General features: G+C 43.2%; 55 protein-coding genes (1 of these 55 running past the window's edge). 9 read left to right on the forward strand and 46 right to left on the reverse strand.

Annotated elements, in window-relative coordinates:
• Positions 1 to 7: 7 nt before the first annotated feature.
• From AC6CHU_RS16725 to yhfZ, 9 genes are all read right to left on the reverse strand, one after another.
• Positions 8 to 1,744 carry a methyl-accepting chemotaxis protein gene (locus AC6CHU_RS16725; protein WP_159863178.1) on the reverse strand — a complete coding sequence of 579 codons (1,737 nt, stop codon included), beginning with the start codon at positions 1,742 to 1,744 and terminating at the stop codon, positions 8 to 10.
• 121 nt (positions 1,745 to 1,865) lie between these two features.
• The gene (locus tag AC6CHU_RS16730; protein WP_159863179.1) at positions 1,866 to 3,059 is read right to left on the reverse strand and encodes a phosphopentomutase; all 1,194 of its coding nucleotides are present in this window, start codon (positions 3,057 to 3,059) and stop codon (positions 1,866 to 1,868) included.
• Between the two features lie 2 nt (positions 3,060 to 3,061).
• Positions 3,062 to 4,222, reverse strand: coding sequence for a YhfX family PLP-dependent enzyme (locus AC6CHU_RS16735; protein ID WP_159863180.1), 1,161 nt, complete (start codon positions 4,220 to 4,222; stop codon positions 3,062 to 3,064).
• 27 nt (positions 4,223 to 4,249) lie between these two features.
• Entirely contained in the window at positions 4,250 to 5,392 is a 1,143-nt protein-coding gene (locus AC6CHU_RS16740; RefSeq protein WP_159863181.1) for an aminotransferase class V-fold PLP-dependent enzyme, read from the reverse strand.
• Positions 5,392 to 6,309 carry a phosphotriesterase family protein gene (locus AC6CHU_RS16745; protein ID WP_159863182.1) on the reverse strand — a complete coding sequence of 306 codons (918 nt, stop codon included), beginning with the start codon at positions 6,307 to 6,309 and terminating at the stop codon, positions 5,392 to 5,394. The genes AC6CHU_RS16740 and AC6CHU_RS16745 overlap by 1 nt, the downstream gene beginning before the upstream one ends.
• Before the next feature lie 26 nt (positions 6,310 to 6,335).
• Positions 6,336 to 7,628: a YhfT family protein gene (locus AC6CHU_RS16750; protein WP_159863183.1), complete on the reverse strand. Its 1,293-nt coding sequence runs from the start codon at positions 7,626 to 7,628 to the stop codon at positions 6,336 to 6,338.
• Positions 7,629 to 7,655: 27 nt separating this feature from the next.
• Positions 7,656 to 8,015 (reverse strand): DUF2620 domain-containing protein, encoded by a 360-nt coding sequence (locus AC6CHU_RS16755; protein ID WP_159863184.1) that lies wholly within the window; start codon positions 8,013 to 8,015, stop codon positions 7,656 to 7,658.
• A 1-nt stretch (position 8,016) separates the two neighbouring features.
• Positions 8,017 to 8,391, reverse strand: a complete 375-nt coding sequence (locus tag AC6CHU_RS16760; RefSeq protein ID WP_159863185.1) for a PRD domain-containing protein — start codon at positions 8,389 to 8,391, stop codon at positions 8,017 to 8,019.
• Positions 8,392 to 8,458: 67 nt separating this feature from the next.
• Entirely contained in the window at positions 8,459 to 9,391 is a 933-nt protein-coding gene (gene yhfZ, locus AC6CHU_RS16765; RefSeq protein WP_159863186.1) for a GntR family transcriptional regulator YhfZ, read from the reverse strand.
• A 228-nt stretch (positions 9,392 to 9,619) separates the two neighbouring features.
• On the opposite strand from yhfZ, the gene AC6CHU_RS16770 reads away from it, so the two are divergent.
• Both AC6CHU_RS16770 and AC6CHU_RS16775 read left to right on the forward strand, forming a co-directional pair.
• On the forward strand, positions 9,620 to 10,198 hold the full coding sequence (locus tag AC6CHU_RS16770; RefSeq protein ID WP_159863187.1) for a transposase: 579 nt from the start codon (positions 9,620 to 9,622) through the stop codon (positions 10,196 to 10,198).
• A gap of 167 nt (positions 10,199 to 10,365) precedes the next feature.
• Entirely contained in the window at positions 10,366 to 11,889 is a 1,524-nt protein-coding gene (locus AC6CHU_RS16775) for an alpha/beta hydrolase (RefSeq protein ID WP_159863256.1), read from the forward strand.
• Positions 11,890 to 12,011: 122 nt separating this feature from the next.
• Here AC6CHU_RS16775 and AC6CHU_RS16780 read toward each other — a convergent pair whose 3' ends face one another.
• The 13 genes from AC6CHU_RS16780 to AC6CHU_RS16840 all read right to left on the reverse strand — a co-directional run bounded on the left by AC6CHU_RS16780 (position 12,012) and on the right by AC6CHU_RS16840 (position 27,501).
• Entirely contained in the window at positions 12,012 to 12,920 is a 909-nt protein-coding gene (locus AC6CHU_RS16780; protein WP_159863188.1) for an alpha/beta hydrolase, read from the reverse strand.
• Between the two features lie 67 nt (positions 12,921 to 12,987).
• Entirely contained in the window at positions 12,988 to 14,253 is a 1,266-nt protein-coding gene (locus AC6CHU_RS16785; RefSeq protein ID WP_159863189.1) for an MmgE/PrpD family protein, read from the reverse strand.
• 26 nt (positions 14,254 to 14,279) lie between these two features.
• Positions 14,280 to 15,209, reverse strand: a complete 930-nt coding sequence (locus AC6CHU_RS16790) for an ABC transporter substrate-binding protein (RefSeq protein WP_236566167.1) — start codon at positions 15,207 to 15,209, stop codon at positions 14,280 to 14,282.
• A 26-nt stretch (positions 15,210 to 15,235) separates the two neighbouring features.
• Complete coding sequence (locus AC6CHU_RS16795) at positions 15,236 to 15,973, reverse strand: ABC transporter permease (protein WP_159863191.1); 738 nt, start codon at positions 15,971 to 15,973, stop codon at positions 15,236 to 15,238.
• Positions 15,974 to 15,985: 12 nt separating this feature from the next.
• Positions 15,986 to 16,984 carry an ABC transporter ATP-binding protein gene (locus AC6CHU_RS16800; RefSeq protein WP_159863192.1) on the reverse strand — a complete coding sequence of 333 codons (999 nt, stop codon included), beginning with the start codon at positions 16,982 to 16,984 and terminating at the stop codon, positions 15,986 to 15,988.
• A 43-nt stretch (positions 16,985 to 17,027) separates the two neighbouring features.
• Positions 17,028 to 17,681 (reverse strand): ABC transporter permease, encoded by a 654-nt coding sequence (locus AC6CHU_RS16805; protein WP_498122433.1) that lies wholly within the window; start codon positions 17,679 to 17,681, stop codon positions 17,028 to 17,030.
• A 186-nt stretch (positions 17,682 to 17,867) separates the two neighbouring features.
• The gene (locus AC6CHU_RS16810) at positions 17,868 to 19,235 is read right to left on the reverse strand and encodes a sigma-54-dependent transcriptional regulator (protein ID WP_159863193.1); all 1,368 of its coding nucleotides are present in this window, start codon (positions 19,233 to 19,235) and stop codon (positions 17,868 to 17,870) included.
• Positions 19,236 to 19,245: 10 nt separating this feature from the next.
• Positions 19,246 to 21,339, reverse strand: a complete 2,094-nt coding sequence (locus tag AC6CHU_RS16815) for a PAS domain-containing sensor histidine kinase (RefSeq protein WP_159863194.1) — start codon at positions 21,337 to 21,339, stop codon at positions 19,246 to 19,248.
• Positions 21,340 to 21,485: 146 nt separating this feature from the next.
• Positions 21,486 to 22,328: a nitrilase-related carbon-nitrogen hydrolase gene (locus tag AC6CHU_RS16820; RefSeq protein ID WP_159863195.1), complete on the reverse strand. Its 843-nt coding sequence runs from the start codon at positions 22,326 to 22,328 to the stop codon at positions 21,486 to 21,488.
• Positions 22,329 to 22,367: 39 nt separating this feature from the next.
• Entirely contained in the window at positions 22,368 to 23,732 is a 1,365-nt protein-coding gene (locus AC6CHU_RS16825) for a (Fe-S)-binding protein (protein ID WP_498122436.1), read from the reverse strand.
• Between the two features lie 13 nt (positions 23,733 to 23,745).
• Positions 23,746 to 25,149, reverse strand: a complete 1,404-nt coding sequence (locus AC6CHU_RS16830; protein ID WP_159863258.1) for an FAD-binding oxidoreductase — start codon at positions 25,147 to 25,149, stop codon at positions 23,746 to 23,748.
• A 14-nt stretch (positions 25,150 to 25,163) separates the two neighbouring features.
• Positions 25,164 to 26,045 carry a DUF6282 family protein gene (locus AC6CHU_RS16835; protein ID WP_159863197.1) on the reverse strand — a complete coding sequence of 294 codons (882 nt, stop codon included), beginning with the start codon at positions 26,043 to 26,045 and terminating at the stop codon, positions 25,164 to 25,166.
• Between the two features lie 268 nt (positions 26,046 to 26,313).
• On the reverse strand, positions 26,314 to 27,501 hold the full coding sequence (locus tag AC6CHU_RS16840) for an MFS transporter (protein ID WP_498122438.1): 1,188 nt from the start codon (positions 27,499 to 27,501) through the stop codon (positions 26,314 to 26,316).
• Between the two features lie 282 nt (positions 27,502 to 27,783).
• Between AC6CHU_RS16840 and AC6CHU_RS16845 the strand changes: the two genes are divergently transcribed.
• Both AC6CHU_RS16845 and AC6CHU_RS16850 read left to right on the forward strand, forming a co-directional pair.
• Positions 27,784 to 29,403, forward strand: a complete 1,620-nt coding sequence (locus AC6CHU_RS16845; protein WP_251283414.1) for an SWIM zinc finger family protein — start codon at positions 27,784 to 27,786, stop codon at positions 29,401 to 29,403.
• The gene (locus AC6CHU_RS16850; protein WP_498122440.1) at positions 29,396 to 32,215 is read left to right on the forward strand and encodes a DEAD/DEAH box helicase; all 2,820 of its coding nucleotides are present in this window, start codon (positions 29,396 to 29,398) and stop codon (positions 32,213 to 32,215) included. The genes AC6CHU_RS16845 and AC6CHU_RS16850 overlap by 8 nt, the downstream gene beginning before the upstream one ends.
• A gap of 7 nt (positions 32,216 to 32,222) precedes the next feature.
• Here the strand turns inward: AC6CHU_RS16850 and AC6CHU_RS16855 are convergent, their stop codons facing one another.
• Entirely contained in the window at positions 32,223 to 32,609 is a 387-nt protein-coding gene (locus tag AC6CHU_RS16855; protein ID WP_498122442.1) for a hypothetical protein, read from the reverse strand.
• A 202-nt stretch (positions 32,610 to 32,811) separates the two neighbouring features.
• Between AC6CHU_RS16855 and AC6CHU_RS16860 the strand changes: the two genes are divergently transcribed.
• Complete coding sequence (locus AC6CHU_RS16860) at positions 32,812 to 33,210, forward strand: helix-turn-helix domain-containing protein (protein WP_498122444.1); 399 nt, start codon at positions 32,812 to 32,814, stop codon at positions 33,208 to 33,210.
• Positions 33,211 to 33,655: 445 nt separating this feature from the next.
• Here the strand turns inward: AC6CHU_RS16860 and AC6CHU_RS16865 are convergent, their stop codons facing one another.
• Entirely contained in the window at positions 33,656 to 33,847 is a 192-nt protein-coding gene (locus tag AC6CHU_RS16865; protein WP_236566173.1) for a hypothetical protein, read from the reverse strand.
• Between the two features lie 5 nt (positions 33,848 to 33,852).
• Positions 33,853 to 34,221 (reverse strand): single-stranded DNA-binding protein, encoded by a 369-nt coding sequence (ssb, locus tag AC6CHU_RS16870; RefSeq protein WP_159863204.1) that lies wholly within the window; start codon positions 34,219 to 34,221, stop codon positions 33,853 to 33,855.
• Positions 34,222 to 34,488: 267 nt separating this feature from the next.
• Here ssb and AC6CHU_RS16875 point away from each other — a divergent pair, with 267 nt between their 5' ends.
• Positions 34,489 to 34,947: a YwpF-like family protein gene (locus AC6CHU_RS16875; protein WP_159863205.1), complete on the forward strand. Its 459-nt coding sequence runs from the start codon at positions 34,489 to 34,491 to the stop codon at positions 34,945 to 34,947.
• 22 nt (positions 34,948 to 34,969) lie between these two features.
• On the opposite strand, the gene AC6CHU_RS16880 is transcribed toward AC6CHU_RS16875, so the two are convergent.
• The 7 genes from AC6CHU_RS16880 to spoIIID form a co-directional block, all read right to left on the reverse strand.
• Positions 34,970 to 35,254: a hypothetical protein gene (locus AC6CHU_RS16880; RefSeq protein WP_251283417.1), complete on the reverse strand. Its 285-nt coding sequence runs from the start codon at positions 35,252 to 35,254 to the stop codon at positions 34,970 to 34,972.
• Positions 35,255 to 35,389: 135 nt separating this feature from the next.
• Entirely contained in the window at positions 35,390 to 35,818 is a 429-nt protein-coding gene (fabZ, locus tag AC6CHU_RS16885) for a 3-hydroxyacyl-ACP dehydratase FabZ (RefSeq protein ID WP_159863207.1), read from the reverse strand.
• 123 nt (positions 35,819 to 35,941) lie between these two features.
• Complete coding sequence (locus tag AC6CHU_RS16890; RefSeq protein ID WP_159863208.1) at positions 35,942 to 36,211, reverse strand: DNA-directed RNA polymerase subunit beta; 270 nt, start codon at positions 36,209 to 36,211, stop codon at positions 35,942 to 35,944.
• Positions 36,212 to 36,229: 18 nt separating this feature from the next.
• Positions 36,230 to 37,057, reverse strand: coding sequence for a flagellar hook-basal body protein (locus AC6CHU_RS16895; protein ID WP_498122447.1), 828 nt, complete (start codon positions 37,055 to 37,057; stop codon positions 36,230 to 36,232).
• Positions 37,058 to 37,091: 34 nt separating this feature from the next.
• Positions 37,092 to 37,931, reverse strand: coding sequence for a flagellar hook-basal body protein (locus AC6CHU_RS16900; protein WP_251283419.1), 840 nt, complete (start codon positions 37,929 to 37,931; stop codon positions 37,092 to 37,094).
• A 193-nt stretch (positions 37,932 to 38,124) separates the two neighbouring features.
• Positions 38,125 to 39,126, reverse strand: coding sequence for a rod shape-determining protein (locus AC6CHU_RS16905; protein WP_285869202.1), 1,002 nt, complete (start codon positions 39,124 to 39,126; stop codon positions 38,125 to 38,127).
• Between the two features lie 514 nt (positions 39,127 to 39,640).
• Positions 39,641 to 39,913: a sporulation transcriptional regulator SpoIIID gene (gene spoIIID / locus AC6CHU_RS16910; RefSeq protein WP_009332173.1), complete on the reverse strand. Its 273-nt coding sequence runs from the start codon at positions 39,911 to 39,913 to the stop codon at positions 39,641 to 39,643.
• A 690-nt stretch (positions 39,914 to 40,603) separates the two neighbouring features.
• Here spoIIID and AC6CHU_RS16915 point away from each other — a divergent pair.
• Entirely contained in the window at positions 40,604 to 41,242 is a 639-nt protein-coding gene (locus AC6CHU_RS16915) for a LysM peptidoglycan-binding domain-containing protein (RefSeq protein ID WP_498122450.1), read from the forward strand.
• A gap of 92 nt (positions 41,243 to 41,334) precedes the next feature.
• Here AC6CHU_RS16915 and AC6CHU_RS16920 read toward each other — a convergent pair whose 3' ends face one another.
• The 7 genes from AC6CHU_RS16920 to spoIIQ form a co-directional block, all read right to left on the reverse strand.
• Complete coding sequence (locus AC6CHU_RS16920; protein ID WP_498122452.1) at positions 41,335 to 42,000, reverse strand: 3'-5' exonuclease; 666 nt, start codon at positions 41,998 to 42,000, stop codon at positions 41,335 to 41,337.
• Between the two features lie 17 nt (positions 42,001 to 42,017).
• Entirely contained in the window at positions 42,018 to 43,925 is a 1,908-nt protein-coding gene (locus AC6CHU_RS16925; protein WP_498122454.1) for a DUF294 nucleotidyltransferase-like domain-containing protein, read from the reverse strand.
• Complete coding sequence (locus tag AC6CHU_RS16930; protein WP_498122456.1) at positions 43,906 to 45,576, reverse strand: sodium:solute symporter family protein; 1,671 nt, start codon at positions 45,574 to 45,576, stop codon at positions 43,906 to 43,908. Before AC6CHU_RS16930 ends, AC6CHU_RS16925 begins: the two co-directional genes overlap by 20 nt.
• Positions 45,577 to 45,668: 92 nt before the next feature.
• The gene (locus AC6CHU_RS16935; RefSeq protein WP_035328377.1) at positions 45,669 to 45,971 is read right to left on the reverse strand and encodes a DUF4212 domain-containing protein; all 303 of its coding nucleotides are present in this window, start codon (positions 45,969 to 45,971) and stop codon (positions 45,669 to 45,671) included.
• 147 nt (positions 45,972 to 46,118) lie between these two features.
• Positions 46,119 to 46,301: a hypothetical protein gene (locus AC6CHU_RS16940; protein ID WP_159863215.1), complete on the reverse strand. Its 183-nt coding sequence runs from the start codon at positions 46,299 to 46,301 to the stop codon at positions 46,119 to 46,121.
• A gap of 295 nt (positions 46,302 to 46,596) precedes the next feature.
• Positions 46,597 to 47,202, reverse strand: coding sequence for a pyroglutamyl-peptidase I (locus AC6CHU_RS16945; protein WP_498122458.1), 606 nt, complete (start codon positions 47,200 to 47,202; stop codon positions 46,597 to 46,599).
• 143 nt (positions 47,203 to 47,345) lie between these two features.
• On the reverse strand, positions 47,346 to 48,275 hold the full coding sequence (spoIIQ, locus tag AC6CHU_RS16950) for a stage II sporulation protein SpoIIQ (RefSeq protein ID WP_159863217.1): 930 nt from the start codon (positions 48,273 to 48,275) through the stop codon (positions 47,346 to 47,348).
• A gap of 142 nt (positions 48,276 to 48,417) precedes the next feature.
• On the opposite strand from spoIIQ, the gene AC6CHU_RS16955 reads away from it, so the two are divergent.
• Positions 48,418 to 48,837, forward strand: a complete 420-nt coding sequence (locus AC6CHU_RS16955) for a VanZ family protein (RefSeq protein ID WP_159863218.1) — start codon at positions 48,418 to 48,420, stop codon at positions 48,835 to 48,837.
• 33 nt (positions 48,838 to 48,870) lie between these two features.
• Here the strand turns inward: AC6CHU_RS16955 and spoIID are convergent, their stop codons facing one another.
• The gene (gene spoIID, locus AC6CHU_RS16960) at positions 48,871 to 49,902 is read right to left on the reverse strand and encodes a stage II sporulation protein D (protein WP_159863219.1); all 1,032 of its coding nucleotides are present in this window, start codon (positions 49,900 to 49,902) and stop codon (positions 48,871 to 48,873) included.
• Positions 49,903 to 50,007: 105 nt separating this feature from the next.
• Positions 50,008 to 50,865: a LysR family transcriptional regulator gene (locus tag AC6CHU_RS16965; RefSeq protein ID WP_498122460.1), complete on the reverse strand. Its 858-nt coding sequence runs from the start codon at positions 50,863 to 50,865 to the stop codon at positions 50,008 to 50,010.
• Positions 50,866 to 50,988: 123 nt separating this feature from the next.
• On the opposite strand from AC6CHU_RS16965, the gene tcuA reads away from it, so the two are divergent.
• Entirely contained in the window at positions 50,989 to 52,488 is a 1,500-nt protein-coding gene (gene tcuA, locus AC6CHU_RS16970) for an FAD-dependent tricarballylate dehydrogenase TcuA (protein ID WP_498122462.1), read from the forward strand.
• A 74-nt stretch (positions 52,489 to 52,562) separates the two neighbouring features.
• On the opposite strand, the gene AC6CHU_RS16975 is transcribed toward tcuA, so the two are convergent.
• The 5 genes from AC6CHU_RS16975 to AC6CHU_RS16995 form a co-directional block, all read right to left on the reverse strand.
• Positions 52,563 to 53,930 carry an SLC13 family permease gene (locus tag AC6CHU_RS16975; RefSeq protein WP_498122464.1) on the reverse strand — a complete coding sequence of 456 codons (1,368 nt, stop codon included), beginning with the start codon at positions 53,928 to 53,930 and terminating at the stop codon, positions 52,563 to 52,565.
• A gap of 66 nt (positions 53,931 to 53,996) precedes the next feature.
• Positions 53,997 to 55,502 carry a tripartite tricarboxylate transporter permease gene (locus tag AC6CHU_RS16980; protein ID WP_498122466.1) on the reverse strand — a complete coding sequence of 502 codons (1,506 nt, stop codon included), beginning with the start codon at positions 55,500 to 55,502 and terminating at the stop codon, positions 53,997 to 53,999.
• A 22-nt stretch (positions 55,503 to 55,524) separates the two neighbouring features.
• A complete protein-coding gene (locus AC6CHU_RS16985; RefSeq protein ID WP_498122468.1) occupies positions 55,525 to 55,974 on the reverse strand; it encodes a tripartite tricarboxylate transporter TctB family protein in 450 nt (149 codons plus the stop codon).
• Positions 55,975 to 55,986: 12 nt separating this feature from the next.
• Positions 55,987 to 56,964 carry a tripartite tricarboxylate transporter substrate binding protein gene (locus AC6CHU_RS16990; RefSeq protein WP_498122470.1) on the reverse strand — a complete coding sequence of 326 codons (978 nt, stop codon included), beginning with the start codon at positions 56,962 to 56,964 and terminating at the stop codon, positions 55,987 to 55,989.
• Positions 56,965 to 57,161: 197 nt separating this feature from the next.
• Positions 57,162 to 57,671, reverse strand: the 3' portion of a protein-coding gene (locus AC6CHU_RS16995; RefSeq protein ID WP_498122472.1) for a response regulator. Its footprint extends 177 nt past the window's final position; the window shows 510 of its 687 coding nt (coding positions 178-687); its start codon lies off the right edge, out of view; it ends in the stop codon at positions 57,162 to 57,164.

Below are 57,671 nucleotides of genomic sequence, written 5' to 3' on the forward strand. Positions count from 1 at the left end.
CTGCATTTTATATTTTAAACTTCTCCACCGACTTTTCCAGCTGTTTCGAAAGACTGCTCAGCTGAAGGGTCAGTTCTGAAATCTTACCTACTGCATCCTCCTGCTGGTCTGTTGAGGCTGCGACCTCGCGGGAAATTTGTGCTGTGTCTTTTGACAGACCCGCAAATTCATCAATAGAAGCAGAAATCTCTTCTGAACCTGCAGAGAGCTCTTCTGTTACTGCAGAAACCTCCTGAATTTCCCCGGTCACGCCTTCGACTGCATGCAGGATCTGATTGAATTTCTCTCCGGCACTATTGACAAGATCTGCGCCTTCTTCCACTTTACCTGAGCTCGCATGCATATTCCCGACTGCCTGTTCAATAGATAATCTGAAGTGATTCAGCTTTTCGGCAATTTGTTCAGCTGATGCTTTTGAGCCTTCTGCCAGCTTTTTCACTTCCTGGGATACAACCGCGAAGCCTTTGCCATGTTCGCCTGCCCGTGCAGCTTCAATAGCTGCATTTAATGCAAGCAGATTGGTTTGCTCCGCGATGCCTGATATCAGGTTCACGATACTCTCAATTTCAGTAGCCTGTGTACCGAGCTCTTCTATAAATAGAGAGGAATCGTTTACCGTTTTTTTGATCTCGTTGATCTGCCGGATGATAGACTGAATTTCATCAAAACCTTCTTTTACCTGCTGTGCAACTGTATTGGATTGTTCGCTCACATCTGTCGAAGCTTCTGCAATGCGCTGTATGCCTACAGCCATTTCTTCAATTGCCTTGGCTGATTCCTCGCTTCGGATCAGCTGTGTATCAGTAGCTCCGGCCACTTCCTGGATTCCTCTGACAATCAGGCTGCTGGCCTGGCTGATTTCTTCCACCTTATTTTCTATTTTACCCGAAGAAACCAGGAGTGCTTCTGAGGATGATTTGATGTCTTCAACCATCACTTTTGTATGGTAGGTCATTTTTTTGAAAGACTCTGTCACGAGCCTAATTTCGTCATTTCCTTTTACTTTAATTGAACTTGCCTTCTCTTCCGCTCCGCGAAGATCGCCATCAGCCATTAATTGCGCGGCTGAACTGATGCTTTGCAGCGGGAGCAGTCTTTTTCTGACGAACCAGGCCAAAATGGTGACCACTCCAAGGATTAACAGTATATTTATTACCAGATTCATCGGCAGCACTTCCAGGAGTACTTGGTCTGTAATGCTGCTAACATTCTCTGCATTGATATCCACACCCAATATCCCGATTATTTTTCCATCCGCTTTAATGGGTACGAACGCGGAAAGGTAGTCTCCATAATCAGGATCGTGAACGATTGGTGAGCTTGAAGCTTTTCCATCCAGGACAGGAGCAATATCTTCGTATGTTGTAGCCGTTGTCGGTGTTTTAATGTCTGCAGCAATATCGGAGTCATTCGGCAGACCATCCACCATAATAAAGAGTTCTTTCTTCCCGGAGTCAGCCATTAAAGTATAGACGTAAAATGCGCCTGTTTTCTCGCGGAAATCATTCAGCTGTTCCCTGAGGTCCCAATAGGTTTCCGACTGATTGGGATTCTTTAAAAACTCCTTATATTTTTCGGTTTCCATCTTTGAGACAATATTGTCTGCAATGCTTAGGCTAAAGTTTTCAATAGAGGACTCTACTGAACTTTTTGTGCTTAAATAGAGCATAGAAATGTTTCCGAGTAAAACAATTGCCATTCCAAGAGCCATGACCAGTGCAATTCTATTGCTGAGCTTTTTCATAAATTTCACTCCATCAGTAAATATTTCATATATGAATTATAACTTTTAACCCGGTTAAATAGCACTAGAAAAATCGAAAATACAAAAAAATACTGAAACCATTCTGGCTCCAGCATCTCACTTAATCTATTATCATCTTTAAAAAACTTTCGCCTTCCTCAGTCGCAGGCAATCCGAAAAACTCGCTGAATGTTGCCCCAACGTCAGCCATCGAGTTTCTTTTTCCGATGTTAACCGGTTTTACCCGCTTACCGGCAGCAAGGATCGGGACGTATTCCCTCGTATGGTTGGAATGGCCGATGGTCGGGTCGTTGCCATGATCGGCCATGATTAGAATCAAATCGTCTGTTTCCATTCTGGGCAGGAATTTTGCGAGCCACTGATCGGTTGTGTTAAGCAGACGCGCATACCAATCTGTATCCTGGGCATGTCCTGCCAGATCTGTTTCCTGTATATTGACCAAAAACGCAGCATCCTCTTTTTCTTTTACATACGAATTCTCTAAAGCCTGCAGGACTTTTTCTGTATCAACAATGGGATTTGCCGGCCCTTCGCCATGCAGAACATCCGCCGTTTTGCCAATCCGGTGAACTTTAAGGCCATGGCGGGCAGCGATCATCGGAAATTGTCCGTCTATATTTACACCGTATCCCATATGATAGACTTCATAGCCTTTACCGTATACCTTTGCCTTCGGGGCATCTACTCCCCACTGGCCTGGATTTTTCTCCTGTACAACTGACAGGATATGTTCAATGGTCGTATAGGGTCCTCCAAACGCAATGACCCGGCTGGTGTCTAAATTCCTGCGGACAATTTTTCCGACTTCCTTTAATTTCTTGAAGGGCATTTTATTAAAATCTGCCGTTAAATTGATGATATTTCCGAGCGAGGACTCAAGGTTATCCCCGATGACACAGGCACCATCCACTAAAAGCACCGGCCGGTCACTCCATGGATATTCAACCCGATAGCCTGCTACCATCAATGCCTTGGCGAGATCAGAATGAATATCCTTCATTAATCTTTTATTCGAGCGCTTCGGGCAGCTCCCGGCAATTTCCTGATGCCCGAGATAGGTGTCTGCCCCGTAATGGGCTAAGGCAGAAAAGCCGTAAGCATTGGCAGGAGCTGCAGTCCCATCTGCAAGTGCCCCCAGTCCAAGCCTATATAGCGTGGGTATTTCTAAAAAATCAGCCGACTCCCGGATATGCTTATAGGTATTGGCCCTGCAGTCAGAAGGATTGAACTCTCCGCAATCCTCCATTGCGCCAATGCCAAAGCTGTCAATCACCAGCAGAATTGCTTTTGCCATCCTTACCACTTCCTCTCAAAGTGAACCAGCTCCGGCTTTCCGCTTTGAATTCCTTTTACCAGGGCAATATGGGCCCTGGTGACGAACACCTGGGTCCGGAAAGAGAAAACAGCAGTATCTCCTTCAGAGACTTTAAAACCGTTCGGTCTCTCAATTGCACCATAGTAGTCAATCGCTTCAGGATCAGGCTCGATTGCTTTTACATGCTGCTTCAATATATCTTTTTCATTGCTGCCGACGAGGCACCCGGTTAAGTGGGAACGCCCGTAATAGCCCCCGCCAATGACATAATAATGATCCTGATCCTGGTGGGACACTTCCGTTACATATACAATGGCAGGTTTCTCGGGCAGATCCCGGTAAGCATGCAGCGGGGTCGTTCCGGTAAGGGCATGTCCCGGTTCCCCATGTGTTACCCCCTGTTCTGCCAGGAACGGAATGGTTTCACAGCTGGTCGCACTTGGACCGTTTACCTGTTTTACAGTGATGCCCTTTTTCTCTAGAATGTCTTTTGCTTTTAAAAGGGTTGTAAGGTTTGGAGTCGGTTCCATGCTTTTCTTATCTTTAGACAGCTGAAAGTTCGGGAAGGTTGTAACGCCTGCTATGTTAATCCCGGAAAGGCCAGCCAGTACGGTAAGCTCTTCATCCAGCTTTTCCAATCGAAAGCCGCCCTGCTGTCCGGGATAAATCATATCACCTTCTGCATACACCCTAAGAAGTACATCCTGAACCACGCCTGATTTTAAAGCCGCATCAGAAAGCTGTCTGGCACGTGCAAGGGAAAATAGGGTAATGACTTCAGGATTCCATGATAAAGCTTCTTTCCATTGATTTTTCCCCGGCTGAACCAGGTGGCCGACATTTCCGATTTCAACTCCGCCTTCTGCCAATGTTTTAGCTTCGTCAAATTCAACAGCAACCGCCTTTTCGATGCCGTGCTCCGCAATAAACTTCCCTATAAACGGAAGCCTTCCCAGCTGTTTGCTCATGAAATAGAGCGTAAAATCATGATACTTTGCTGTATCAGCCAGAGCCTCTGCATTCTCTCCAAGGATATCAAGGTCAATCACGTACGTATTCGGGGGTATAAGCCCGCTTTGATGCAAGGTAACTCCTGATTGAATCAGCTTAGGATTTCTGCGCTTTGTTACATCTAAAAACATGAAAGTCTCCCCCTTTATATACGGGTATCAACGATGCTGCACTTCTTTTGCAAGAGGTATCACTTTTTCCAGAATGCCGATAATTGTTCCTGCTCCTGATTTCATTGGATTGATGCGCAGTCCATATTCCTTCAGCTCAGGCTGCGCTTCCAAAAAGCTTCCGGAAACGCGGTATATCATCGGAATGATTTCATATTTTGATTCTGCCCCAACCGGATGGGTGGCCGCCCCATGCTCGTCACTGATGCTGATCACATGTTGAGCGATCGGATCCTCCAGCTCTACAATAACGTTTTTGGATTGGGCATTCGTCATGTAGGCGGAGCGAATGCCCTTTACAGCCCCTTCATTCAGATGGCGGCAGAGCTCTTCCACCTGCTCGTTCTGAATAGCCAGTGACACAGGTGCGAAGGTCATCATTCTTAAAAGCTCCATAGCCTCGTAGCCCTGAACCTGGCCGCCGCCCGAGTAGTTATAGTGATGCACCCGTTCGAGGGCGTCTTTCTTGCCGGCAATGACCGCGATTCCTTCCGGCCCAAGAAGCTTAAAGCCAGAAAAGGTGGAGTAGTCTGCTCCTAATTCCACACCAATTCCCTTTGTCTTCAGTGCACAATAATTATCGTCTACGACGATTGGAAGATCCGGGCGTTCTTCCTTCACCATTTTAATGACTTCAGCTAGTTCATAATGATCTGTCGGCTGCTGGCGGGCATGCTGAATATAGAAAACTTTAGGATTTTGGTGATTTCTGATGGCCGTTCTGATTTCCTCAATATGGTTGTAATTAGCCTGGACTGTTTTAATGCCTAAGATCCTTAATGTTTCTTTCGTCGTCGTATACACAGGTGCCGTGTGAATGAACATTTCATCCCCAGGAGACAGGAGCATGCTGAGAATAGTGCGGATCGCACCTGTTCCGGCTCCCCTCACAAGGGCACAGTCTTCTGTTCCAAAGAAATCTGCCAGTACTCTTTCCACGAGATACGTCTGTTCCGGCCGCTTATATTGGGGTGAGACACCGAGGTCTCCCATCGAAAGAAATTGCCTGCCCTTGAAATAGCGGCTCATTCTGTCGACTAGCTTAAATTGCTTTTCCTGAGCTTCCTGTATCGATAAGCTTGGCAAAACTGAATCTGCGTACTTTAATTGGGCTCGGTTGTATGTGGACATTATGATCGCTCCCTTATTGAAAAAGCTCTGGATGGATTAACCGTCAGGAACCGATGAAGAATGCTTTCCGGAACGCCCGATTCTTTCAATTTTGGAATAAACGTCTCAAGCACAAGACCGTAGCCCGGGCCTCCGTTCTTCTTCCAATGCGATTTACGGGTTAAATCGGCTGAAAGCAGAATTTGATTTTCATAGCCGCGTTTTATGAAATCCAGGAGAAAAGCAGCTCTTTCTTCATCAGGACGGTAATTATTTTTTCCGATCGTATCAAACGCAATATAAGCTCCTGTTTCCAAAACAGCGAGAACCTCGTCTTTATTCGGGTTGAGATCCTGATGGCCGATGATGATCTGACCAGCTGGAAGTCCATGCTTCGTCAGCAGCTCCACCTGTTCGTAGCCAAGTGTTCCGAGCGTTGTATGTGTGGTTACCGGAAGGCCGGTTTCGACACCAGCCATCGCGGCACCAATTAAGAGCTCGTGTTCGATTGGCTTCATTTCATTTTTGCTTGTGCCCACTTCCCCGATGACACCGGGAAGTATGCCTGTATCTCCGATTCCTTCCGTTGCTTCTTTGATAAAATGCTGCGCAAACTGCTCTGCTTTCCAGCCGTCGGCATAGTGAGGGATATATGGGTCTTTATAAAAGCCAGTACATGTAATAAGGTGAACTCCTGTTGCCTCGCTTAGCCTTTTTAGCACGGGAGCGTTTCGGCCCATGCCGTCATTTGTCACTTCCACCATCGACCTTCCGCCAAAACGATAGAAATCCTCCAATTCCTCACGCATGCCCTGTTCATCATCCAAAATAGTATCGGGATCTTTTTTCACTCGCGAAAGATCAATGGAGAGATGCTCGTGAGCCGAGCAAATCCCCAATTCTTCCGGAGCAATTTTTCCAAGTACGGTTTGTATCATGGCAGTCCGCTCCGTTTCTAATTTTTTTACTGAGGTATGTTCATGATTCCAAGTGCAACCAGGATATTGGCAATGATTCCGACTGCAATGGCACCCACAGGGCCGACTGCAATGCGGACAATTGGGCGTCCGGCCGCTTCATTCAGCAAATAGAAGCCGGCAATGAAGAAGAAGCCGAACCCCGGAGCAATCGCGTTGGCAGCATTCGCTCCGCCAATTAATAGCGCTACTTCCAAAAGCTTGGTCATCGCACTGCGTATATTTTCTCCGGAATTACGGACACCGGGATATTTATCAAGGAATCTCGCAATGGAGCTTAATAGCATTACTTCTATGAAAATAATAATGACACCGCCGATTAAGGCTACCCAGACATTCGGGGAGAAAAATCCGACGACGAAAATGAGTGTGAATCCGACTGGGCTGTATACACCTGTTGCGATTGCTGTACTGGCGACAAGCGGGATAAAGCCTAGCGCACGGGCAGCCGCGGCAATTCCGGCATCAGTTGCTTTGCCTTCCGCTAATAGATTTAAAGAAATCGGATCTCCGGCCATGATCCATAGATTGGTAGCAGCTGCAATGAGACCGCCAATGATCATAAAGAACCCAACATTTTTTCTGATTTTAGCCACCTTGTCACTGAATACCGCAGCAAGGTCGATAGAGGAGCCTTCTTCCGCTTTTTCTTTCATGGCAAAAACAAGGAGGAAGATCATTCCTGTGATAAGAGCCATTCCTTCCTGGTTCAGTGTGACTGTTGTGCCTGAAATCGTAAGAACTCCGCTTTCGTTCAGCCAGACAGCGAGCTGGCGGATCAGCGCTGACACAATAAATGTGATAACCCCTTTTTTCACGCTAAACTGCATGGCAACCGCAAGCGCCGGGAATGCCATAAATGTAACAACAACCGGCGTTCCTACCGCTCCCATGGCTTCAAGGAAATTAAGCGGCAGATAATCGAACAGCTTCACAAAGCCCTCGAGACCGATTAACAGCCCTGCTCCATAAGCACCGCCAATCACTGCCGCAAGCGGTGTTCCCCATTTATTCTTCGGTGTCAGCAATCCAATAATATCAGTCCCCAGCAGGATACTGTGAACAAGAATGATACTGGCCGAGAGTGTAAACGGTATTCCAAATCCGATTACCAGGCCGAAGCTCATCGCAAAGGCAGTGAAGGCAAGATCCCGTCTCGTCATCCGCCCTTCAACATGTTCTGAGACAATTGGACGAAGGCCATCATTGAAAACCGCAATATTCATATTGGCCAACACAGCAGCAACGGCACCAATCAGGATAATTAATGTCATTTCCATTTCTTTTTCCCCCTCAAATAAAATGGATTAGCTTTTATTCTTTAAAGCTTTGATAATCATAGGCACAGCAACCTCTTTATGGTCAGCCGTGAATCCAAACGCTTTTTTCCCTTCGCTGACAGCGGTTACAATTTTATCCTCAACCGGCTTTTTCCCCGGCATGGAAACCGTCTCGCAGTTCGGCTTGCCGAGAAGGGCAATCGCCATGGCTAAAGCACCGCCGCCTCCTGTATGGCAGGCCCCTACATAATAATCTGCCTGTCCTGTCTTAACGGCCATCGCCGCTTCGAGATCTGACTTGACCATCGTTGTTATGCTGCTGTCAATCTCCTTTATTAAACTCTCAATCTCTTTTTTATCAACCTGTCCGCCAACTACAATCTTCATCTTAATTTCCTCCCTTGTTTAGTTGCAGTACATTTGTGTAATGGATGAGCAGAAAATCGATTTCCTCTTGGGGGAGCTGTTTCTTCCATTGCTGCTGTACAAATTCGATTTCCTTCATTGCTGTGGATGCTTCCGGTGACTGTTTGACTTCATCCAGCAAAGCAGGATGGGGAGCCTCTACTAGTTCTTCCTTTTCAATTCTCGTCAGAGCTGTCGGCAAATGCGTGAAAAGCATCTCAGCCCCGTCTATGGCATCCTTTCTCAAGTGTGACTGTAAATGCATAAATGCTAACGTGCTTATATCGGCTGCTTTGGTGCTGACCACAGTTGAAGCTAAAAGGATATCCATTCTTTCTTTGAGCTGGTTTATATCCATTCTTTTAACCCCTCCAAAATACAGTATTTAGTATATTAATAGTGCTAAGAAACTAGAACATAGTTTCTTAATAGTGAGGATATTTTTTCTCTTCCTCCACTAGCCTTTGGATCTCTTCCACTTTACTGAACTGGAGCAGCTGGATTTGTTCTCTGATATTGGTTCTTTCACTTTCAATGACTATGGCCGCTGTGTTTGCTTTTCTAGCCAGCTCCTTTGCCTTTTTTGATTTAAAATCAGAGGTGGCAAACGTTTTTAGTGCTCTCGCTTCATCAACGTTCCAGACCGCAGCATCAATACTGCCGTTCTTCAGCATATTGAAAAGCTGCATGTAGTCTACCTTTATTAATTCAACGTTGTGCTCTTCACATTCAAGGAGGGTAATATTGGCCTGGTCGGCAGATGAATAGTCAATTCCGACTTTCATGCCATCTGTAATCTCATTGCTTTTATGATTCGAAAAGAAAACTTTATGGGATGTTACATACGTTTCCGGCCCAAGGATATGGAGAATTTCTAAGCCCTCAAACTCCTGAACAGCCTCTTCTGCGGCCAGCTGGGACATGATGGCAAAATCGTATCGCCGGGTTTTTAGGGATTCGACCCGCCTTCTCGCCCCTCTCATATAAGCAAGTCCAGACTTCTTGTTGATTTCCTCAAACCCCTCGACAATACCAGTCGCCAGGCCTTCATACTTGCGGGAATATGGAAGCGGCATTACCCCCATCACCGGTCCGATGCCGGCAATCTCATACAGCAGGTTGATGTCCCTCTTTTTCAAAAAGGTACCAAGATGACCTCTGGATTCAAGGGAAATAGCATGCAAATCTTCCAGCACCCTTAATGCCCCCTGCACCGTTCCACGGCCCAAGGATAGCTTCTCTGTAAAATCACTTACCCGGGGAATTCTCTCTCCCTCAGAAAACCGGATAAGCTCCTTTGCAATAAACTTGGCGGCCAGCCCATTCTTTGAATATAAACTTTCCCAAATACGGCTCATTTCACAAAACCTCTTTACCTTCAGATCAATATACGAAAAACTGTATATTATGAGTTTAGCTGGTATGGGGTTTTATTTCAAGAGTTTTCAAAAAATATTGGTGACATCGAAAAAGTGGTGGTGACATCGAAAAATGGTGACAGGCACCACCCGAATTATGTCGAATTAAAGGAATTCTCCCTAAAGGAAGAGAATATATACAGAGATAATAACGAAAGGAGCAAAAGAATGGCACGCCCTAAAAGAATTTGGAGTCCAGATCACTATCACCATGTGGTCAGCCGTGGCAATTGGAGAGCAAACTTGTTTGAAAACGAATCAGATTTTATCTCATTTTTGTATATCCTCCACTACACTCATCGTTCTGCCAGCCTCGAAATTGCCAGCTACTGTTTAATGTCAAACCACTATCACCTCATGCTAAAAACTAAAGACGTCCCACTTTCCAAGGTAATGAGAACCATTAATAAGGCTTATGCTGATTACTACAATAAAAAATATCAAGTCCAAGGCCATTTATTTGAGAAACGTTTCTTTAGTAAGCCTATTTATGATCTTTATGGGCTGCTGGAAGTGAGCCGCTACATTCACTTAAATCCTGTTGAAGCAAAAATTGCAGATGCTCCGCAACACTACCGCTGGTCAAGCTTCCCCTGCTTTTATTACTCACAGAAGCAAACTCCTGATTACCTTAACCTCAAATCCATAACAGATCTATTTTCTGGAAACGACGAAAATATGCAAAAACAAAATTACTGCAGGTGGATGGTAAAAGACATTAAAATTGAACAGCTCAATAATATTTAGGTTTTCACCATAGGAATAGGGATTAGTGGTCTATAACTGGTATAGGTGCCTGTCACCCTGTTGTTGTACAGAAAATTCAAACAATTAATCATTAAGACCCATGATTCCCATAATTAGTAAAAGTAGAAGGAACTGTAACAAATTTTGTCAAAAGGGAGTGGATTTAACTGAAAAATAAGCTTATTGCGTTATCACTGGCTTCTGCTTTAAGTTTTTCATTATTCCCGGGAGAAAGTCTTGCCGAGCAGACTTCGCTAGCGAACCAGGTGAACATTCCTGGCGCTCACGCAGTTTCAGAACAATACTTCGACGGGGCCGGCGACAATTGGCTCACTACTAAGAATCCTCTGCAATTTGAGCAGGCAACCCTATACGGCAATATCGGTCTGGCTCCTTATCTATGGGGAAATGCTGAAGAAGGAACGGGCTGGCATCAAATGTACAACCCTGCTTCTGTCACGGGAACTCAGGTAAATGGGATTTTTGAAGATGCCCAGTTTGTCATCCGGGTTCCGGACCACTGGAATGGCCGGCTGGTTGTTTCGGGAATTCCGGCTACGCGAAATGAAACGTCAACCGACCTGCTTTTCAGCGATTATGTACTGGAAAAAGGATATGCATTTGCAGCAATTGACAAAGGCACCCAGGGCGAGGAGGATCCAGCTGACCCATTGGCAAAAGTAAAGAATGCGCTGGCCGGTGAGGATGATAGTGTTGCTGAATGGCATCAGCGATTCCGCCAGATTACAAAAGCCGCACAGCAGTACTTAGCCAGCCATTACCCAGATGGACTGATCGATCCAGATTCCTCAGATCCGGCAAGTGATTTAATATTGAAAGACCATAAAATTCCTACATATGCGATGGGAATTTCCAATGGGGGCTACGTCGTGCGCTATGCCCTTGAAAATGACAATCCAGAGAAAACCGGCGAACCCCGCCTTTTTAATGGAGGAGTCGATTGGGAAGGCGTTTTATGGACGGAGAAAAAGGAGAATTTGATCAGCTCTCTGACCACTGTTGTGAATCATTCAGAGGAAGCTTTGTATGGCAGCGGCAAAGAACAGAAAAAAGCGGTGAAAGAGCTATACAAAGCAGGATTGCCAAAAGGGTCGGAAAAACTGTGGGCCTACCATGACCAGGTATACTGGTTTGTCTCTCTGAATATCTATCGCGATCATTTTGATCCGGAAGCACCCGGCAGGACGGAATGGAGCAATTACCTGAACTTCTTTAATGGTGTGAGAGACCGGTCCTATGATCATATTTTTGAAGATTATAAGTATGTAACACGGCCGAAGGAAGTGAAAGAAAATATTAAGGCGGTGGCCAATACCGGGGATATTGAAGTGCCGCTCATCTCTTTTACTGGATCACTGGACTCGCTGATCTTCCCGGAAATCCATGCTAAGGGATATCAAAAGCTGGTTAAGAAAGCCGGAAAGCAGGATCTGCACCGCATGTACACAATCGAGAACGGGAACCATGTTGACAGCCTTGTCTGGAACCCAGGCACCGATCCGGATCAAGAACTTCAGCCGCTGCTGCCATACGCTCATCAATCATTTGACCTCTTAGTTGATTGGGTGGAAAATGGCAATGCGGCCCCTGCGAGCAAAACGGTTGATGCACCGGAGAACCCTGTGAAGGTTGTTGATTTGAAGACTGGCGAGGAACGGGATCCGCGTTAGGCTGATTTCCTAATCTGCTGGTACATTTATCAGATCACTCTCGGCAGCAAAAAATCGAGTATATGGTTATATACTCGATTTTTTCTGATTAATCTCGTTATTTTGAAATCTCCAAAGAGAGATTAACCAATTTTCTCAAGCGTTTTATATTGCAGGCTCTTCCCAAAGAATTGGCCAAGCTGTCCAATTAAGTCCTGGAATACCGGGTGTTCGTGATACATAAAGTCATTGTGTTTTCCTTCAATAAGGAAAAGCTGCTTTGGTTCAGTTGCTGCCTCGTAAAAATGGAGTGATTCTTCTACAGGATGAAGCAGGTTTTCTTTTCCATGTCCGATAAATAGTGGGCACTCGATCGCACTCGCTGTTTTATCTGCATCCAGCTCGATAATGGATTCGGTAAACTGCAGCTGCGTTTGTTTTCCAAATGGTGACAGCGGTGCAAGTTCTTTTTGTACATAATCATTTGTAGCAGGATCTAACGGATAATGAATAAATGGGTCCTCATATTTAGAACTTCCAGTTGTAACGCGGTGAATACGGTCTGCTTCGACCATGTTTTTAATTTCTATCCAATCAACATAGGAATGGATGGACTTCAGCCATCTTTCTCCATTATAGAAACCGTTAAGACCCGCTACCGCTTTTACGCGTTTGTCTGCTGCGGCAGCGCGCACAACGTTTGATGCACCCATGCCCCAGCCAATTAACCCGATATTTTCAGGATCTACTTCATCCTGGGTTGTTAAAAATGTAATCGCGTTTCTTATATCCTGCACTTGCTCATCCAAAATAACTCTGCCCTGCTTTCCTTCGCTGTCTGCAAAACCTCGGTAATCAAAGCCCAGGCATACATACCCAAGCTCAGTCAGGCTGCGTGCAAATAATCGGGGGTAAAATTGATTAAAACCTTGATATCCGGAGTTCGGAATTATGGCCGGCCGTTTTTCACCTGGCTGATAATCATCCGGCAGATAAATTGTGCCATCCAGTTTAAACCCTTCACTATAAAAGCTAATTTGACGTTCTTGCATGATAAATCCCTCCATGTTTTTTATTTAATAATGACGTTAACTCATTAATGCTCGAGAGCTTTTCTATTTACTGAATACATTGGTATATTTCATCACACATTTCATGTCCTGCAATTGGCTCTGCAAGATTATAAAACTTATCCTTTTTTTCAATAGATGATAGCGGAAAATCATAGTCTCCTTTTGCCTGAAGGACACTTGATGAAAAGATATGGCCCTTGCTATCCTCAATTTCTATCCTGCTAAGAGCCTTTTTAGGAAATTGCTGATCTAATTCATCACTAATATAGATTTCAATCTTATTCATTGCATTTAAAATCTCTGGATTACCTAGTTCTTTCAATACTTGATTAGGTCCAACCTCTCCTGTCACTAAATAGGCTGCGAATGGAAAAGTGAGATTATATTGGGCTTCTTCTGTATTATTTGGATTCTTCCTGCTTAAGTAGGCAGCTTCAGTAAATGTATAAATTTTAACTTTATTAATTTCTGAATCCCTTAACGCATGCTTTAGCCTTAACTCCTTCAACGCTTCTATCCCCGGCTGTGCCCATCTGCAGCATGCGTAAGGCTTATAATAAAGCTCCTCCACCCGGTATACCTCTCCCAATTCCTGCAAATAAGGCTCTGTTTCCATTGTTTCAAAAAGGGAAGGAATTCCGGTAAACCCCTCCTTCGCAAGGAAGGCGGCACTTATTCCCGTCATGCTTCCCCATCCAATCCCATCTTTGAGCATGGAAGGGTGCTTAATGCAGCGCATCATGGGGGAGTAGGTTGATTGGTATTCGGCAATACCCAGTGCATGGTTTAATTCATTTCCTGTCAATTTCATAATGTGCCCTGAGCCAGCTGCAGCTCCGACAGCTCCCCAGGAACCTGTACAATGGTACTCAGGACGCTCTTGATGTGCGAGAATTCCTGCCCTTATGGCGATTTCATAGCTTATCAGGAGGGACGTCATGAATTCTTCACCGGAAATATTGTACTCCTCCGCGGCTGCAAGAACAGCCGGAAAAACAATAGCACCCGGATGGCCTTTTACAAGGCGATGACCGTCATCCATGTCGAGCGAATTCGCAGCAGTAGCATTGACTAAAGCTGCACCTGATGCACTCATTTTTTCAGCAGATGAAAACACAGAACTTCTTCCAGTTCCCCACTGTCCTTCTGCAAACTTTTTTACCATTTCAAATGCAGCAGTTTGAGTCCCTGCGATTGTGCAGGCAATAATGTCAGCAAGTGCTTCTTTTAAAGCTTGTTTGCCATTTGCATGAACGGAGTTAAATGATTCTGTTCTCAAATACTCCTCAAGCTTTCCAGCGAAAAACGCCAAGGAAATCACTTCCTATAGAATGAGTTTTATTTCACTAACCCCTGCTCTTTCAGCCAGTTACGGCTTACTTCCGTGATATCCTTATGTTCCACATCTACCGAGTAATTTAGAGACATCATCGTTTCATTATCCAAAAGGCCGGCTAATTTGTTCAGCAGTTCAGAAACCTCAGGAGATTTTTCAGCAACTTCCTCTCTCACAACAGGAACCCCATTATATGCAGGGAAAAATTGCTGATCATCTTCCAGAATCACAAGGTCGAACCCCTTAATGCGTCCATCTGTAGCAAAGCCAACTGATACATCTACCTGCCCATCCTTTAATGCGTTATATAGTAATCCGGAATCCATTTTCACGACATTTTTGGATGGGAATCTAAATCCGTAAAGTTTCTGTAAACCCTTTACTCCATCTTCTCGTGCATAGAATTCAGCATTAGAAGCAAATTTTAATTTACCAGGATCATCCTTTACCACTTTGGCTAGATCCGAAATCGTTTTTACACCCATTTTTTCAGCAGTATCTTTCTTCATCAAGATCGCATAGGTATTATTGAAATTCGCTTTATTTAACCAGGTGACCCCGTTTTTCTTATCATTTTCTTTAACTTTTTCATATGCTTTATCGGGATCTGTTTCTACTTCCTGTTTTTGGTAAACCACTAAACCAGTGCCTGTATATTCCCAATAAATATCGATTTGTCCATTCTCCAAAGCAGACCGGACAACAGCACTTCCCATATTGCTTGCTTCCTCTACATCAAAACCGCTTTCCTTTAAATAAATGGATGTTACTTTGGACAGTATCTGCTGCTCAGTAAAATCTTTACCGCCTATTGTCACTTTTCCCTTTGAATCACCTCCGCCGCCTTCACTGTTTGCTGACGAGCTTCCACAAGCGGTTAGGGTAGTTGCCGTCACAATAATTGCCAGAAATAAACAGAACCAACTTTTCACAGAATTTCCTCCCTTAACTCTCATCGCTAGGCTGCTTCCAGTGTTCTTTGAAGCCCTCGCGGAACGATTATTTTTTCCAGCTTCCCCAATAAAACATCAAGAAGGACAGCTAATAATATGACTGGAACCGCTCCTGAAAGCATGATTCCTGTATCATATAATGAAATTCCCGTAAATATCAGATCTCCTAAACCTCCGCCTCCAATTAAAAAGGCTAAAGCACCTGTTCCTACATTAATAACCACAGAGGTTCGGATACCAGCCATGATGGCATACAGGGCATTAGGTAATTCAAGCTTAAAAAAGATTTGCTTGGATGTCATGCCCATTCCTTTTCCAGCATCTATGATTTGCGGATTGACATTCTCAATCCCTGCAACCGTATTTCTCAGGATAGGCAGAAGAGAATTGAACCATAATGCAAAAATAGCAGTCTGCCAGCCTAATCCAAAGTAGCTCATGACTAAAGCCAATATAGCCAGACTCGGGACCGTTTGACCTATATTCGCAAAATTTAATACGATCCAATCAAGCTTCTTGAACTTCGGCCTGGTTATTAGGATACCAAGCGGTATTGCGGTCGCAATTGCAAGAGCTGCAGATATTCCTACCAATTTAAGATGCTGGCCAGTTAAATACAAAAGGTCCTTAGGGTTGTCGATGATGAATTGAAATGCCCCGCTAAAGTATGCCCAGCCTAAAATGGAGATTACGACTACGTATAGACCTGTCTTCACTATTTTTTCGGTCTTTTTCCCAGACATACTGTCACCCCCTTACCTTACAATTGATATATCTTTTGGGTGCACTTCTGTGAATAAATTAAAATCAGACACACACAGTACACCTAGCTTCTTGTTATGGTCATCTACCACACAGATTTCTCCGTTTGGAGCAGACAATATTTGTGATAAAGCTGTTTTCAGATTTTCATTTACTGAAATCACCTGTCCATGCCACTCGCTGTTCAATCGGCTTTTTCTAAATCTGTCGCTTAAGACCATTAAATCTCTTACTTTTAACAATGTTAACCTTTTCAGGGCTCTATCATCTCCAACAAAATCACGGACAAATTCGTTCTTCGGATTAGACAGAATTTCATCAGGCGTGCCAATTTGCATTAATTTCCCGGTATCAAAGATGGCTACTTTGTCGCCTAATTTAATTGCCTCATCTATATCATGGCTGACAAATAGAATCGTTTTCTTCATTTTCTTTTGAATCCGCAAAAATTCATTCTGTAAACGGTCACGAATGACAGGGTCAAGTGCTCCAAAAGGTTCATCCATCAGCATAACAGGGGGATCAGCAGCCAATGCCCTGGCAATCCCGATTCGCTGCTGCTGGCCGCCTGATAATTCATATGGGTAACGCTTTTGAAACTGCCCCGGGTCTAAACCCATCATTTCCATTAGTTCACTGTACCGTTTTTTCATTCGATTTTGATCCCATCCCAGCATCTTGGGAACAACTTTAATATTGTCTTCAATCGTCATGTTCGGAAACAGTCCATTGTGCTGGATTACGTATCCAATGGATCTTCGAAGTTTGATGAGATCCATGGAATTAATATTTTTCCCTTCCACCTCGATACTTCCGCTTGTAATAGGAATTAAACGATTCACCATCCTGAGCAGCGTTGTTTTCCCACATCCTGAAGGGCCAAGAAACACACAGATTTCTCCTGGTTCAACAAGAAAATTTATGTTATTGACGGCTGTTACCTTTTTGTCACCGCTTTCATAAACCTTCGTTACATTCTGAAATTCAATCATTCTGCTTCACCTTCTTTCATAAATCTCGCAGTCTATTATACTTTTATGATTTGATACTTACACCAGAAGAAAACCTTTTCTGAAATCTCCCTAACAAAACATCAATTGATATAGCTAAAATAGAAACTGATATTGCACCTACCTGGATCATAACTGCATAGCTTGTTGATATGCCCCGAGCTATATAGCCGCCCAGGCCGCCTGCTCCAATGTAAGCCGCTATTGCGCCGATTCCAATTGTCAATACGATCGCCATCCGCACACCAGCCATAATGACTGGAAATGCCAGAGGAAGCTCCACCTTTATTAGTCTCTGAAAGGTTGTCATTCCCATCCCGATTGCTGCATCTCTTACATTCGGATCCACATTTTTTATCGCAATATATGTGTTTCGAATTATAGGCAGCTGTGAATACAAGATTAAAGCCACTATGGCTGGCAGAAATCCTATTCCCTGATTAATTAGCGAGAAAATAGGAATCATAATTCCAAACAATGCAATACTAGGTATAGTCATAATAATTCCAGCCACTGCCAGAACTAGACTTGCTAAACTCTCTTTCTGTGAAATATAAATCCCAAAAGGAACACCTGTAATGATTGCGATGCCAACTGCAAGTCCCACTAATTCGATATGCTCCAGGGTCATCTCTAAAATCTCCGGCCAGTTCAGTTGGACAAATTCTAGAATCTCCAAATTCTCCCCCCCTTAATATTTTACTTATATATCTAGCAAGTTCTGTGCCAACTTAAATCCCTTTATTTCATTGAATTTTCTAAATAATTTGTAAAGATATCCTTCTTTTGTGTAAAAAAATATTTACACAATTCACCTGTTAAGCAAAAAGACTGCTAACAGCATCTGCTAGCAGCCCAGGCGAAGTCATATTGTCTCCGAAAAATACTTGTTCATTTTATATAAAAGGCTTTGTCTGGAAATCCCAAGCTTTCTTGCCGCTTTTGCTGGCTGTCCAAGAGATTCATCAAGTGCCTTCAGAATATATTTTTTTTCGATTTCATCCATAATTTCCGGCAATGTTGCACTATCTTCTATTTTAATCATATCATTGGGATTTTTATTTTTAATTTCACGAATCTCCCTTGGAAAATCTTCGATTGTAATCAAATCCCCTTCACATAATACAACCGCCCGTTCTATTGCATTTTCAAGCTCCCGAACATTTCCCGGCCATCCGTAATTCATTAAATGGCCCATTAATTCCCTGGTAGTTTTATAATCTTTTTGATGCTTGCTCCGATACTTTTCAAGAAAATTTTCTACTAAAGGGGGAATATCCTCTTTTCGCTCCTTTAACGATGGAATATAAATATCCACTATGTTTAATCGATAATATAAGTCCTCCCTGAAGCTCCCCTCTTCTACCAGTTTCTTTAGATCGCGATTTGTAGCACAAATAATTCGGATGTCGACCTTGCTTAATTTATCGCTTCCGATACGCATGAAGGTTTTATCCTGTGTTACCTGCAGGAGTTTAGCCTGAAAGGAGGGGGAAATTTCACCGATTTCATCTAAAAAAATCGTTCCGCCATTAGCGGCTTCAAATTTCCCTTTTCGGCTCGATACCGCTCCAGTAAATGAGCCTTTTTCATGGCCAAAAAGTTCACTTTCCAGCAATTGTTCAGGAATCGCTGCACAATTTATAGGAATAAATGGGGCATGTTTCCTTTCACTCAGCTTATGGATCATTTTGGCAATTTTTGTTTTCCCTGTTCCGCTCTCGCCTTGAATGAGGATGTTTGCTTCTGTTGCTGAAACCCTCTCTACCAGCCTTAAAATATTTTTCATGGGACTGCTATTTGCTACGAGTTCTCCATGAGCTTCAGTATGAAGAAGCTGTTCTTTCAATATTTTATTTTCTTCCTTTACACCCAAAAATTCAAAAGCCTTTTCAATTGTAACGAGGAGTTCGTTTAATTTTACGGGCTTGACCATATAATCAAATGCTCCCGCTTTCATAGCTGATACAGCATTATCGATATTTCCATAAGCAGTCATCATGATATAGATTTTGTTAGGGTATAGTCCGATAAATTCCTGTAAAAGTTCTAAACCTGAGGCATCTGGCAGCTTTAAGTCCAAAAAAACGAGATCGGCATTCGTATCTGCGATTTTATTTCGTGCCTCTTGTCCGTTTGCTGCTGTATACACGCTGTAGCCTTGCTTGGATAATGAAGATTTTAGGATTTTCAATATTTTCGATTCGTCATCAACTAGTAAAATATTTTTCATGCTTCTAAGCTCACCTTTCTTCATTAAACTTTGGCATTTGAACGCGTAATACGGTACCGCTTATATCTGAATTGGCCTGAATGGTCCCGCCAAGCTGTGTTGTGATTTCATAAGCTATTGATAATCCTAGCCCAGTGCCTTCTTTCTTCGTTGTAAAGAACGGATTAAATATCCACTTGATTTCACTCTCAGGGATGCCTAAACCATTATCTTTTATTTCAACTAACCAATCCGATTCTTTATCCAATATGCGAACAATTAACTGCCCTCCCTTATCCATAGCGTGAAGACTGTTAATGATAATATTTAAAAACACTTGACTTAGTTTCCCTGCGGTTGCCAGCACAAATGCTTCTTTGTTAGTAAAGAATTTTGAAACCGTAATATTCTGCTCAGCAAAATTGTTTTTTAGAAGCCCTAATAATTCATCCAATACAGCAGCTAAGTCTACTTTTTCCAGCTCATCATCAGATTCCCCCCTGGATAAATTCAGGAAATCAGTTAACAATTGATTTAATCGATCCGTTGTTTCTAATATATCGTCTGTCATTTCCTGAACAAAAGAAGGATCTTGCATATCCAGCTGGATTGCTTCTGCAGCTGCTTGAATAATACTTAAAGGATTTTTAATTTCATGTGCAATGCCTGCAGTCATCTGTCCGAGGGAAGCCAGCTTTTCACTTTGCTTTAAATATTCCTCCATTTTCTTCATATCACTTACATCTCTTAGAATGAGGATAGATCCAATAATATTCTGGTCTTCCCCGCTAAATAAGGAAGAATATATACGGACATCATGCTTTCTGCCGTCCTTATCATATATGTAGCTTTCCTGTTCATTAATTTCCTTTCCTTCTTTTATGGTTTTCCATGACAGGAAATCAGCTTCATTTCTTTTCAGGGGAAGATCAATAATATATTTGCCAATTGCCTCATTTCTGGAATATCCCGATAATTCCTCCGCCCCTTTATTAAAGGTAACAATCCTTCCATCCTTGTTAATCGTAATGATTCCATATGGTATCGATTCTAATATATAGAACAAATGTCTTTCTTTATTTTTCAATTCCGTTGCCATGCTTGCCATTGTTTTTGTAAGATTTTCAAGTTCATCACCCGTATGGAGAAGCTCAAAGTCTGTTCTTTTTCCATCTGAATATTCCTTGGCCTGATTCGTTAAATTCGTAATCGGCTTTATGAATCGAAATGCTCCAAACAATGTCAGCAAATAAGTAAGGAACACGACAATGATAAACCCTTTAAACAAAAGCACCTGTACCTGCCTTGCAGGTTCCATTGCCTGACCGACGGATTCACAAATAATAAGACCCAGTCCGCCTAATGTAATCGGCCTATAGGAAGCGAGCATAAATTCTTTAAACAATAACCCTTCCCATATACCAATTCGATAGTTGCTGAGCATTTGGCCAAGTTCATGATCTTTGAGCGACTCACCAATTAACTGCTCTTTAGTGTGTGCAATGATTGTTTCATCTCGATCTATTAAAATATTTTGTCCCTTTGAACCTATCTTTCCCTCAGAAAGATACTCTGAGAGGATATTCAGGTTCACATAGGCAAGGACGCCACCTTGATACTGCCCCCTATCATCCAGGACTGGATAGGCGATCGCGATCGTATTCCGGCCATCATCGAGGGTAAGCAGATTTGATATGTAAAACGTCTTGGCCCATTTTAACCTCTCTAAAATCTTATTAACGTCTTCCGGAGCAGACTTTTTTACATTTGGTATCGTGGTAATGGAGTTACCTGATTCATCTATGACGTCAATAAATAGATATAGAGGATTTTCAGAAACGAGCCTCTCCATTTCATTTTGGTAAAAATATGTATTCTCTTTAGAATTACTAAGAACGAACTCAGAAATAACACGGATATCATTAATCATTTTGTCAAACATAAAGCTGGTTTTCGTGCTGATGGTCTTTGACAATAATTCATTACGGTATTCGATTTCCGAACGCACAGAATCATTCAATACATTCATGGTCACAAAGTAAATGGATGCCAGTGAACCAAAGACGACGATAAAGGTCATAAATACATATCTTTTTGTTATCTTTGATTGCAATAATTTTTTCAAGAAAATTTCCCCTGTCAATGTCGCCCTGAGATTGATTATTTAGAAAATTATTATGGATACTATTATAGTGAAATAAAAGAAACAAAAACACCCTTGCTATAAGTATTGGTTGTTGATCCATTACTTTGCATGCAAGGGTTCTAATTTCAAACGAAATCCAGATCCGCAACCTCTGTAAGGTGTTTTAATGTAATATGAACATCTTCATCTCTCATTATAGGTAATAATTTCCGTACTTCTTTTACCGCATGATAATCAATTTCACAAATTTGAACAGCTGGATCTCCGTAAGGACAGTGTAAAATGACTTCACCGTATGGATTAATCACTTTTGAATTTCCATAAAACATAATGCCATTCTCAGTCCCTACGCGGTTTACCAGGGCTACATAGCACCCATAAACACTTGCGTAAAATTGGCCAACCCTCTCCCAGCCTGCAGAACTGGAATAGTCACTGCCGAGGCCGCCTTCCGGACTATTAATTAAAGCAATCAATAGAGAAGTGTGGTGGTGTCCAGCAATATGGGGCAATGACGGATGCCAAACATCATTGCAGATTAGCATGCTGGAAATAAAAGAGCCTACTTGATCCAAGTTTACTTTTTTTCCTTTTGCGAAGTATTTTGCTTCCTCGAAAACACCGTAATTAGTCGGATAGATTTTTCTCTGAATAGAGGTAATCTTTCCATTTTGAATCATCATTGCTGAATTGTAAATTAGCTCGCCCTTCCCCTTTTCAACAAAACCGAATACAACATTTACACCTGTTGCTGCAGAAACCTCGCAAATTCGTAAAATTTCCTTCGAATCTGTTGTAAGCGCTGCATCAAATAGCCGGTCTTTGAGATCATATCCTGTTAAAGATAGTTCCGGGAAAACGAGTAAGTCTGCTTTCCCGTTATTCTCATGCATTATTTCCAGCATTTGCGCTAAATTTGCTTGAATATTTCCAAAAAGAGGAGCAACTTGGGCTATTCCTATTTTCATAATCGATCTCCTTTACCATTAGGAAAATATAGACAGGCTTTAAGAAATTCCGCAAGCCTCTGCCAGTATGTCTACTAGATGGACCCCCTGCAATTGGCCGCTGCAGCCCGCCCGTTCGATTCCAAGACGCATTTGCAAAAGACATCCAGGGTTGGTTGTGACAACGGCTGCTGCTTTCGTTTCTTTTACATTCTTCATTTTTTCATCAAGGATTTTCATGGACTCCTCAAAATGGAGAAGATTATATATACCGCCTGAGGCACAGCATTTATCACTGCCTGGAAGCTCTGCAAAAGCAGCTCCTGGTATAGATTTCAATAATTCTCTAGGCTGCTCATGCACACTTTGGACATTTCTTAGATGGCATGAGTCCTGATAGGTGACCACACCGGTCCATTCCTTGATAAAAGGAAGAGGCCCAAATTCCACCAGGACCTCACTAATATCCCTGGAGGCACGAGAGAATCTTTCTGCCCGTTCAGCCCATTCTTTATCATGTTTCATAAGATCTCTATATTCCTTAAGAAGAGCTCCGCAGCCACCGGCATTATTAATATAGTATTGGCATTCCGATTCTTCAAAAGCAGAAATATTTTGCTTCGCAAGCTCCTTTGCATCTTCAATCATTCCTTGATGGGCGTGAAGAGCACCACAGCATTTTTGCGATTTCGGAATCACTACCTCACAGCCGGCTGCTGTCAGAAGCTCGATTGATAATCTATTCGTTCTGTTGAGCAAGGCATCCGAAATACAGCCTGTAAAAAATGCAACCCGTGCTTTTTTTTGACCCTTGGCGGGCATGATGGTTCCTAATTTGCTTCTCTTTAAGGGAGACTCTACAGTCGGCAGCACGTTTTCCATTTGAGCCAGCGGTTCAGAAATCTTATGCAATAATTTTGTTTTTTTCACTGCTTTTCTAATTCCTGACTTTTGATAAAACCATGTTAAATTTCCTATTATCCTCATCCGCTTTGGATACGGAAACACTTGAGATAGGACGAGATGTTTCAGTTTATCATTCATTGTTCCGGCACCATTTTGCTTTCGGTCCTCTGCAATGACGTCTTTTGCTGTTTCTAAAATATGCCCATACGGCACGCCCACAGGGCAGGCCACTTCACAGGCCCGGCAGCCCAGGCATAAATCAATAGGTTCAGACAAGTGGCTTGAAATATCTATTTTCCCTTCGGCTGCCATCTTGACAAGGTTGATTCTACCCCTCGGGGATGCAGACTCTTTCCCCATTGATTTGTATGTTGGGCAAGCAGGCAGACAATATCCGCACTGAATACACTGATTAGTAGCTTCATAGGCCAAATCGTATAACCGATTTCCCTTATTTGAAATGAGAGAAAGCGAATGTATAGATTTATTGGCTTCACTCACCGTTTCATTTTTTTTCAATGGAGCATTCATGTTACACCAGCACCACCTTTGTTTGCCCCGCTTTTGGAAAGATCTTTCCCGGATTTAATATATTGTTAGGATCCCAGGCGTTTTTTACTTTTTTCATGAGATCAAGGCCAGCTTCCCCAAGCTCCATTTCCATATATGGAGCTTTTAGCGTCCCAATTCCATGCTCGCCAGATAGCGTTCCACCGAGTGAAACAGCAGCTTCAAAAATTTCACTTACCGCATTTTCAGCCCGTTTCATTTCTTCGATATTTCGTTTATCCGTTATGATATTGGGGTGTAAATTCCCATCGCCTGCATGGCCAAAAACCACCAAGTTTAATTCGTACTTTTGTCGGATTTGGCTTAATTTCTCCATCATGGCAGGAATTTGGCTTCGGGGAACGGTAGCATCCTCAGAAATTTTAGTCGGTCCCATTTGTGTGATGGCAGGGGAAACCATTCGGCGAGCCTTCCAAATGTCTTCTCTTTCCTCTTCTGTTCTGGCCGTTCTAACAGCAGCTGCCCCCACTTGCCAGCAGATCTCTTCACATTTTTCAATTTCCTCATTTATGGCCAAGGGATGCCCATCCACTTCGATAATGATAAGTGCTTCCGCATTTAAAGGAAGCCCGCACGGACTAAAATTCTCAACGGCCCTTATACATGCGTTATCCATTAATTCCATGGCTGCCGGCATAATTCCTGAAGACAAAATCTTAGTTATAGCGTATCCAGAGTCAACTAATCTGCTAAATGTAGCTAACAAAGTCTTGCGTGCTTTCGGCTTTGGAATTAACCGCAAAGTCGCTTCTGTTACAATCGCAAGGGTTCCTTCAGATCCAACAATTAATCTTGTTAAATCATAACCGGTGACATTCTTTACCGTTTTTCCGCCTGTCCGGACAATCTCCCCTTCGGGTGTAACGACTTCCAATCCGATCACATACTCCTTAGTAGTCCCGTACTTCAGTCCCTTCGGCCCACTTGAATTTTCTAATAAATTCCCTCCAATAGTGGACACTTTTGAACTGCTCGGATCTGGAGGATAAAATAGCCCTGCCTTTTCTGCCTGGCAGTGAATCTCACCAGTTGTGATTCCTGGCGAAACAATGGCTAATAAGTTCTCACCATCAATGATTAATTTTTTATTCATTCGTGTCATATCCAGAACGATTCCACCTTCAACAGGTAGCGGCCCCCCGCTTAAGGATGTCGCAGCCCCTCTTGGATAGACCGGAATTTTATGCTTGTTTGCTATTTTCATAATTTGACTTATTTCAATCGCACTTTCAGGCTGAATGGCCAATTGGGGCAAATATTCACCAAAAGAAGCATCATAGCTATATGAATATAGTTCTTCAAGACTGGTGAGAATACGGTCAGCAGGAATAACTCTCTCAATTTCTCTTAATGCAGCATCTTCCAATTTTTTCACCCTTTCTAAATCCCCAGCAGCATCTTAGGGTTGTCACAAACCATCTTCGTAATCTCATCCTCTGTTATTCCATATTTGAGCATGTATTCTATAAAGTTGCTTAAAGCTTTAACAGGAGCAATATTATGACGCTGTCCGTAATCTGTCACCATTACACATGAATCAGCTCCAAGAACTCTAATGCTCTCTGCCATTTCCTCCGGGGAAATATCGTTGAAGTCTTCACTGCATGCTAAATAACATTTTTCGAGGATGCACCCTTTTTTCACTAATTCCTTTTCTAATTCAAAAGGCACTCTCGCAATACCTAAATCAGTATGCTGAATTAAGATTTTCTCGACTCTTTTCTCAATAGCTGCCTCCACTAATACACTCACTTCATCAGCAGCCAGATGTCCCGTGGCCAGCACAATATCCGCCTCTGCAACCAGTTCTAAGATTTCATATACTTCCGGCAGGAGTTTTTTGTTTTCATCCCAGATTTCAATTCCGGAACCAGGGTGTGTCATAGAGCGCTTACTATTAAAGAATTTGGTTTTCTTTTTACCAAAATATCTTTGATGCTCTTCGGCAGAAAAAGTAGGCATCCAAATGATTTTTGCACCTAATCGGATTGCTGCATCTACTGCGGTTGGAGACAGGCCTCCTGTAAAATAATTGCACACCAGCCCTCCGTAAACATGAACTCCTGGCTCTTTTTCTCTGATTAAACTTGCCCGGTCAACTGTCTGAGCTTCATGTGCCTTTAACACCACACCAGACATCTCAGCCCGCTTTATATCCTCTATTAGTTCCCAGTCGGTTTGCTTCCTTGGAAACAAGCTTGGAGAACTATGAACATGTAATTCAATTGCACCTTTTAATAATGGATGAAGATCTTGTGCCATATCCGCCACTCCTAAGCATTAAATTTATTGTTATGAAAGTAATTTGCAATTTTCATGCCAATTTACATGTGCAAAATGCGGCTTGGAAGAAATATTTTCTGATAATATGTAAAAAAATTATGACAATTTAGTAATTTTTCTTTACAAATCTTCTAACCAAATAGTTTAAGAAGGGATACTCAAAAAAAATCCCTTTCTTGAGACATTACCTGGCTGTCATCAAAAAAGGGATGTAAAACAATGTATTAGTAACTTTTTATCTTACTTATTATTGACTTAACCTTTTAAGTCCTGCTGACAGCCACACCACCACCGGAATCAGCCCAAAGGAAACCACACTAATCCCCGTCCAGCCCCCGGTCTGCCATACAAGCCCGGCAAGCGTCCCCCCGGTTGCAACTCCAAGGTAATAGCTTACGAGATAGATGCTCGAGGCTCCAGCTTTGTGATGGGAAGCCCTCTCATTTACAATAGCTGCCATCAGTGAATGTGCCACAAAGAATCCCAGACAGGTCAGACATAGACCTATTACAATGACTGATAAAGAATGTACATTGGTAAGTAAGGTCCCTCCTATTAAAATGACCGTTCCGGCCGAAACCAGTGTGGTTTTCCTGAAATAAGCAGACATCCTGCCGCCCAGAATGGAACCTGCTATACCAAAGCTGTACGCCAGGTAGGTAAAAGAAATATTTTTTACAGTGAGGTTAAAAGGATCTTGTTCGAGATAAAAAGGCAGGTACGTCCATACTCCTGTAAACGAGAATTGGAGGAGGATTCCCATCGCAAAGGCAGGATAAAGCTTGGTATTTTTCAGATGTGAGCCCATGCCTGACAAGTCTTTTTGAACAGATCTTTTACTGGGCTTAAAATAATGAGATTTTGGCAGAGTCATAAAATATAGGATGAATAATAGAATGGAAAATCCAAATAAGAAGTAAACAGAAGTCTGCCAGCTGGCCATATCTGCAATGTACCCGACGAAGATGCGTCCCGCCATTCCGCCAATGGCATTAGCAGCAATATACATGGTGATGCCGAGGCTAACGCTCCCTGGAGCCAGCTCCTCCCCTAAATAGGCGATAGCTGCTGCAGGCAGGCCCGCTATGCTAAAGCCCTGCAGGAAGCGAAGCACCAAAAAGGTTTCAAAATTAGGCGCAATCGGCAATAGCACCAGCGGCATAATTGTACAGACAAGTGTGATATTCATGATGGAAACCCGGCCAATTCGATCAGATAGAAATCCGAAGAATAACAATCCGAAAATCATAGAAACTACAGCAGCAGACAGTGATAAACCGGCTGCTGCCGATGTAATGTCAAATGAATCCGCCAGCAGCGGCATAATCGGCTGCACGAAATATAAATTAGCAAATACTAAAATGGATGCACTCGTCATCGCAATCATCATTTTTTTGAAGCCGGCATCCCGCAGCGAATATTTATCCGATTCCACTTGTCGAGCGTTTAAAGCAGTCATTTCCCCACCCTGTTCCGTTAAAGCGTTAAATCCATCATACCATTTTATTTCGGGTCACTATACTTTTTTCTCCACGATTCTTGCTAAGAACTTCCCTCAATTATTTTTGAAAGAGCGAGCACCTTCATTCCGGCTGTCCAAAATGTTATAATAAAGGAATGTACTTTACAGGGCAGCCTGTTACGTTAATAGGTGCCTTGCTTTAATAAATTCGACAAAATTCGGGTGGTGCCTGTCACCAACAAGGGGGTAGAAAGGATGATTCCGGAGCGGTTTTTGGAGCCTTTGGAGTTTGCAGCGAATGAGCTGAAGGGGCTTTTGCGTGCTGAGAATGAGGAGGATGCGCGCCTGGTGCAGAAGGGGCTGATGCTGTTTCGGCAGGGGCTTGTGTATCAGCTTCGCTTTGAAGATGATAAGGTGTTGGCGACTGTTCAGGATGTGACTCCTGCCAAGGTTGAGCTGAATCTGGAGTTCATTCATTTGAGCGAGTGCTCCTGCCCGGCTGAAGGTTTTTGCCGCCATCAGACTGCGGTCTTTCTGCAGCTTCTCTCAAAAGCCAAAAGTGTGTCCATGTGGATTGAAGAGTGGCGGAAGCCGATTAAGGAAAAACAGACGGCCAAGGATTGGGGGCTTCAAAGAGCGAAGGATCTGCTGAAATCCTCCAGCCAGAAGAAGAAGACAGGCTATGACGGCTGGATTGACGGTTTCGAGGAAAGCTTTACCGAGCTGCTGGAAAAACAGGGTGAGCCCCGTCCATATGTACTTCCTGAGCTTTTCCATGTGTATCTGCGGCGCCTGAAAGCGGGAGCACCAGTGGAGCAGGAATGGAAGCTTCTTTACCTTCTGGTCGGCTATGTTTTTTCTTTTAAAAAGCTGATGGCGCTGAGCAGAAAGTATGGCCATGGCGAGGAATTGATAGACCGCTATTACCGCCATCTCTATCAGTCCCTGATGGAAGACTCCGTTGAGATCATGAATAAGCTGTCAGTGCACTCCCTCCCCTTTGCTTTTGATCAATATATCGAAAAGCTGAAGGATGATTCTGCCGGACTAATTACCGGTTCGTTTGGGATGGAGTATGAACGGACCCATCTATACCGGCTGCTGTGGACGCATTTTTTCAAAAAGAAAGAATGGCGTGAGGCGGAGATTGAGAGGCTGGAACCCTCCCTAAACGAAAAGCCCAACATGCCGTCAGTGGCAGGCTATGTGCACCTTCAGATTCTTGAACGCAATGACGAAAAGGCACTCAGTGTTTTAAATGTGCTCAATGAATTAATGACACCTTATATGCTTTACTGGCTCGATTACTTTTCATCCAATAAGGACTGGAATCGGATGGGTCCTTATGCAGAAGCATTTATCCATAAATTGCGGGATTATCTGAAAACAAATGATGATTATTATGCCTGCATGGATTTTACACGGATGTCCATCAAGGCGATTTCTCCTTATTGCCTGGAAAGCAGCAAAATGGATCTGTACGAGAAAGCCTTGATGGAGACGCTGCCGTACAGCTACAGTGACTATGAATATTTGCTTTTTGAAAAAGGTGAATTCACGAAATGGGCGGATCTGCAGGCGTTCATTGGCTTTGATCTTGATTCTCTTGGCAAGGACCGGATCAGGGAAATCAGCAAAAAGGAGCCCTCCATCCTTCTGCCGCTATATCATCAATCCATCACTGGCCACATTAATATGAAAAACAGAGATCATTACCGCGAGGCTGTCCGGAAAATGAAAAAGCTTCGCACTCTGTATAACAAGCTGAAACGTCAGGAAGACTGGCAGCTTTTTCTTGAATTGCTGCTTGAAAAAACGAAACGTCTCCGCGCTTTTCAGGAAGAATGCAAAAGGGGTAAGCTAATCGATGCTTAAAACGAGATTTCTCCACGTGAAAGTGAAACCAATAAACAATGCCCGCTACCTGATTTTTGCTGTAAATGAAGAAGGGCGCCAGCTTCCCCCGAAGGAATGGAAGCCACTTCTATTTAACCATCACAGGGAAAGCTTTTTCGGAACCATGCTGGATGCTGCAGAGGCAGACGGGATTAAAGGGATCTCTGTAACAGGCTGGCAGCTTGTCACCCTGTTTGCGGCAGAACAATTCAACCGTTTGATTGATTGGAGCTGGGATGAGACGGCAGAAATATTGCTGGCCTCTTCACATGCTCTTTATGATTCGATCGTGGACCAGGAATGGATGCCGGATTTTGCCGCCTGGGAACAGGATCAATTCCGCTGGGCACTGCCGGAAAGTGTGATTAGTGAATTCGGCACAAACTTTTGGGAGCAGACAGTAGAAGGTTCTCCAGTCAGGGAATTTATCGGAGACTTATTTCACCGCTCCCTTGACGGCTATATGAATCAAAACCAGGATGCGAAGGCGCAGTTCGGCGAAAAGCTTGAAGCCTTGCGGAGTGAACATCTCTCACCGCGTGATCTTGCCGCTTATTTTGATGAAGAAAGCTGGCAGGAATGGATTGGGGTCAAAGCAAATGAAGCTCCTTTCTCGATCGGACTTAAGCTGGAAGAGCCCGGGGATATTGATACAAGCTGGGATTTGACCATATTTCTGCGCGGAAAAATGAACCCGGATGTATTTGCCGATTACAAGGACTATTCGAATTATCCGCATGACTGGCATGAATATGAGGATTCAATAGAAAAAGAGATCCAGCGCTGGCTCGAGCTTTTTCCATGGCTTGAAGGCAAGCCCGGCGAGATTTCGACTATGCTGACGGAGGATGAAGCCTGGACTTTCCTGACAGAGGCAAGCGAAACCTTTCTCGCACTTGGCGTGGAAATTCTGCTTCCATCGTGGTGGCAGGCGATGAAGAACGCAAGCCTCAAGGTAAAAGCAAAAGTAAAAGGAACCGGGGGCCATCGCCCCTCGTTTGTCGGCCTTCAGTCTATGCTTGATTATGATTGGCGCTTCAGCATGAATGGAGTTGACTTAACAGAAGAAGAATTCCGGGGCATGGTCGAGGAAAAAAGACGGCTCGTCTATGTTCGCGGCCGCTGGATAAAGCTGGATCCCCATTTTGTCCGCCATATTCAGGATTTAATGAAGAAAGCGGAAAAAGAAGGGCTGCATGTCCGCGATTTGATCGAGCAGGAGCTTATGGCTGACGGGAACACCCAGGAAGACGACCTGGATTATCCTAAAACATTTGCCCGGATTCAGATTGAGCTTAACCGCCAATGGAAACAGATGGTAAAGCAGCTCCGCGATATTAAAAACCTTCCGCTTGAAGAGGTCCCTGCCAGCTTCAAGGGGGATCTCCGACCTTACCAGAAGCTCGGAATGAGCTGGCTGCTGTTTTTGCGCCGCTATGGGTTCGGTGCCATTCTGGCGGATGATATGGGACTCGGAAAAACGATTCAGCTGATCTCCTATCTTTTAAAAGTTAAGAAGGATGAAGACAGCGGCCCCTCTCTCATCGTGTGCCCTACATCTGTTCTCGGGAACTGGCAGAAGGAAATCGAGCGCTTTGCACCAGGCATGAGCGTGTACCTTCATTATGGGTCAAACCGCCTGAAGGGCGAAAGATTTTCTGAAAAAGCTATGGAATCTGATATTGTGCTGACCTCATATGGACTTACCCATATGGATCTCGAGGATTTTGAAGCAATCGAGTGGAGCTCCATTTCGATTGATGAAGCCCAGAACATTAAAAACGCACAAACAAAGCAGTCGCGGGCTGTCCGAAAGTTGAAAGGCAAACACCATATTGCCCTTACCGGAACTCCCATGGAAAACAGACTGACCGAGCTCTGGTCCATTTTTGATTTTACGAATCACGGCTATCTCGGCAGTCTCGGGCAATTTCAGAAGCGCTATGTACTGCCGATTGAGAAGGATGACGACAAAAATAAAGTGAAGCAGCTGCAGGCCTATATCCGCCCCTTCCTGCTCCGCCGTACGAAGAAGGATGAGGATGTGGCCTTGAACCTGCCTGATAAGCTTGAGCAGAAGGAGTACTGCCCGCTGACTGCTGAGCAGGCTTCCTTATACGAGCAGCTTGTCCAGGATACTTTTGCACAGATTGAAAAGCTGTCCGGGTTTGAGCGAAAAGGCCTAATCCTGCAGTTATTAAGCCGCTTAAAACAACTGTGCAATCATCCGGCCCTTTATTTAAAAGAAGAAAAGCCAAAGCACGTCCTCGAACGTTCTGTAAAGCTTGAAAAATTAAGCGAACTCGTCGGCGCTGTTCATGAACAGGGCGAAAGCTGCCTGATTTTTACCCAATATATCGAGATGGGGAACATGATTGCCCGCCTGCTGAAAAAACAATTCGGATTCGACGTGCCCTTTTTAAACGGAAGCGTGCCAAAGCAGGAACGGGATAATATGATCAGCCGTTTTCAGAATCATGAGTTCCCAGTATTCCTGCTGTCGCTTAAAGCCGGCGGTACCGGTTTGAATCTGACGGCAGCAAACCATGTCATTCATTATGACCGCTGGTGGAATCCTGCCGTGGAAAATCAGGCGACTGACCGTGCCTACCGGATTGGGCAAAAGCGCTTTGTTCATGTGCATAAAATGATTGCTACCGGCACACTCGAGGAAAAAATTGATGCCATGCTTGAAAAAAAGCAGTCCCTTAATGACCAGATTATTACGAGCGAGAACTGGATTACCGAGCTTTCAACAGATGAACTGCGGGATCTGGTTCACCTCTCATAGAGTTGATTCAGTCTTCAAGCCCCTTATATGCATTAAGGCTTGGAGGCTGTTCTTTTATTTTTGCATATTCCTGCTTATTAGGCCTTTGCGTCAGAAAAGTGACTTTGCTGCCTTCTTTTATAATAAAACAGGATAGCAGCTCGTATGTAGGCTTCTTGTTCCCCGCGTTAATTGCCACCTGGTTTAACAATAAGTTAAACTTGTAGTGAAGAGTTCTTTCCATATCGTTGAACATGAGTGAAGTATGGCTTCTAAGAGGAATTCTTTGATAGGATTTGTTATTTTGGAGCTTAATGAGCTGAAGCGCATCAAAGAAGCTTGGCTGATGATTGGTATTTAGACATTTATTTTCTGTTTTAAAATACAGATACCCGTTTTTTACTCCTTTATCCATTAAATCACCCCCTTTTATTATTTCAAAAAAATATATTCGACATATTCCGCGAAAATCCTCCTAGTTATTTTTACCTATACCACACAATTCCTTATTTGTGAATAATAATCACTCAATACACTGTGATCTGCGTTCACAAACAGCCTTTTCAGCTGCTATTCCCGCTAAGTTAAAAGAAAGAAAGTAAACGGCGGTGAAAAGGATGTCTTTACCTGAAATACTGAAAAAGTTAAGAACGGACCGAAAGTGGACTCAGGATTTTGCTGCTGAAATGCTGAAAGTGGATTGTTCAACCATCAGCAAATACGAAACAGGAAAGGTCACTCCCACATACCAAACCCTCGTACAAATGGCAGAAGTCTATAAAGTGGACAAGACCTTATTGACTGATAAATTGGAGAACCCCTCCTCCTACTCGGCGGACAAGTCTGTTTTAAAAGAAAACCCCGATGATAAGGATATGGAGATGATCCGGGAAATCATCAGCCATTATCCCGACCTGAAAAAAGCCCTCCTGGACATATACACCTTTAACGAAAAGAAAAAGGCCCTCGCTGTGAGAGTCATTAAGAGCAGCATTCATGCATTGAAGGACTTTTAGTTAGTTTTTAGGAATCATGTAAGGGGAACTCGGTAGAGCTGGGTTTACATTGGACTGAGAAGATTAGGTGCTGGGTAGAAGAGTTGGGTTTCTTTCGACTTTTGTTGCGTAAATTTGGGATGGCAGTTTTGAGTCTTGGCCTGCTTCGGACTTAAATGCGGAATTCGAGTTTGGGTCCGAACCTTGGACTTCTATGGACATATAATCCGTAAACCCGACATGCTTTGCCCGGTCCTCAATCCTCATCCGACACAGAACGTGAAAAGCGAGACGCAGGGCTCAAACCTCTCCTAACTTAGAAAGCCTAAATGACCAACACCATGAACCTACCAACAAAAAAATAACCCGGCACAGAGGTACCGGGTTCCAATTTGGGGAGTTTTGAGGATATGATTGATTCTCTATATGGAAGGAATTTGTGTGGACAGCTGAATGGGGGATGCCGTCAGTTCATGATGGAGAAGCGTTTTGGTGTTTGGTGCTTTTGCATATGGCAGTTTTGCATGACCGTTTCACGGATGAACGATTCAAGCTGGAGAACGCGCTTGTTAAGGTCATCGACTTTGTGGTTTGATTTTCCAAGCATTTTGATGAGGCTTTCGAGCATATATTCCAATGCCTTTTCTCTTTCAGACACTTCATTCAAAATGGCAGCTCCTCCTTGGTCACGGACACCGGGATGCCCTCTGCCTTCTTACGGTCAAGGAAGCGGACGGTTTCCGCTACCACCTCTGTTACATAAATCCGTTTCTTTTCCTGATTATCATAATGCCTTGTCTGGATCCGCCCGGTTATTCCAATCAGGGTTCCTTTCCGGCAATACTGCGATGTATTTTCTGCCGTTTTCTTCCATAGAGTGCACTGCACAAAATCCGCATCGATTTCACCCTTCTGGTTACGGTATTGGCGGTTTACTGCTAGCGTCACATTCGTCACCGGAATTCCCTCCTGTGTCCTTTTCAGCTCAGGATCCCTTGTCAGCCTTCCCACTAGGGTCACTTGATTGATCATGGTTTTCATCTCCTCTCTTGATAGCCTTATCATAGCCGGAACTTCATCCCTGTGTAAAAAAGCAAAAATGTGTTTTTCTCAGTGCTTTTTCGGCAAAAACACTCATGAAATTTAGTTTTCAGCCTCTTTTCTGCAAAAAACCGCTTCAAAAATTCGATTTTCAGCATGAAAAAAAAGAAAATTCGACATACTGTCAAATTCGCTTTCAGTTTGGGCTGTGTTATAATTTTTTTATAGACAACTTATTTTGGGAGATGGAGGTAAGCCATGAAAACATTTAAACTTGTTTCTCTGCAATTGGTGGAAGAAAAGGGCCTGGTTGATATTGAACTGGATGATGGATTGATTATCAATAAAGAAGATGAGAAGAGCAGCTGGCTCCTGGAGGCTTTTGTTGATAAATCCTATCTTGAGTACTTCAAAAAGCGCGCTGATGACAAAGACGAACTGACCATCCAAGTTGTTATTACCAAAAAAGAAAACGATCCAGCCGCATTCCAAACTAAAATTACCTCTATCAGCGAACTGGAAAACCATATCAGCATCCTTTTTGAGGGATCACTCAGGAGAACGAAAAATGATTACGCCGAATTGCTGCTTCAGGACCTTTTAGATAAGGGATACAGCGGCGACAGCCTGATTGACGAATTCAAGGAAAAAATGCAAAGCAAGCCCCGCCTGGCTGCTGCAAAAAAAGAAAATAAAGAAACTCCCGCTCAGTCATAACGGGAGTTTTTTCTTTTAATTATTACTTATCCTTATTATCTTCATCCTGCATATCAAGATTATCTTCCACAGCATCTTCGCCCGGCTCGTTGTTGTCTTCCATCATGTCCCCGTCGTCATCAGTATTGATGTCGTTGTCATCTGTGTTTTCATTCAGATCATTCACATCTCCATTTTCCACATCACCATTTTCCTCAGTGATTGTATCATCCTCCGGCGGCGGCTCCTGGTCGTCAGTGGCACAGCCTGCCAGTAGCATGGCGGAAAGAACGGATCCTCCGATAAGTGTTAAAAGCTTTTTATTCATCGTAAAAGCTCCTTTCAAATGATGTATTGTTGACCTGCTGCATTGGTCTTCCTTTATATTTCCCAAAAATCGAAACAACTTGCATATTTTTTTACAGAAAAAATCCCGCACATGGTGTACGGGATTGTTTTAGCATTATCTTTCAATCGCAAACATAATTTCGGCTTCCATTGCCACTTCGCCATCCACGGTCGCAACGGCTTTGCCTTTTCCGATTCCTCTGCGGACGGAGAGCAGTTCGACCTCCATCATGAGTGTATCGCCAGGCCGCACCTGGCGCTTCCAGCGGCATTTTTCCACTCCGGCAAAAAAGGCAAGTTTTCCTTTATATTCATCCAGTGACAGCAGTGCCACAGCACCAGTCTGTGCACAGGCTTCAAGCGTCAGGCATCCCGGGAACACATTGTAATTAGGGAAATGCCCATTGAATACTTCCTCATTGGCACTTATATTCTTTTTGCCGACCGCTCTTTTTCCAGGCTCAAGCTCTTCAATCGAATCCACGAACAGGAATGGATATCGGTGAGGGATAATTTCTTTTATTTCTTCTACATTTAATTTCATATGTATCGCTCCCATGTATTATTTAGCACCAGATACTAATAGCTTATATTCATTTTACTAAAAAAACGATGCTGCGCAAAGTGCCAACAAAAAAAGAAGGGTTTGCTGCCCTCCTTTTCATTTCTATTCTTTTTCCACCAAATCCATAATATGCGTCCAGGTGGACTTTGTAAAAATATCCTTTACTTCGCCGCCGCCAATGACACCATACCCGACTGCGGCTCCTGCCATAACGCTCAGGAAAATTAAAAGCACGACAATAATAATCCGAAGCCAGATCGGAATGAGACGGATGCGAACCCGCCCTTTACGCGGTGACTCTTCTTCGCTGCTTTCTTTTTTCAGTTGTTCACGCGTCTTGACTGCTTCTTGATTACTGTTGTTTACTGACATTTTATTTCCCCTTTATATCTAACGTATTCCGTTGACCAGTCCCATCATTTGATCAGCCATGGAAACGGATCTGGACTGAAACTGATAGGCCCGCTGGAGGTTGATCAATTCTGTCATTTCCTTGGATAAATCCACATTGGATTGTTCCAGAGAACCCTGGGCCATTCCAATCTGTCTGCGGAGCGCACCGTTCAGCTCTGAAAAAATCCCTTCGCCGTCTATACCCTCAGGCAGGCCAAGAAGATTTTCGCCTTTTTGCTCCAGGAATTGAGGCTTGTTGATTAAAACCACTCCAAGATTGAATTCCTGGATATTCCCATTCGCAGCTTCTGCCAAAAAACTCCCTGATTCAGTCACTTTAAATTTATTCGCCTGTCTATTTATTATAATCGAATTATTATTTTCATCAAGAACCGGAAGTCCCTCCGCTGTCACAAGCATGGTCTCATTGTCGGACACAGGTGTTAAATAAAATGCGCCTGCTCTTGTAAATCGCACTGCAGATCCGTCTTCCGTCTGCTCGAGCACACGGAAATACTGGCCTTCCTTTGTAAAGGCAAGGTCAAGCTGCCTGTCTGTCGCCTTTAATGAACCCTGCTGCATGACCATTTGGGACTGTGCCAGCTTAGCGCCGACTCCCTGCCTGATGCCTGCCGGTGTCAGCCTCCCTGCTTCAGCAGCCTGATTTGGCTGATTATTGAACTGCTGAAAGAGCAAATCAGTAAAATTGGCTTCACGTCTTTTATAGCCTGCTGTATCAATGTTGGCCACATTATGGCTGACAATATCCATCTGCTTCTGCAGCTGGGCCAGTGTATTTGTGGCTGTAATCATAGTTCGATTCATTGTTTTTCCCCCTTAGCGGGTCTGCCGCCGGGCATTACCCGATCCGCCCAATTTCATTTGCGGCTTTCTCCATACTGCGGTCATATGCCTGCAGAACCTTTTGGTTTGCTTCAAAAGAGCGATAGGCGGCCATCATATCCGTCATTGTGCGGGAAGCATCTACATTGGAACGCTCCAAAAAACCCTGCTGCAGCTTGAATTGAACATTCTGTGCATTATAGGCATTTTCAAGAACGCTCTCTTCAGTCACTGCAAAAAGGCCGTCTCCTTCTTTTCGCAGGCTTTCGGGATTTTGGGCAAAAGTGATGCCGAGTCTGGCAGTTTCACCCGCTTCACCCGTAATCATACCATCTTCACTTACAGTAAAACGGTCACTGGAAAGCTGAATCCGCTCACCCGCATTATCCAAAATATATAATCCGCCTGCTGTCGTCAAATAACCTCCGGCATCGATGGTAAAATTCCCATTCCTCGTATAGCGCGGCTCGCCATCCATTCCAGCTGCGGTATAAAAGACCGTTCCTCTTAACCCTGTATCCTGATTTGCCGGCATATTAAGATCCAGTAATGCCAGGTCTGTCCCGAGGCCTGTTTCCTTCATATCTCCCTGCAAGAAGGACGGAAGCGTCTCCTGCATATAAACTCCTGTAGTTAATCTGCCAACTTCATTATTAAAAGGAAGGTTTAGTCCATTTTCCGTCGGTATGCTATGCTGCCCCATGCGCTGTAAAAGCATTTCCGGAAAAGCCCTCAAGCTTGTCTGGTCTGCTTTAAAGCCGGGTGTATTGGCATTTGCCATATTATTTGTCAGTACTTCCGTTCTCCGCTGCTGTGCAAGCATTCCGGAAGCAGCTGTGTAGAAACCTCTAAACATCTGTTTCACCCTCATTTATTCCGAACAATATATGCTAGCTCTATTATAAGAAACTTTCCGGCAATAAACATTAAAAATTTGAAGAATCACGTCAGGTTTTGCAAAATGCTGTCCCTATATGTCATCGGATTAAATGGAAAAATGTTTACAACAATCACCTAAAAAAAACCCGCCAAAGTGGCGGGTCCATTCATTATACAAACTTCCTCTTCGGAAGCTTATCAATATTATCAAGCATGATGCCAGTTCCAACGGCTACGCAATCCATCGGGTTTTCGGCAATCAGGACAGGGACTTTCAGCTCTTCCGCCAGAAGCTGGTCGATTCCGTGAAGAAGTGCGCCGCCTCCTGTTAAAATAACCCCGCGGTCAATGATGTCTGCAGACAATTCAGGCGGAGTGCGTTCCAGCACACTTTTAGCAGCCTGAACGATGACATCAACTGATTCTGCCAAAGCACCCTGAACTTCATCAGAACGAACCGTAATGGTTCTTGGAAGACCCGAAACCATGTCGCGGCCGCGGATTTCCATTTCTTCGTTCTTGCCGCCAGGGAATACAGTCCCGATCGTTACTTTAATATTTTCTGCTGTTCTTTCACCGATTAATAGCTTGTACTCTTTTTTGATGTATTGAAGAATTTCGTTGTCAAATTTATCTCCGGCCATCTTAATAGATGAAGATGTTACAATGTCACCCATTGATAAAACTGCGACATCCGTGGTTCCGCCGCCGATATCGACAACCATGTTGCCGCTCGGCTGGAAGATATCCATGCCTGCGCCGATGGCTGCAACTTTTGGTTCTTCTTCGAGGTAAATCTTTTTGCCGCCGCTTTTCTCAGCCGCTTCCTTGATCGCTTTCTGTTCAACACCTGTCACATTTGTCGGGCAGCAGATCAGAATGCGCGGCTTTGATAAAAAGCCTTTTACATTTAGTTTATTAATAAAATGCTTCAGCATCGCTTCTGTTACATCAAAGTCGGCAATAACCCCATCTTTTAGCGGGCGAATCGCCACGATGTTACCCGGCGTACGGCCGACCATACGGCGCGCTTCTTCTCCTACGGCAAGCACCTTGTTTGTATTCCGGTCAATCGCCACTACAGACGGTTCATTCAGCACAATACCGCGCCCTTTAACATGGATCAGCACATTGGCAGTTCCTAAATCAATCCCAATATCCCTAGCTAACATTTCTTTTTTTCCTCCTTGCAACATGGCCAGCTTCTGTCCGCACCTTTGAAGGCTCTCTCTATTTAGGCATTCTTAAAGCGAACTTCGCTTATTAATTTTTAGTTAGATGATCATTTCATATTCGTATCAGCAGTTAAAGCCACGCAAAAAAATCAGTTCTTTAATAAAAGAAATGATTTTGCCTGGCATCTCTTTAGGAGTCCTAGTCTTTACGAACCAAGTTCTATCCTAATTTTATATTTTAACACATTCCTTGTGAAAACAGTAACATTTTGACATATTTTGTGAGACTTTTTGAGGGTTTTTGTCGAAATGGGGAAAAGGATGCAGGCGACTTGGTAAGGGGCTTAAATCCATAGAGCACGCCCTGATTCAGGCAATGGAAACAGCTTATGAGCTTTTAGCCCCCGGAGCCGCAATTGAGGTTCATGTACAACATTGAAAATTAAGTGTGACACTGCTAAAATGGCAGTCTTTAGCCTTTGACGCCTTTATAGGCGCCATCTGTTTTTTTTCATTTAACTGGCTCTTCTTCCATTTCTTCTTTTTTATACTTCATTTTAGTGGCTTCACCGCCGCGCAGATGGCGGATCGATTTATGATAATCCAGGATTTCCTTTACTTCGTTTGCCAGTTCAGGATTGATTTCAGGCAGTCTTTCCGTCAAGTCTTTATGGACTGTACTTTTGGATACGCCAAACTCCTTCGCGATTACGCGAACCGTTTTCTTCGTCTCCACGATATACTTTCCAATCTTGATAGTTCTCTCTTTGATGTAATCGTGCACACCACTCGCCCTCCCCGATTTGGATGTGAGAAGTGTGAAATGAGACTCGCTTTCTGTCTGGTTATGAACTGTATTCCGCATGAATTCCTGATTAATTGATGTTAATCGTACATGCGCCTGAAAAGCTTGCTTTCAGTTTGCGGTAATTAAACATGTCCTCAACATATTCATTAGTTTTAGTAAAACGAACCCTCACCTCATACATTCTCTTTGTAAGGTTTGTAACAGTTTATTAGCTTGGTTGAGGGAATATGCACGAAAAACGCAATAAGGACAAGGTTTTGTGTAAATTTTTTGAAAATAGGACATCTGGAAGTCAAAATAAGAAATGTTTTCAAAAAATTTTTAAGTTAATTGAAAACTAAACAGCCTAAAGACCAGTGATGAAATTCCTTATTTTTATCGTTGCATCGATGATTTTCGGGACTTTCCACTCAGATTCGACAAAATCCTTCATTGCTGCATCATTCAACCTGAAGTCAACAAACCACATCTTAGGAAATAGATAATTGCTTATATCTAGTAATCGATGAAGGTATAGAACTATATGTTTTTCCGGAATCAAGATGAAAGAGCCAGGAACTCCTTCCTATTGTGAAGCGGATATATATACCGTACTATTTTTTCGGGAAACAATACATTTAATTGGTTATTAATCCACTATATTCCATAAGATAGGATGAACATAGAATGCAAACACGCAAGGAAAGAATTCAAAATGATAAAAAAAGGAAGCTGAAAGCAGGGGGAATGACTGCAGCTAGCGCCGTTTTTGCGGCATTGATCGCTTCTGCCGGTTTCAGCGCTTCAGCAAAAGAAGCCCATGCATTGACAGGATTCTATAAAGTGAAGCAGGGAGATACTTTATATAAAATCTCCAGGCAGCATGATATGACGGTTAAAGAATTGAAAGCGGTAAACAATCTTAAGTCTAATACCATCCATCCGGGCCAAACACTGGAGGTTCGCATTGAACGTCATACAGGAGAACCTGTGAATAACCAGACAGCTGTTTATACCGTGGTGCCGGGCGATACACTTTGGGGAATCGCCAAGCGCTATCGGATGGATGTCAATGAATTGAAAACATTGAACAATATAAAAAGTGATATGGTCCTCATCAGCCAAAAGCTGATCATTAAAGGGAATATTTCCAAAACAATGGCCATCATCACCGGTGCGGCAGACAATTTTACGGTGGAATTTAAAAACGGGAATGATTATTTTACATTAAAGGTACCTTATGGAACAGCACAGTCTTATCAAGAAAGGGCAGGTAAAGAAATCCTCGTGGTTTACAAGGACGATGCTCTGATCAATGTACAATAAAGGGATGGAAGGCCGGTTTTAGCCGGCTTCCCCTAGCTAAACTACATCAACCACCCGCTCATCAACATTCCAACCACGTATATCTGCAGCGCTTAATAATGCAGAGATCTCATTTGACTGTCTGTTGCTTTAATCAATTCCCCCCAGGTTTGATAACCCCTCTGCTGAAATTGAAAAAGCAGCTCTACAAATAGGTAAGCGGTCATTAAAGCATCCCCAGCTGCCCGATGGCGTTCATATATGCGGGTGCCGAATGCCATGGCATACCTTTCAAGATCTCGCATATCGAAGGACGGAGCAATATATCCCATCAGATCTAGCGTGTCAATGGTCAGAAAATTTTTTAATACAAGCTTTTCGCGTTTACATTCACTCTTTATAGCCAAGGCATCGAAGCTTACATAATGCCCAACCAGGCATACCGCCTCCCTTGATTCGACATACTCAAAGAAGCTCTGAATAGCTTCCAGGGCATATGGGGCGTCTTTTACCTGCTCATCAGTAATAGAGGTTAGTTCTTTTATTTCCCGAGAAATTTGTCGGTTTGGGTTAACATATGTCTGAAAAAGGTCCTTTTCCTGTACTTGCAATCCTTTCACCGGGACTGCGCCAATCTCAATGATCCGGTCTGAGGCAGAAACCTGAAATCCTGTTGTTTCCGTATCAAAGACAATAAAATTTAGATCTTCAAGTGGAGTGGATAATGGAATCGTTTCATATCTTATCGGACATGACACATTTTTCCTGAGTAAGAACATACCAGCCTCCTTCAGTGCTATACTGTGAATCTTGCCAATGCATGACTCTGCAGCTCCTTTAATGTCTTTAAGCTTAGAATCAATTCTTCTTTTTCACGGGTAGACAATCTCAATAATGATACAACGGACGATGGGACCGCACCGTTTTTTTCCTGCTGCCAGCGCCGGTTGACATACAGTGTCAGGATAGTGCTTACAGATTCTATCAAGTCGTGTGTAAACTCCTTTGAAAATACCTGCCTATCCTTTAGGAAATCTATTTTTTCAAGAGGAGTTCCTGATAGTTTTCCGTGCGTCAGCGACAAAATTTGCAGGCTGTGATGATAGGGAAATAGAACCTCTTTTTTCATATCCATGCTTTTGCGCTGCAGCTTAAATAAGGACCGGAGCGGCTGACCTAACGCAGGAATGGGCTGTTCCCTTTCAAGCTGTGCCAGCCGGTATAGAAAGATTCTGGATTTTTTCATCTGCTCCAGAATCCTGGCTTCGAATTTTGCATGAAGCTCTTCACTTCCTGAAATTAGCCGATAAGAGAAAAAGTTCTGCGCTGACAGTAAATTGTCATTAGTAGATTGAAGCATCCAGGTCCGCAGCCGCTCCTCCCATACGGACAGTGCCCCCCGCCATTTCTTCTCACTGCACATCATTAGCCCTTTGCACCGTGCGTAACCAGCACTCTCCATGTTAGAAGTGATCCTTTTTCCCAGCTCTTCAAAAAATTCGCCGGCTTCCTTCGAGTGGTTGTCATAAACCAGGAAATGGTCCTGATCTGTGAGCATAAACTGTTCTCCGCGGCCGCTTGAGCCCATGTGATAGAAAGCATACTCGCATGGCTGCTGCAAACCTTTTTCCTTCAGTTCTGAAATAGATAATGCTATGATTCTGCCCGCCAGGCGGTCGTATAGTTTTGTAATGATATCAAGCGCCTTTAATATAGGAACACGGTCTCTTAGTAAGGAATCCATTATCTCATAGATGCCGGTTTTTATTTGCGGCAGGCTGTCCCGATCGGCTTTTTCGATTTTTTGAACCGTCTTTATTACATTCTCATTTTTCTTTCTCAGCAAATCTGATAGTGTCACAATCCCTGCGACCTTTGAATCTTCCATGACAGGGAGGTGTTTGATTCCCTTTAACAGAATCAGTGAAAGGGCGTCATAATAATAGGCAGACCTGGATACGGTGATTGGATTGGCTGTCATAATGGTGCATGCCGGAGCCGTCATATCTGCCCCTTCAGCAGCAGCCCATTCCACAATGTCTCTTTCCGTAATAATTCCTTTTAAGCTGTCCTTTTCTGTAACGAGAACCGAACTAATCTTTCTTTTTAGCATGAGCTGGGCAGCTTCCTGAATGGCTGCAGCCGGGCTGACTGCGGCCGCCTCACTGCTCATGACATCCTGAACCCTGATCATGAGCGCATCATTTTCACCATAATCTGTTGCCAGCTTAATCTGTTCTGCAAGTGACGTGTATACATCCTTCAATCTGACAGCTACCTGAGCCAGCAAGTAATCATGAACTGCCGGATCACCCCACCTTTTTCTCACCACTTCAAAGGGAATGAACATCGCCTGTACCTCACTTGAGGCTTTGACTTCAACCAGCTCTGCAGGAGGCTGTTTGGAAACACCCAGGAAATCGGATAAGCTGGAAAAACCAATCAGCTCTCCTGTCTGGATCACTTCGAGCACTTCCTCCCTCCCGCTGTGATCATTTTTCACCACTACCTCTGAAAGACCTTCTAAAAGGAGCAGAAGACCATCACGAGGTGTATTTTTTTTCAGGATCATATCGTTCTTTTTGTAGTGGCGTACTTCGCACATAGATAAAAGCGAAAGGGCTGTGTCAGATTCCACCCCATGAAAAAAAGGGTGAAACCGCACAGCCTCCAGATTGTACAGGTTATATAGATTTTGATCCATCATCGTTCATCCATACTTCACCATCTTTATATACCATTTGCTCCGGATAGCGAAGATCCATAACTTCCTCCTGAATTTTTTGCGAAGGAGCCGCTGTCATGAGTGAAACAATAATATTAGCAGCAAACGCAGCTGCGGCACCAAACACTCCTGCACCTGTATCAATGATTCCAAGGATTGTAAATCCTCCATATTTAGCTGCAAAGATGTATGCCAGCGTAACACCTAACCCGACCAGCAGTCCTGCAATAACCCCTTGTGAGTTTGATCGCTTCCACCATACACCCAGAACGAGAGCCGGGAAGAATGTCCCTGTCGCGAGCGCAAATGCCCAGGCCACAATCTGTGTAATAGCTCCTGGCGGGTTAAGCGCGATCACACCGGCCAAAAGAGTGGCGATGACGATTGACCAGCGGGCAACTGAAAGGCGTGTTTTTTCCGTTGAATTCGGTTTTAGCACCCGGTAAAAAATATCGTGGGCAAATGCAGAAGAGATCGAAATCATCAAACCACCCGCTGTTGATAAAGCAGCCGCCATAGCCCCCGCTGCCACCAGGCCGATAACAAACATGCCAAGATTGGCAATTTCTGGTGTCGCCATAACCACAATATCGTTCGAAATAATGAGTTCACTCCATTGCAGCACACCATCACCATTTCCATCTGCGACTTGCAGCTTGCCTGTATCCACCCACGTCTTCGTCCAGGCTGGAAGTTCAGCAATTTTGCTGCCCGCTACCTGTGTCATAAGGATGAAGCGGGAAAATGCAGCATAAGCTGGAGCGGACAGGTAGAGCAAGCCGATAAATAATAATGCCCATGCACCAGACCAGCGTGCAGCTTTCATAGTGGACACAGTATAAAAACGGACAATAACATGCGGAAGACCAGCAGTACCAGCCATCAGGGTAAACATAAGGGCAAGGAACTGCCACTTTGTTCCATTGGTGAATGGCGCAAAGTATTCAGATATTCCTAATTCGCGATCAAGCTCACCCATTTTTCCGACTATATCACCGTAAGAAATCCAAGGCAAAGGGTTCCCTGTTAATTGCAGCGCCATGAAAATGACCGGAATTAAGTAAGCAATAATTAAGATAATGTATTGGGCAACCTGCGTCCAGGTAATCCCCTTCATACCTCCAAATGCAGCATAAAAGGCAATCAGAATCACCCCGATCATTGTGCCTATTTTCGCATCAATTTCAAATAAACGGCCAATAACCACCCCGGAACCTGACAGTTGTCCGATTGAATATGTAAAGCTGATGATAATGGTGCAAATAGCTGCGAGAACACGCGCTGTATGGCTGTCAAAGCGATCGCCGATGAATTCCGGAACCGTATAGCGTCCATATTTCCGAAGCTGTGGTGCCAACAGGAAGGTTAACAGCAGGTATCCGCCTGTCCAGCCCATAATATAGGCAAGTCCATCATAGCCTAGAAGCATAATGGTTCCTGCCATCCCGATAAAGGAAGCGGCACTCATCCAGTCAGCGCCAATTGCCATTCCATTGAAGATTGGCGGCACTCCGCGGCCGGCAACATAGAACTCGGACGTCTCTTTGGCTTTATTGTAAATGGCTATGCCGATATACAAAGCAAATGTAGCTAAAATGATGGATAATGAGACCAAAAACTGTGTATCCAAGAACATCCCCCTTTTTTTCGATCGATTTTTTTTGACGCCCCATTTATCTCTCTGTATAGCGGAGGGTTGAACATCCCCTCATTTTTCTTTAATTAATGATCAAGAACTTTCCCAGAACTGATTTGTTCATTTTTGTTCTCATCAATTCCATATTTCCGATCAATCGCATCTCCCATTTTGGCATTAACAAACAGCAGAATGATAAACGTCAGTACTGCCCCCTGTGCACCCATAAAGTAGTGAAACGGGAATCCGTTAATGGTAATATCGCTTAAGGGTTCTGCAAAAAAGACCACGCCAAAAGAGGCAAGAAAGCCAATAGCAAAATAAATAATCATATTCCGAGTCTTTTCGCGGAAATAGCTGTCCGCTACTTTTTTATCAATTTTTTTCAAAACTCCACCCCCGGTAAAAATGATAAATTTGCAGTAAAAATGGTTATGAACACATTTTATTGGTCAGGAATCACTCCTTAAATTGGGTATGTGCAGATGAATCACTGCTATTTCACCGGATCGGTTAAACCGACCCGGACAAAACCATTACCTTAAACTGAAAATAAATTTGATTGTATCCATGAAAGGTGCGGGAACAAGGATGATTTGAATGAGGAAGTAAGCAAAGATTGATAGAAATGGGACTGCCAGGAAGATTGGCCTTTTCTTTCTTAAAGCAAGAAATAGACAAGTCCCTGTAATGAGCATCATTGACAGTAATGGAATCAATTTGGTTCCCTCCTTTAGGAAAGCGTTGTCATTATTCTGCTTTCCGTTTATGTTTGAAGATGGGCATCAAAAAATGTTTTCTGATTTCATATAATTTTAAGAAAATTCATACTTCATTATGTACAAAAATCATTTCCAGGTCAAGTCCATGCTGGAAATTTTTTTGAAGAAATAACCCATCCCTTGATATATAAGGGTTTATTTCAGGAAAAATGAATAACGAAAACTTTAGGACATTAGAGGAAAACACTATAGTAATAATGAAAACCATTTAAAAAAGAGCCATTCCGGCTCCTTATTCCAGCTCTTTTATGATAAGTGTAATTGCGTCCAGCAGATCGGCATCCGACCAGCTTGCCATGCTTTTCTTACTGGCAGCCGCCAGTGCATGGGATGCCGGTATGTGCACAAAACCCGCCGGTAATTCATTGGTTGCCGATTTTAACAGGTGAAGGACGGAATACATTACGTTGTTGCATAGATAAGTCCCCGCTGTGTTTGAGATGGCTGCAGGATACCCCGCTTCCTTAAGTCTATTAACCATCCGCCGGATCGGCAGGGTGGAAAAATAGCCATCGGGACCATTTTCCTCTATTAGTTTGTCTTCAGGTGCGACACCGCTATTATCCGGCTCGCCGTCCTGGCAATTGATTGCGATTCTTTCTGGAGTGATAGCGGTCCGCCCGGCTGCCAGCCCCAGAGAAATCACAGCATCCGGCTTTTCCCCTGTCACTTCCTCTACTATTTTCTGTGGCGCAAGCTTAAAATCAACCGGCAGCAGGCGGCCTAGGATTTCATAGTTTCCTACCGCCTTGCCATCCAGCGCATTCACAATCTTTTCTGTAGGATTAATCGGAAAATCAAGAAAAGGTTCGAAACCAGTTAACAGCAGTTTCTTCATGTATTCTCCCCCTGTATAACACTTCGTTTTTCGAAATATTATACAGGATGAAGATAGAATTGTCTAAAAATATCAGTTCGACAAAATTCGGGTGGTGCCTGTCACCAAAAAAAGAGCCTGCCATTTCGGCAGACTCCCTATGTTTATGCGTCAGTTGATTCAGTTGCTGTGTCTTCTTCTACTTGGTCGTCAGTTTGACCTTCGTCTTCAGAAGTTCCAGCTGGGTCTTCTTCTTTATCAGCAGACTCGTCTTCTTCTGTGTTTCCTGCATTTTCATCTGCAGATTCTTCAGAGGACTTGTCCTCGGAAGGAGCAGCCTCATCGTTTTCTTCAGTTGCACCGCTGTTTTCTTCAGCATCTGCTTTGTCAGCTGTGTCCAGCTCCTGTAAAGAGCTTAGCGGTTTATTGAAGAAATCAAGCGGATTGACCGGCATTCCGTCTTTACGGATTTCAAAGTGAACATGTACGCCTGCTTCTTCATTAAACAAGCTTTCGCCTGCCTTTGCAAGGACATCACCTTGTTCTACCTGGTCGCCAACTTTAACATTCATATCTGTAACAGATTGATATTGTGTTACAATTCCTTTGTCATGCTCTACTTCAATAACATTGCCCAACAGCGAATCTTCTTCAACCTTAGTAACTTTTCCGCTTAATGCAGCAAGGACATTAAATGATTCTCCATCCTTAGTGGCAATATCAATACCTGTATTCGGATGGTATGTGTTATTGTAAAATACTAGAGCAGCTTCCTGTTCTTCAGCCTTGCCGTCATAGTCATAGAATTGTTTTTGAATGACAGCTGAGTCTGGATCTTTGACAGGCATTACGAAGTTTTCCATTGAACGGTTAACTTCCAATGCTGGCTCGTCGTACTTTTTGCCGGTAATGTCTGTGGCTTCGTAATCGTAGCTGTCAGTGTCTGTAGCGTTATCGCTAGTCTGATACCAAAGAACACCGGTTAGAATGATTGCTGCACTTGCAATGTAGATAGCTGGGAATGCCCACCGCTTCTTCATAAACTTTTTAAAGCTGGAATCTTGAGAAGATCGTTTCTTTTCTTCCTCTCTCATTTATCATCACCTCAGCAATCAGTCTGAACAGATTAAGAGGATTATATACATTTCTTAAAAAAAATTTTTTGGGCTTATTTTTCGACAAACGTTTTCGGATTATGCATGATTTGGGAAAAAATTTTAAAAGGAGTTACTAAAGATGGTTAAGTGGATATTACGTGTGCTGCCTGTCCTATATATGGCGCTAATTTGGGTCTTATCCAGCATGCCGGCTGATGCTGTGGTGGAGCTGCCGGATTTGGCAGTGGACCGGTTTATAAAAGAATCTATGCATCTGATTGAGTTTGGTATTTTGTATGTGCTTCTGGTTCTGGCAGCGCTGACTGCAGGTAAGCTGACGCCGGGAGTGAATATTCTTCTCGCTCTTTTTGCGTGTCTCTACGGAATTATTGATGAGATTCATCAGTCATTTGTACCGTACCGGTCTGCTACTTTAATTGATGCTGTCAAAGATATGACCGGTGTGGCAGTGTGCTGGTATTTTATCAGCAGGGCTCTTTTTTATGGGAAGTTTAAAAGGCTTGGCAAGCTTCTTGGTTTTGTTAGCAGGGCAAAATGAAAGAGCTGATTCTCTTTGAACCAGCTCTTTCGTTTACTTTTTAGCTGTTGCTTTTGTCAGCAGTTGGTCAGAAGCTGCTATTTCTACCCCTTTATAATAGTGGGAAACGATATCTTTATAGTTCTTGCCTTCAGCTGCCATGCCATTTGCTCCGTATTGGCTCATGCCGACACCATGGCCGTAGCCCTGGGTGTTGATGATAATGTTGTCACCTTTGCGTTCCCAGGTAAAGTCTGTTGATTTCAGGCCCAGTTTCTCTCTGATGTCTTTTCCGCTGACTACTTTTCCGTTAATATCCACTTTTGAAACCCGCTGTCCGGCTGTTCGCTCAGTCACTGTGCCGATGGTGCTGTCATTTGGAAGCGTCACACCCAACTTCCTTTCAAATTCCTGAACAGTGAATACCTCTCTGCCGTTAAACTTCGGCGACTGCAGATCCCATTTGCTTTCTACGCTTTTTAAATAAGGAACGGAATTTGGCCAGATGGCTTCTGAATTTTCGGTAAAGCCATTGCTTGTTGAAAAGAAGGAAGCTGTAATCGGCGAGCCATCGAAAGTAAGAATCTGTCCTCTTGTTTCGTTAACCGCTTCTCTTACCTTATTGATCTTCCACTTATAATCCTGTTTCCATAGCTGCCTCAGTTCCTTATCATTTTTATAAACCTGGTGGGTTACTGTATCGTATACTAATGCCCCCTCAGGAAGTTCAACGCTATCTTTATTCATTAACTGCTTCACAATAAATGTCCTTGCTGCCAGCGCCTGAGCCTTCAAAGCCTCTTCTTCAAACTCGGCCGGCATTTCAGATGCTACCACCCCGACAATATACTCTTCAAGCGGAACCTTCTCCAGCTTCTTCTGTGCAAGGCGGTAAACTCCTACCTCTATGGCCGGCCCTTGAGGAATTTCTGCTGCCGTCTCTTTCTTTGTCTCGGTCTTAAGCTCTTCACCAAGCTTCCCGTTGACTTTCCCTTCTGTAAAAGGAATCACAAGCAGGGAAGGAACGATGAGCGTGACGGCAAACAACAGTGCGGCTAGTACGATGAAAGGTTTGAATTTTGTCATGTTTTAAGCCTCCATAGCAAATAAATAATTCGAACTCATTTCATGTTTATGGCTATGGACAAGCTAATATGACAAATTAATGAATCGGACTGTCATTTACCCAAATTATGTTTTACTGCCGCGGATTAATTCGATAAAAGCTTTTGATACTGAGAGATCCAGTGAACTTTCATTAAATACAAGCCATGTTTTCCGGTAAAGCTTTTCACCCTTGAAGCTCAATTCCCATCTGTTTATATCTGTGCAGCCTTTAAGGCAAATTTCCGGCAGGATTCCATAACCCAGCCCATTCAAAACCATTTCACGGCATGTATCAATAATATCTACTTCCATTGTAATAGCAGGGGGAAGGTCGAAGTTTTCCTTCCACCAAAGATCGATTATATTCCTTAAGGATGGATCAGTGTTATAATCTATTCTCGGCAGAAATGGGAGCTGTTCTAAATCAATTTTTTCGTTTGAAGCAATGAAGATTCGCTCTTTATCTATTAAAATTTTTGCCCCCTTCCAGTCATAAGGGTCACGGACTATGCCAATATTCGCTTCTTCTTTATGAACCATTTGAATGACTTCATAGCTGAAGCCGGTTTTTAACTTCAGATCTGCCCGTGGATATTGACTTAGAAATGCGGCCAGGATTTCAGGCAATTTATATCTGGCATACGTTTGCGAGACTGCAAGCCTTAATGCTCCTTTTACTTCACCCTCCATACTGTTTAGATAGTCCTTCGTTTCCCTTAGCTGATGAATCATCCTATTGGCATATTCCACTAAATATTCCCCTTCAGCTGTAAAATCCACCCCTCTCTTTCTTCGTGATAGAATTTTCACTGAGAATTCTTTTTCCAGCTGCTGAATCCTGTAAGTTAATGAAGGCTGCGAAATATACAATTGTTCCGCTGCTTTCGTAATATTCCGTTCTTTATGAATCGTCTGCAGGATGAGCCAATCTTTTTCGTCCATTTCGTCCTCCATTGAAATAGAATTTTTTTATCATTAACAATAAAATATCAATATTTCATTTATTTTACTATTCCCCCTACAATAAAGTTATTAATAGTAAAAATACGTCGGGAGGAACTTAAAATGGCTAAATATGATGTAGTAGTGGTGGGAGCCGGGAATGCGGCAATCTGCTCAGCAATTTCAGCAAAGGAGAATGGAGCAAGCGTCCTGGTGCTTGAAAAAGGTCCTGAACATAAGCGCGGAGGCAATTCTTATTTTACAGATGGGGCTATCCGTTTTGCTTATAACGATTTAAGCGATATCAGAAGAATCATCCCATCATTGACAGATGAAGAAGCATGTAAAATTGTGATGCCTGAGTACAGTGCTTCTGACTATTATAATGATTTAATGAGAGTGACTGACGGCCAGAGCCAACCGGAGCTGGCAAATCAGCTTGTTTCTAAGTCTTACGAAACAATCGTTTGGATGAAAGCTCAGGGTGTCGAATTTGAACTGAATTATGATAATCAATCATTTAAAAAGGATGACAAAATTCACTTCTGGGGCGGCCTTCCTGTTAAAACTAAGGAAAAAGGAATTGGCTTAATGAAGGCACTTTTCCAGCGTGCTAAGGAAGCTGGGATTGACATATGGTATGAGGCCCAGGCAACAAAGCTATTAACCAAAGACAGCAGAATAACCGGCGCAGTCGTTCAGCAAAAAGAGAAAGAACTTATCGTAGAGGCAAACAGCGTCGTGCTTGCCTGCGGTAGCTTTGAAGCCAATAAAGAAATGCGCTCCAGGAATTTAGGACCTGAGTGGGAAGCAGCTGCTGTCCGGGGCACAGAATTCAATACAGGTGACGGAATCAGTATGGCGATTGAGGCTGGAGCCGAAACATTTGGTGAATGGTCAGGATGCCACTCCATTGGTACAGATTATAATGTTCCAAAAGTCGGTGATTTCACAAAGCCAGGCGATATCTTCAAGAAGCATTCATACCCACTTGGAATCATGCTAAATAAAGAGGGATACCGCTTTGTAGATGAAGGCGCCGATTTCAGGAACTATACCTATGCAAAATATGGACGCGAAATTTTAAAACAGCCTGGACATGTTGCTTACCAGATCTTTGATAGTCAAGTGAGACCTCTTCTGCGCAAAGAATATAATCTAGAAGAAGCAACTGTTTATCAGGCAGACACACTCCAGGAATTAGCGGAGCAGCTTCCTGTTGAAAAAGAACAGTTTTTAAAAACCATTCAAGAATATAATGATGATGTTCAAGATGGTGATTATAATCCGTCTGTCAAAGATGGAAAATCAACATCAGGCATCACTCCTGAAAAAACGAACTGGGCACTGCGGATCGAGAAAGGACCCTTCTATGCCTTCCCGGTTACTTGCGGAATCACCTTTGCCTTTGGCGGTCTACATGTTAACACCGATGGAGAAGTACTAAATAAAGAACAGACCCCAATTCCAGGGCTTTTTGCAGCAGGAGAGATGGTCGGCGGAATCTTTTATAAAAACTATCCAGGCGGATCAGGTTTAATGTCCGGTGCCGTTTATGGCAAAGTCGCTGGAACTCAGGCCGCCTCATTCGCAGTGAACCAATCCAAGGCTTCAATTAAATAACTAGAATGGCGTGCTGAGTTAAGTGAGCACGCCATTTTTCTTCAAAATAGAAGAAGAGACAGCCGTAAGCCGCCTCATCCCTGCCAATAAAATGCGAATGCTCCTAAAATAACCCCGATCCAAATCAAAAAGGAAACAGCACCCGCTTTAAGCAGATCTTTCTCACTAAAATGGCCATATGAATAACTGATTAAATGGACAGGTGATTGGGTGATAAAGAAGAAGCCTGGAATACCTGCCAAAAGCACGGCCTTCACCAGGTTCAGGGCCGGGAAGCCGCTTAATACATCCCCCAGTGAAATAACTAAAGGGAGCATGATGGCCAGGAAACCTAAGACATTCACAAACATGATTCTCATCAATGAAGTTAATAGAATTAAGATCAAAACAGTCATAAACGGAGTCTTCAGAGCAAGGATTGGGGCGAGATACTTAACCAGAAAATCGATGGTGCCTGTACTTAACAGCATCCCTGAGACCATGAGCGTAGAAGCAAAAAACAGAACGATATCCCAATTAATCGATTTTCTTGCCCGTTCCCATTCCCAGACTCCTATTCCGGGGAATATGGTCAGACAGGCGCCCAATAGTCCAATGAGAGGAATTGAGTATCCATGTATAGTCTGCGTGATCCAAAGAGTAAGTGTAACGCCCATAATCGCAAGCATTTTCTTTTCTCTTGCACTGATCTTTCCCAGTTCACTGATTTTGGCTTCAATCAGACACAGCAAATGCTCTTTGTTCATTTTCTCCGGAGGAAACATGATGATGAATGCCAGACCGAGCAGCACGGCAAAAATAGCGATTGGCACTCCAAAAGTAAGAGTCCATTGCAGATAATCAATATGATGGCCACTATCGGACAAAAGACTGTAAGCATAAATCGTTGAACTTGCTCCTGTAGCTACAAAAACACCCGTAATTGGAATAAGATAAGTGATGCCAATAAATAAGGATTTGGCCAGATTTCTTGATTCGTCCATTGACTTTAAGCTTCTGATCAGACTATCAAATACGGAGGAAATAAGACTTGCTTTCCCGACATTGGACGGTACAAGGACCGATAAAATAAAGACAAGGAAAAATGAGATGAAGACTAGCACCTTGCCTGCACCGCGCGACCATTTCAAAATCACCAAAGAAAGCCTGTCGGCTAATCCAGTATCGATAAAGGCTCTTGAGATGATAAATGTAGAAACCAGCAGCCAGACAACATCAGAACTAATATATGCCAGCACCTCTTCATAAGTAAAAAAATGAAAGGAAAACATCAGCATGACTAGTAGTGAGCTGTAGGCCAGGGGAAATACGTTTCCCACCCATAATAGCTGGATAATCACAAGCGCGACGAGCGACTGTACTTTTATATTCCATTGCATCGGGAGGATAAAAAAGAAAATATACAGCACGATTGCTATAATCATTAGAAGCTTCTTTTTCATAATGTTTCTCCTTCGGCGCAAAAAGGAAAATCCACCATTATTCTGGTGGACTTTCCTGGATCCATATTAAGCAGAGATAGCATCTTTATCATCATTTCTGCTTTTCTTCTTGAACTTATTGATCACAATTGGATATAACAAAGAAAGTACAGTCAGCACAATCAGTGTAATCGATATACCAGAAGAAAAGAATATACTAAAGCTGCCGTTAGATGAAGTCAGGGCCATCCGGAAATTCTGCTCCATATCCCCGCCCACAATAATTGCCAGCACCAGAGGGGCAATTGGGAAGTTCATTATTTTCATAAAAAGCCCAATTACGCCAAAAAGAAGCAGAAGGAAATAATCAACGGTACTATAGCTGAGTGTGTATGTGCCTATAAACGCCAGCATGATGATAAGCGGATATAGTACCTTAGCTGGTGTATCCAAGATTTTCACCAATAAGCCGACAAGGAGAATATTGATAATGACTAATGCGATATTTCCAATAAACATGCTGTTGATCAGGGCCCATACCATTCCAGGATCATTTTCAAAAAGCAAGGGGCCGGGTCTCACTCCCAGCATGATAAGAGCTCCCAGCATGACCGCTGTCGTGCCTGAACCCGGAATTCCCATGGTCAAAAGCGGAATCATTGCCCCAACAGAAGCAGCGTTATTGGATGATTCCGGAGCTGCAAGTCCCTCAACAGCACCTTCACCGAACTCCTCAGGCTTCTTTGATAGCTGCTTCTCAGAAGAATAACTCATCATGGAAGCAATCGAACCTCCCGCCCCAGGGAGGACACCAACGATAAACCCTAATGGAGCACTGCGAAGTATTGGCCACTTCGACCTTTTCCATTGTTCTTTGGTAAACCAGATTCTTCCGACCTTTTTCTTTTCTTTTTTTACTTTATCAATCGTTAAAAAGTTATAAAAAACTTCACCTACTGCATAAACACCGATAATAACAATGAGGAATTCAATACCTTCACTTAAATGGGGAATATCCATTGTAAAACGGTGCACACCCGTCTGAGGGTCAATTCCAATGGTACTGATCAGAAGACCCAGCGCCATTGCGATGAAGCCTTTCACCATTTTCCCGATAGAAAGTGATACAATCGCCGATAATGTTAAAAGCATTAATAGGAAATATTCTGATGGGCCAAATTTTAAAGCGAAGTTTGCCAGCGGCTTTGCCAAAAAGATAAAACCAAAGACCGCCAATACACCGCCGATAAAGGAAGCAACTGCGGAGATGGCCATTGCCTCTCCTGCCTGTCCCTTTTGTGCCATCGGATATCCGTCAAAGGTGGCCGCGATTGCAGAGCCATCCCCGGGTGTATTGAGGAGAATCGAACTTCTTGAGCCGCCATACATGGCACCATAATAAATGGCAGCCATTAAAATGATCGCACTTGTCGGGTCCATCCCAAAGGTAATGGGTATTAACACCGCAACAGCTGTAGCTGGCCCCAGGCCTGGGAGCATGCCGACGATCGTGCCTAAAAACCCGCCAATTACAACCCAAAAGATATTCATTGGCTGTAATACGATCTGGAATCCATGCAAGAAAGCATCCATGTTTAACTTTTCACCTCCATATTTATGGTAAACTCACACCCAATAATTCACTAAAGCCGTACCAGGTTATGAACGAAAATAAAACCGTGACAATGATATTAGCCTTCCACTTCTTCCATCCATTCACATAGAAGAGCAGACATCCCAGAAAAATAATGGTAGAAATCAGAAATCCAAAAGGTTCGAAAATAAAAGCGTAAATTACTCCGAGGGCGATGGTCACTGCTATTAATTTAAATGTTCTTCCCTCAAAAAGCCCCTGGATTTTCCCATTATGTTCATGCAGGGTTTTTAATTCGTTAAAGAGATAGATGACGCTAAGCACCAGCATGAAAATACTTAATCCTATCGGAAAGTATAAAGGCCCGTTTGGGTTACCGAGATTTGCCTTTGGTATGGCGAATGAGCTGATTAAAAAGAAACCGGCAATAATGATCATTAACAAAGGCATTCCTATTTTTACGGCTTTCATTCAATCGCTCCCTTACTTAACCAATCCAGAATCATTGATCAGATCTTTATATAACTTCTCCTGTTCATCAAAAAACGCTTTGGTTTCTTCACTATTTTGATAGAAGTCATCCCAGTCATTATTCTCAAGCAACTTCTTCCATTCATCCGTTTTAACCATTTCCGTTAACTTCTCATCCCAATATTTGATTTCTTCTTCAGTCATGTCAGGCGGGCCCATAATTCCTCTCCAGTGAGGAAAGACCATATCTATTCCTTCTTCCTGGAGTGTAGGCACATCTTCGAGCTCTTCCAATGTCTTATCAGAGGATACAGTCAAGATTCTAAGCTTTCCAGCCAAGTGCTGGTCCTTAACCTCTGATAACGATGTGGTTACAGCATCCACATGGTTCCCCATCAAAGCAGTAACCACATCTCCCCCGCCACCATCATAAACAAGGAAATTTAAATCTGCTGGTGTGATTCCTTTCATGTCTGCAACCTGTACAAATGCCAGATGGTCATCATTTCCTAATCCAGGGCCAACTCCTATTTTAATGGACTTTGGATCCTTCTTGATCTGGTCCATTAAGTCATTGATGGATTTATATGGAGAATCAACCGATACGGCAATTGCTTGCCATTCAGTGGCCAGAGTTGCTAACGGAGTAAATTCTTTGTGCGTCAGCTTACTTTGCCCCAGAAAATTATTCGTCAGGAGCAAACTCGAATTTACTGCAAGGTTATGAGAGTCTTTGCTGTGAAGATAGTTCCAGCCCACCTCACCGCCGCCTCCCGGCTTATTAATGACATTTACATTACCCTTGACTAGTTTGTTATCTTTTAAAATTTTCTGTACAGATCGGGCAGTCAAATCCCACCCTCCACCCGGAGATGCAGGGGCTACAATTTCAATGTTTTTAGAAGGGTAATCTGCACTGTTAGATGCTCTACCTGATGAACATGCCGAAAGCAATACTATAGATAATATTAATATCCCAAGTTTTTTCATGGTATCCACTCCCTATAAGTTATTTATTCTGAATTTATAATAAATTCTAAAATCCATAGTGTAAACGTTTTCAAAAAAATGTCCATATAAAACTTTATATGCATTTTGTTCATTATGTTCATATGTTCATTATGTTCATATGTTCATTAATTCACATATTAATAAAAAAGAAAAAGCCCTAATACTTGGACCTTTCCTCATCCTTCTTTTATGTAATAATTTCGTTCCGGCCGGCCTACAATTCCATACTCCTGCTCCACATACGCTTTATTGGCACTTACCAAATATTCAAGATACCTTCTGGCCGTAGTCCTGGATGCGCCCATTTTTTCGCCTACTTTGTCAGCGGACATGCCTTTCGTCTCTTTCTTTAGTATTTGGCTTACTTTGTTTAAGGTAAGGTAGTCAATTCCTGCAGGCAAATCAAGTTTATCCTCTTTCTCCTTGCGGCTTCCAAATAACCGGTCAATGACATCCTGATTTACTTCCACTACTGAGTCCAGGATCTGCTTATCTTTCCTATATTTCTCAAGTGTTCCGACAAAGGTCTCCATTGTTACTGGCTTAATCAAATAGTTATGGACGCCAAATTTCAAGGCTTTTCGCAAATATTCTTTTTCTCTTGCGGCTGATATCAGAATAACATCCAATGCGGGGAACTTTTCACGGATTTCCAGCAGCAGGTCTGTTCCCAATCTATCCGGCAT

The sequence above is a fragment of the Cytobacillus sp. GQ23 genome (assembly GCF_059758675.1).

What these genes read in the sequence shown, in the direction of transcription:
- AC6CHU_RS16725 (WP_159863178.1), bottom strand. Translation starts at nt 1,744, where the DNA reads ATGAAAAAGCTCAGCAATAGAATTGCACTGGTCATGGCTCTTGGAATG.
- AC6CHU_RS16730 (WP_159863179.1), bottom strand. Translation starts at nt 3,059, where the DNA reads ATGGCAAAAGCAATTCTGCTGGTGATTGACAGCTTTGGCATTGGCGCA.
- AC6CHU_RS16735 (WP_159863180.1), bottom strand. Translation starts at nt 4,222, where the DNA reads ATGTTTTTAGATGTAACAAAGCGCAGAAATCCTAAGCTGATTCAATCA.
- AC6CHU_RS16740 (WP_159863181.1), bottom strand. Translation starts at nt 5,392, where the DNA reads ATGTCCACATACAACCGAGCCCAATTAAAGTACGCAGATTCAGTTTTG.
- AC6CHU_RS16745 (WP_159863182.1), bottom strand. Translation starts at nt 6,309, where the DNA reads ATGATACAAACCGTACTTGGAAAAATTGCTCCGGAAGAATTGGGGATT.
- AC6CHU_RS16750 (WP_159863183.1), bottom strand. Translation starts at nt 7,628, where the DNA reads ATGGAAATGACATTAATTATCCTGATTGGTGCCGTTGCTGCTGTGTTG.
- AC6CHU_RS16755 (WP_159863184.1), bottom strand. Translation starts at nt 8,015, where the DNA reads ATGAAGATTGTAGTTGGCGGACAGGTTGATAAAAAAGAGATTGAGAGT.
- AC6CHU_RS16760 (WP_159863185.1), bottom strand. Translation starts at nt 8,391, where the DNA reads ATGGATATAAACCAGCTCAAAGAAAGAATGGATATCCTTTTAGCTTCA.
- yhfZ (WP_159863186.1), bottom strand. Translation starts at nt 9,391, where the DNA reads ATGAGCCGTATTTGGGAAAGTTTATATTCAAAGAATGGGCTGGCCGCC.
- AC6CHU_RS16770 (WP_159863187.1), top strand. Translation starts at nt 9,620, where the DNA reads ATGGCACGCCCTAAAAGAATTTGGAGTCCAGATCACTATCACCATGTG.
- AC6CHU_RS16780 (WP_159863188.1), bottom strand. Translation starts at nt 12,920, where the DNA reads ATGCAAGAACGTCAAATTAGCTTTTATAGTGAAGGGTTTAAACTGGAT.
- AC6CHU_RS16795 (WP_159863191.1), bottom strand. Translation starts at nt 15,973, where the DNA reads ATGTCTGGGAAAAAGACCGAAAAAATAGTGAAGACAGGTCTATACGTA.
- AC6CHU_RS16800 (WP_159863192.1), bottom strand. Translation starts at nt 16,984, where the DNA reads ATGATTGAATTTCAGAATGTAACGAAGGTTTATGAAAGCGGTGACAAA.
- AC6CHU_RS16810 (WP_159863193.1), bottom strand. Translation starts at nt 19,235, where the DNA reads ATGAAAAATATTTTACTAGTTGATGACGAATCGAAAATATTGAAAATC.
- AC6CHU_RS16820 (WP_159863195.1), bottom strand. Translation starts at nt 22,328, where the DNA reads ATGAAAATAGGAATAGCCCAAGTTGCTCCTCTTTTTGGAAATATTCAA.
- AC6CHU_RS16835 (WP_159863197.1), bottom strand. Translation starts at nt 26,045, where the DNA reads ATGGCACAAGATCTTCATCCATTATTAAAAGGTGCAATTGAATTACAT.
- AC6CHU_RS16845 (WP_251283414.1), top strand. Translation starts at nt 27,784, where the DNA reads ATGATTCCGGAGCGGTTTTTGGAGCCTTTGGAGTTTGCAGCGAATGAG.
- AC6CHU_RS16850 (WP_498122440.1), top strand. Translation starts at nt 29,396, where the DNA reads ATGCTTAAAACGAGATTTCTCCACGTGAAAGTGAAACCAATAAACAAT.
- AC6CHU_RS16855 (WP_498122442.1), bottom strand. Translation starts at nt 32,609, where the DNA reads ATGGATAAAGGAGTAAAAAACGGGTATCTGTATTTTAAAACAGAAAAT.
- AC6CHU_RS16860 (WP_498122444.1), top strand. Translation starts at nt 32,812, where the DNA reads ATGTCTTTACCTGAAATACTGAAAAAGTTAAGAACGGACCGAAAGTGG.
- ssb (WP_159863204.1), bottom strand. Translation starts at nt 34,221, where the DNA reads ATGATCAATCAAGTGACCCTAGTGGGAAGGCTGACAAGGGATCCTGAG.
- AC6CHU_RS16875 (WP_159863205.1), top strand. Translation starts at nt 34,489, where the DNA reads ATGAAAACATTTAAACTTGTTTCTCTGCAATTGGTGGAAGAAAAGGGC.
- AC6CHU_RS16880 (WP_251283417.1), bottom strand. Translation starts at nt 35,254, where the DNA reads ATGAATAAAAAGCTTTTAACACTTATCGGAGGATCCGTTCTTTCCGCC.
- fabZ (WP_159863207.1), bottom strand. Translation starts at nt 35,818, where the DNA reads ATGAAATTAAATGTAGAAGAAATAAAAGAAATTATCCCTCACCGATAT.
- AC6CHU_RS16890 (WP_159863208.1), bottom strand. Translation starts at nt 36,211, where the DNA reads ATGTCAGTAAACAACAGTAATCAAGAAGCAGTCAAGACGCGTGAACAA.
- AC6CHU_RS16895 (WP_498122447.1), bottom strand. Translation starts at nt 37,057, where the DNA reads ATGAATCGAACTATGATTACAGCCACAAATACACTGGCCCAGCTGCAG.
- AC6CHU_RS16900 (WP_251283419.1), bottom strand. Translation starts at nt 37,931, where the DNA reads ATGTTTAGAGGTTTCTACACAGCTGCTTCCGGAATGCTTGCACAGCAG.
- AC6CHU_RS16905 (WP_285869202.1), bottom strand. Translation starts at nt 39,126, where the DNA reads ATGTTAGCTAGGGATATTGGGATTGATTTAGGAACTGCCAATGTGCTG.
- AC6CHU_RS16915 (WP_498122450.1), top strand. Translation starts at nt 40,604, where the DNA reads ATGCAAACACGCAAGGAAAGAATTCAAAATGATAAAAAAAGGAAGCTG.
- AC6CHU_RS16920 (WP_498122452.1), bottom strand. Translation starts at nt 42,000, where the DNA reads ATGTTCTTACTCAGGAAAAATGTGTCATGTCCGATAAGATATGAAACG.
- AC6CHU_RS16925 (WP_498122454.1), bottom strand. Translation starts at nt 43,925, where the DNA reads ATGGATCAAAATCTATATAACCTGTACAATCTGGAGGCTGTGCGGTTT.
- AC6CHU_RS16945 (WP_498122458.1), bottom strand. Translation starts at nt 47,202, where the DNA reads ATGAAGAAACTGCTGTTAACTGGTTTCGAACCTTTTCTTGATTTTCCG.
- spoIIQ (WP_159863217.1), bottom strand. Translation starts at nt 48,275, where the DNA reads ATGAGAGAGGAAGAAAAGAAACGATCTTCTCAAGATTCCAGCTTTAAA.
- AC6CHU_RS16955 (WP_159863218.1), top strand. Translation starts at nt 48,418, where the DNA reads ATGGTTAAGTGGATATTACGTGTGCTGCCTGTCCTATATATGGCGCTA.
- spoIID (WP_159863219.1), bottom strand. Translation starts at nt 49,902, where the DNA reads ATGACAAAATTCAAACCTTTCATCGTACTAGCCGCACTGTTGTTTGCC.
- AC6CHU_RS16965 (WP_498122460.1), bottom strand. Translation starts at nt 50,865, where the DNA reads ATGGACGAAAAAGATTGGCTCATCCTGCAGACGATTCATAAAGAACGG.
- tcuA (WP_498122462.1), top strand. Translation starts at nt 50,989, where the DNA reads ATGGCTAAATATGATGTAGTAGTGGTGGGAGCCGGGAATGCGGCAATC.
- AC6CHU_RS16975 (WP_498122464.1), bottom strand. Translation starts at nt 53,930, where the DNA reads ATGAAAAAGAAGCTTCTAATGATTATAGCAATCGTGCTGTATATTTTC.
- AC6CHU_RS16980 (WP_498122466.1), bottom strand. Translation starts at nt 55,502, where the DNA reads ATGGATGCTTTCTTGCATGGATTCCAGATCGTATTACAGCCAATGAAT.
- AC6CHU_RS16985 (WP_498122468.1), bottom strand. Translation starts at nt 55,974, where the DNA reads ATGAAAGCCGTAAAAATAGGAATGCCTTTGTTAATGATCATTATTGCC.
- AC6CHU_RS16990 (WP_498122470.1), bottom strand. Translation starts at nt 56,964, where the DNA reads ATGAAAAAACTTGGGATATTAATATTATCTATAGTATTGCTTTCGGCA.